We start from the raw sequence: 56,357 nt of genomic DNA on the forward strand, positions 1-56,357 counted from the left end.
TCAACCCCACCACCGGCACCGTCACCCTCGACGGCAACCCCCTCCACAGCCACCCCGCCGACACCGTCACCCTCAGCCGCCTCTACTTCCTCTGAGCGGTGCGGCTGAGCGGTGCGGTGTCAGGAGGTGGGGCTGAGCCGGGCCAGTTCGACGTCGATGGCCTCGGCCATCAGCGTGCGGGCGTGCGCGAGCGGGAGGCTGCCACTGAGCCAGCGGGTGCTGAGGCCCTCCAGCAGGGCGGTCAGCCGTTCGGCGGCCTGGGCGAGGGCGCCTGCGCCCGCCATCGGGTGTACTCTGCCCAGGAGTTCGGCCACCTCCTGGACCCAGACGAGCGTGGCGCGGGCCAAGTCCTCCCGCAGGTCCGGGTCGAAGACCGCGCTGGCGCGCAGTTCGCCCCAGGCGGTGCTGTTCTCGCGCACCTCGGGCGCGTCCTGGAACTCCAGCAGGAGTGTCTGCTCCAGTTCGCCGCGTGCGTCCAGCGGCGGGGCGTCCGGGTCGCGGGAGGTGGTGTAGTTCCCGGCGCGGTCGTTGATGAAGTCGAGCGTGGCCCGCAGAATGCCCTGACGGTTCTTGAAGTGGTAGTAGATCAGCGCCGTGGAGACACCTGCCTCCGCCGCGAGCTCCTCCACCCGCAGCCCGCGCACTCCTCGCCGGGCGATGACCCTGGCGGCTGCTTCCAGCATCGTCGTTCTACGGTCGGCCATAATCGTGCACCCTACAGGCGGGACGGGACTGACTGAAAATATAGTCCACTCCGCATGCAACGGCGCGGGTGAACCCCCGAGAGGACTCGGGCTCGCGCGTTACCGGCCTGCTTCCGGCCAGGACTGCGGCGTCGCCGTGTACGCGGGCAGCTGCGGTCCGGTGAAGTACTGCGGGTCCCGGGGGCGCTTCGCCTCCGGGTTCGCGGGGCGCGCGGCGGGTTCGAGGTGCGGGATGTGCTTGGAGCAGTGGATGTACGCCTCGTCGACCGTGACGTGGACCCAGACCTCGGGGCGGCGGCCCGGGGCGGAGTCCACCGGCAGGTGTGGGTAGTGCGTGCGTATCTGGGCGTCGGGGACCAGCAAGGCGCTGCCGTTGACATGGAGTCCGATGTGATCCCGGGTGAAGTCCATGAAGAGCATGCCGAGTTGGGGGTTCTCGGTGATGTTGCCCGCACTGGCCATGACGCCGTTTCCGCGGTACTCCGGGTAGGCGAGGGTGCGGTCGTCGAGGATCTGCACGAACCCGGGAGGCCCCGCGCGGAAGCTGGCGTCGCAGGCGCCCCGCGCGTCGGAGGTGGAGAGGAAGACCATCGACATCCGCGCGATGAACGTGCACATCGCCGGCGTGAGGTACGGGTGCACCTGCCGGTCGTAGAACTCGGCGGCGCGCTCGACGGTGCCGCGGCGCTGTTGCAGCATGCGCTCGCCTGCTGAGCCGAAGCGGTGGTCGGGCGTGGTCACTGAGGGCGTGCTCCTGGGTCGGGAGGAGTGGAGTCTAGAGGAGCGACCGGTGGGGCAGGTGGGGGACCGTCGTTGCGGGCCTCTCAGGTCAGGGACAGGGAGGGGACGTCGAGCGGGTCGTGGCGGATGCGCGCCTGCGGGACGCCGGTCCGGCGCAGCACGTCGGCCGCGGCAGTGACCATCGGGGCGGGGCCGCTGAGGTACGCGTCGTGCTGGTACCAGGGCCCGAACTCCGCGAGCACGCTCGGCAGTGAGCCGTTGAGGCCGACGATGTCCTGGTGGGAGACGGCGGCCCGAACCCGCAGCCAGTGGTTGCGCTGCGCGAAGCGGAGCATCTCGTCCATCCCGTAGAGCTCGTCGGAGGTGCGGGCGCCGAAGAAGACGTCCATCTGGCGTCCGCCGCCGTGGCGGGCGCTCTCCTCGATCAGGGCGCGGATCGGGGCCAGGCCGGTGCCTCCGGCCACGCAGAGGATGTCGTGGTTCGAGGAGTGGTCGAGCACCATGTCCCCCAGCGGAGGCCCCAGTTTGACCTGGTCGCCGAGCATCGCCCGGCGGACCAGGGCGTTGCTCACCCAGCCGCCCGGCACGGCCCGGACGTGGAAGGTGAGCGTCCCGTCCTGGCGCGGGGCGTTGGCCGGGGAGTAGTAGCGCCACTCGCGGGGCCACCAGGGTGTCTCCATGCTGACGTACTGTCCCGCGGCGTAGCGGTAGGGCTGGTCGGGCAGCACGGTGATCGCCGCGATCCCGTACGCGAACTCCTCGCGGTGCACGATCCGGGCGGCCCAGGAGGCGGGCCGCACCATGGAGTCCGCGTCGGCGGCGCTCATCATGACCTGCGCGACGGTGGTGTACGCGAGGGTCCACGCGCGGGCCGTGTCGGCGGTCCACGCGGGGCCGGCGAAGCGGGCCAGGGCGGCGAGCAGGCACTCGCCGACGGCGTCGTAGTGCGCGTTCTCGGTGCCGAACTTGCGATGGTCTCGGCCGAGATGCGCACAGAAGCGCTGCAGCTGCTCCGGGTCGTCGACGAGGTCGACGATGTGCAGCAGGGCCCGCAGCAGGCGTCCGCGCTGGACGTCCATCCCCGGCGGGAACATGTCCCTGACCTGGGGGTAGCGCGTGAACAGGATGGAGTAGAAGTACACCGCCAGATCTGCGGCGTAGGGCTCGACCACGACCACGCTGGCACGCACCAGCGCGATGTCGCGGGGCGTCAGACCGCCCTCGTGCCCCCCGCCCGGCGCCTCTGCTGAGGAAGCCGCCGCCCCGCCACCGTTCTCAGCGGCGCCGGTACCCTTGGGGGTGTCGGATCGCGGCGTGCCGGACTGTCGGGGTTGGAACCACAAGGTGGAATGCTCCAGGTCGGAAATAACGTCGCACAACATCCCCCGTAGGCGCCAAGCCCGGCTTGGGCCCAAGATCTGACCACATTCTTTTCACAGCCCACATCGGCGGCCAACCCTCCACTCAATATGGCGATGAAACCAACACATGTCGCACACATATGTGAAGGCGTTACGCGGGTGCGTCACGACGGCACGGCCGTGCGGCCTACACCGGTCATCCGGCTTACGGTTCCCTGACGAGGCGTGGTGCTGCGCCCCGGTGCGACGACGATGCCGTTAGCGTCGCCGGTATGAAGATTCTGCTCACGGGTGGGGCCGGGTTCATCGGTTCGGCGGTGGCGCGGCGACTGGTCGCCGCCGGGCACCGGATCAGGGTGCTCGACGCCCTGCTCCCGGCCGTCCACGCCGACCGGAGCGCGGCGGGCGCGCTGCCCGCCGAGGTCGATTTCGTGCACGGCGACGTCCGCGACCCGCAGACGGTGGAGCGCGCGCTGCGCGGCACGGACGCGGTCTGCCACCAGGCCGCGATGGTCGGACTGGGGCTCGACCTCGCCGACGCGCCGGAGTACGTCGGCTGCAACGACCTCGGCACCTCGGTGCTGCTCGCCGCCATGGCCCGGACCGGCCCCCGTCATCTGGTCCTGGCCGGTTCGATGGTGGTCTACGGAGAGGGGCGCTACGACTGCGCGGAGCACGGACGGGTCGCCCCCGGGCCGAGGCGGGCCGTCGACCTGGACGCCGGGCGGTTCGAGCCGCCGTGTCCCCGCTGCGGCACAGCGCTCGCGCCCGGTCTGGTCGGCGAGGACGCGGCGGCGGACCCGCGCAACGTCTACGCCGTCACCAAGCTCGCCCAGGAGCACCTGGCCGCCGCCTGGGCCCGCGCCTGCGGCGGGCGGGTGATCACCTTGCGGTACCACAACGTCTACGGCCCCGGCATGCCGCGCGACACCCCGTACGCGGGCGTCGCCTCGCTGTTCCGCTCGGCGTTGGCGGCTGGTCGCCCGCCACGGGTCTTCGAGGACGGCGGCCAACGCCGCGACTTCGTGCACGTGGATGATGTCGCGTCGGCCAACGAGGCGGCGTTGGCCGCGGTGCTGGACCGGCCGGAGGGCTTCGTGCGCGCGTACAACACGGGCAGTGGCACGGTCCGGACGATCGGCGAGATGGCCACCGCGCTGGCCACGGGTTTCGGTGGCCCGCAGCCGGTGGTGACGGGGGAGTACCGGCTGGGCGACGTCCGGCACGTCACCGCCGACTCGCGCCGGCTGCGGCGCGAGCTCGGCTGGCGCCCCGCGGTCGGGTTCGAGGCAGGGATGGCGGAGTTCGCCACCGCCCCGCTGCGGGGCGAGGCCGCTCGGAGCGTCCAGATCCCGTAGCACCTCTGGGCTTTTTCGGCAAGTCCGCTTCGCCTGGAAGGGGTGCATTCTTACAGATCACGCTGCTCGAGGCCGTGCGGCCGTCCTACACTGCTTACGTGACCGCTGCTTACGACTACGAGGACATGCACCACCTGGTGGACCGGCTCACTCCAACCCAGGTGCGACGGCTTCGCTTGCTCGTCAGCCAGGACGAGGAGCTGTCCCAGGTCGCCGAGTCGCTGCCTGCGGTGGACGCGACAGAGACCGATGGATCGGTGCCGGCGGGGTTGCTGGCGTTGATCGGCAGCATTAACGGTCCGGAGGACCTGGCCGAACGGCATGACGACTACATCCGCGAACGGATGCGCCGGCGTTTCGGCGACTCGGCGTGATCGCCACGGTCCTGGACACTGGACCTCTGGCTGCGGCGTTCAACGCGGCTGACCGGCAGCATGCCGAGTGCGCCTCTCTGCTCATGTCGCTGACCGGCCGTCGTCTGCTGCCCAGCCCGGTCATGACTGAGGTCTGCTGGCTTCTGGAGCGTTGGCCCAAGATCGAGGCAGCGTTCCTGGCCGAGGTCGCACGCGGGACCTTCGAGCTGGTCCACCTCACGTCCGCGGACCTGACGCGAATGAGCGAGTTGGTCCTCCGGTACGCCGACTTTCCGCTCGGAGGGGTGGACGCCTCGGTCATCACGGTGGCTGAGCGCTTCGGCGTGGACCGAGTGGCCACTCTCGACCGGCGTCACTTCAGCGTCGTCAAACCCGCGCACGTCCGCGCGCTGCTACTCCCGCCGTAGCCCCACCGTGAGACCTTCCGGTACCCGGTACCCGGTACCGGTGCGCGGTGACGTAGGACTTCCGTAAGGCGTCGCAGGCCCCTGCAACTGCAGGTCAGCGCCTAGCGTGGCCGGGGTGACGCTTCCTTCTTCCTCCCTCTCTTCCGCGGTCGTTGCCGAGTCCGTGGACGTCGTGCTGCCGTGTCTGGACGAAGCCGCCGCGCTGCCCTGGGTGCTGAGCCGGATCCCCGACGGATGGCGCGCCGTCGTGGTCGACAACGGGTCGCGGGACGGCTCTGCCGAGATCGCGGCCGGGTTGGGCGCGACGGTGGTGCGCGAGCCGCGACGTGGGTTCGGCGCCGCCTGCTACGCCGGGTTGTCCGCCGCGACCGCCGAGCTGGTGTGCTTCCTGGACTGCGACGGTTCGCTCGACCCGGCCCAACTGTCCCGCGTCGTCGGCCCGGTGGCGGACGGCACGGCGGACCTGGTGCTGGGACGGCGCAGGCCGACCACGCGCGGCGCGTGGCCGCTGCACGCGCGGGTGGCCAACGCGGAGCTCGCGCGGCGGCTGCGGGCACGCACCGGCGCCCCGCTGCACGACCTCGGGCCGATGCGCGCCGCGCGGCGCGCGGACCTGCTGGCGCTCGGGCTCGGCGACCGGCGCTCGGGCTTCCCGTTGGAGATGGTGCTGTCCGCGTCGGCGGCCGGGATGCGGATCGCCGAGGTGGACGTCGACTACCGTCCACGGCAAGGGCGTTCGAAGGTCACCGGCACGCTGCGCGGCACCCGGCAGGCCGTCCGCGACATGCGGACGGTGCTGGCCGCACCGCCGCCGACCCTGCTGGTGATCGCCAAGGCCCCGGTGCCCGGCCGCGTCAAGACCCGGCTGACACCGCCCTGCACCCCCGAACAGGCCGCCCGCCTGGCCGAGGCGGCGCTTGCGGACACCCTGGCCGCGCTCTCCCGGATGCCCGCCGGACGGCGGCTTTTGGTGCTGGACGGCGAGCCGGGGCCGTGGCTGCCACCGGGCTGGGACGTCGTGCCGCAGGTCGGCGGTGGGCTGGACGCGCGGCTGGCCGCGGCATTCGCCCACGCCCCGCAGGGCGCACCGGCGTTGCTGGTGGGCATGGACACCCCGCAGCTCGACGTGGCCGGGCTGGCCGAGGCCTTCTCGCCGGCCGTCCGCGCCGGGGTGGACGCCTGGTACGGGCCCGCCGCCGACGGAGGCTTCTGGGCGCTCGGACTGGCCCGCCCCACCCCGGAGTTGGCGCGCCGGCTGCTGGACGGCGTGCCGATGTCCACCGAGAGCACGGGCGCGGAGGTGCTGGATCGGCTCGGCGCGGCAGGATTGACGGTACGTCAACTGCCGCAGCTGACCGACGTCGACACCGCCGAGGACGCCGCTGACGTGGCCCGGCTCGCACCCTCCGGGGGGTTCGCCGCAGCCTGGCGCGAGGTCTCCGGCCTGATCCGGGCCGCCAGGTGAGGCCCGACGCGCCCGCGCGGATCCCCGCGCAGCTCGGCTCACTGCTCGCGCCCGTCCGGGTAGGGCCGGGGCCCAGGCCGTGGGCGCAGGACCCGTACGCCCACGCGATGCGCACCGGTCGCGGCCCGCTGTGGCTGCGCCGTGCCGACGGGCGACGCCACCCGCTGGACGTCGAACGCTGGTGCGCGCAGCCCGACGCGGCGGACCGCAGTCTGCTGGCCCGGTGCCTGCTGACGGGCCGTCCGGTGCTGGACGTCGGCTGCGGTCCGGGGCGGCTGGTCATCGAGCTGCTCGCACTGGGGCTGCCCGCCCTCGGCGTGGACGTCACCGGCGCGGCGGTGGCCCGTACCCGTGCGGGAGGCGGCGTCGCGGTGTGCCGTTCGGTCTTCGACCGGCTGCCCGGCGAGGGCCGCTGGGGGACCGCGCTGCTGGCCGACGGCAACCTCGGCATCGGCGGCGACCCGGCCGCCCTGCTGGCCCGCTGCCGCGAACTGCTCACGCCGGGTGGGGCGGTCCTCGCGGAGGTCGAACCCGACGACGTGGACGACCGGGTGACGGTGCGGGTCGAGGACGCGACCGGGTGGAGCGGTCCGTCGTTCGCCTGGGCCCGTGTCGGCGCCTCCGCCGCCGTGGCGTGCGCGGCGGAGGCCGGACTGGTGGAGACGGAACGCTGGACGGTTGACGGACGCCGGTTCGTGGCCCTCACCCGCCGCGACTGAATGGACGTCAGGTCAGAGGGTCAGAACGGCTGAAGCGCCCTGCTGTTCGCGCCGGTTCGCGGCGCTCCGCCGCCGGAGCGCCGCGCCGGCCAGGACCAGGCCGAGCGCCGCCGAGTAGGCCGCCACCTGTGCGTCGCCGCCGATCAGGTAGACCGCCTGCCCAGCGACCGGGACCCCGAGCCACTCCCAGCGGCCGTCCATCGCGACCAGGGCCACCAACAGCAGCCCGTACCAGGGGTAGTCGGGCGTCAGCGCCAACAGCAGGGCGCCGTAGACCACCAGCGCACCGGCCCAGGGCCGGTCGGGGTCGCCACGGCGCAGCACGTACAGCGCGACAGCGAGCACGATCAGCGCCGCCACGGGCGCTGCGGCCGGTCCGGGGAGGAACTGCAGCAGCCCGAACCGGGCGGCGGTGCCGTCGTCGTAGCCCTCCTGGTGCAGGTATCCGGGCAGAAAGCCGATGACCTGACGGCCCGACAGGACGAGATACGGCAGGTAGGCGAGCGCGAAGCAGCCCACGGCGACGGCGGGGAGCAGCAAGTCCCGGCGCGTCGGTCGGCGGGCCAGGACGCCGGACAGCGCGCCCGGCAGGGCCAGCGCGGGCAGCAGTTTGGTGGCGATCGCCGCGCCCAGCGCCGCTCCGCCCAGCGCCGCTCTGCCCGGCGCCGCTCCGCCCAGCGCCGCTCTGCCCGGCGCCGCTCCGCCCAGCGCCGCTCTGCCCGGCGCTCGCCGGTGGCGTACCGCCAGGGCCAGCCCGACCACCGTCAACAGCGCGCCGAGGGCGTCGACATGGGCGTCGTTGACCGCCCAGACGGCCGTGCCGGGGAACCAGCCCCACAGCGCGGCCCGGCGACGGCGCTCGCGCGGCAGCACGAGCAGCAGCACGCCGGTCGTCGCCACGGCCAGCAGCGCTCCGCCCGCCTGGGCCGCGCGGACGCCGTGGCCGTGCTCGACCAGGTGCAGGACCAGGAACCAGGCCTGGGCGACGGGCGGGTAGATCGTCGGCACGCCGGGCCGGTTGATGTGCGTGCACTGGCCTGCCGTCGTGCGGCGCTCGTCCCAGGCCGTGCAGGCGCCGATGGACGCACCCGTGGGCGGGAAGAGCGTGGGCTCCTCGGCGCGCAGGTGCGCCAGCTGGGGCGCGTCGGGCGGGTAGGCGTAGGGGGAGATCCCGGCGGCCTGGACATGGCCGTCCCACAGGTAGCGGTAGGCGTCGTCGCTGGTCCTCGGTGCGACCAGCAGCGCGGCGGCGGCCACGGCGACGCTGCCGACCAGCACCAGTGAGGTCACCCTGCGGGCGGGTACCCGCCGCAGGGTCACCAGGGCGAGGGCGAACAGCACGCAGTCGAGCGGGTACCAGACCAGCAGCGGCCCCCGGTGGCCCAGGGTGCCGCCCCCGGTGAACGTGCCGACCAGTGCGGCGGTGAGCGCGGCGAGTGCGGCGAGGCAGAGGGCGGTCGCCCACGCCGGACGGCGGTCGGCCGCGTCGTCAGTGGCGTTGGCGGTGGCGGTGGTGGCGTCGGCGCCGTCGTCGGGAGCCGGCGAGGTGGGTTTCAGCAGGGTGGACACGTCGTCACCCTGCCAGCGCGTCCGGTCCGGCGGACCGTGGCGCGGGCAGCCGTACGACTTCCGTAAGCAGGCCGCTACCCCGCAACGGCCCTGGCAGCGGGTGTGATGGAGAGGTGCGAGACGACGAACCGACTCCCCGTGCGCGGCAGTTCGATCTGCCGCTGCCCACCCCGCCCGAGGCGCTGCGGAAGGGACCGCTGCGCGAGGGCGCCTTCTCCTCGCGGCTGCACGATCCACGCACCGCGGTGGTGATCGGCCGCTGGCTCGGCGCGGCCCTGATCGTCTGCTTCGTGACCGGCCTCTACAGCCATGTGCTGCAGAACCCGCCCACGTGGCTGCGCGACCACCTGCCGACCCGGCCCGCCGGGCTCTACCAGTTCACCCAGGGCCTGCACGTGGGCACCGGCATCGCGGCGATCCCGCTGCTGGGAGCCAAGCTGTGGACCGTCTACCCGCGGCTCTTCGAGTGGCCGCCCGCGCGCAGCGTCCGGCACGCGCTGGAGCGGCTGGGCATCCTGCTGCTCGTCGCGTCGATGCTGCTGGAGCTGTTCACCGGGCTGCTGAACACCTTGCAGTGGTACGTCTGGCCGTTCCCGTTCCGGCAGACGCACTTCTGGCTGGCGTGGATCGCCCTGGGCGGGCTGCTGCTGCACCTGGCCGTCAAGGCGCCGGAGATCGCCGCCCACTGGCGCCGGGTGCGGCCCGGCCTGGCGGAGCGCCGCGCGTACCTGACCACGGTCACCCTCTCCGTGCTGGCGGTCACCGCGGTGACCGCCGGGCAGAGCGTGCCGTGGCTGCGCGGGCTGGACCTGCTGGCGCCGCGCCGCCCGGACGTCGGCCCGCAGGGTCTGCCGGTCAACCGCACGGCTGCCGCCGCCGGTACCGAGCAACCACCGGCCGACTGGCGGCTGCGGGTGGACGGGCCGCACCCCTACGAGCTGACGATGGATCAGTTGCTCGCGATGGACCAGCACGAGGCCGATCTGCCGATCGCCTGCGTCGAGGGCTGGAGCGCGTCGGCGCGCTGGACGGGTGTGCGGATCCGCGACCTGGTGGCGCGAGCCGGGGCGCCGCCGACCGCGCGGTTGCGGATCACCTCGCTGGAGACGGCCGGCCCCTACGCGGTGACCGAGATGGAGCCCGCCTACGCGCACGATCCGCTCACCCTGCTGGCACTGCGCGTCAACGGCGAGGTGCTGCACGCGGACCACGGCTACCCGGCCCGGGTCATCGCCCCGGGCCGACCCGGCGTCCTGCAGACCAAGTGGGTGCAGCAGATCGAGGTGATCGCATGAGGGATCGAGGTGATCGCATGAGGACGACGACGGTGGTGCGCGGAACCCTGGTCGTGGCCGCGGTGTCGTCGGTCGGGTTCGGTGTGTACGGGCTGCTGACGGACCCGTACATTCACGACCCGCTGGACGTGGTGGTGTGGTCGGTCGGCGGAGCGGTGCTCCACGACGGGCTCTGGCTGCCGCTCGTCTGCCTGTTCGGGGCCGCGCTGCCGAGGCTGCCGTGGACCGTGCGCGGCGGCCTGGTGGTGGCCGCCGCGCTGACGGCGGTGGGGTTGCCGGCAGTCCTGGACGCGGGCAACGACCACGGCAACCCCACCCTGCTGCCGCTGCCCTACCTGCGCAACTGGCTGGTGCTGCTGGGTGTGACGGCCGCGGTGACGTCGGTGGCCGAGGGGATCAGGAGGGCACGCCGGGCACGCCGGGAAGGCCGGTGGTCAGGCCGTCCAGGGCGTGCGAGCAGACGCAGTCCCGGTCCCGGGTCTTCGGCAGCCGCGCGACGGCGCTGAACAGGACGCTGCGCAGCCGGTCGACGTTGCGCGCGAACTCGGCCAGCACCTCCGTGTGGGTGACGCCCTCACCGGTCTCGACGCCCGCGTCGAGGTCGGTGACCAGGGCCAGTGACGTGTAGCAGAGGCCCAGTTCGCGGGCCAGCACCGCCTCGGGATGGCCGGTCATCCCGACCGCCGACCAGCCGTTCGCGCTGAACCAGCGCGACTCGGCGCGGGTGGAGAACCGCGGCCCCTCGATCACCACCAGCGTGCCGCCGTCCACCGGCTCCCACGCCTCGCCGCGCGCGGCGTCCAGCGCGGCGGCGCGCCCCACCGGGCAGTACGGGTCGGCGGCCGAGACATGCACCACGCCCGGCACCGACCCGTCGGGCAGCGGCACCGCGTCGTAGAAGGTCTGCGTCCGGCCCGAGGTGCGGTCCACGAACTGGTCCGGCACCAGCAGCGTGCCGGGCCCGTACGCGCTCCGCAGGCCGCCGACCGCGCACGGCGCCAGCACCTGACGCACGCCGAGGGTGTGCAGCGCCCACAGGTTGGCGCGGTAGTTGATCCGATGCGGCGGCAGCGTGTGCTCGCGACCGTGACGCGGCAGGAACGCCACCCGGCGGCCGTCCAGCTCCCCGAGGAAGAGCGAGTCGCTGGGCGCGCCGTAGGGGGTGTCGACGACGGTCTCGGTGACGTGGTCGAGCAGGGCGTAGAGGCCGGAGCCCCCGATCACCCCGATCTCGGCGGACTCGGCGGATTGGGTCATCTGGCTCCTCCAGGGCTGAGTTGTCCCACAGGCCCGGAAGGGGTTCGGACCTCCCCATGACCGTAGGCGTGCGCCCGGCCCCGAAGGCGGCCACGGCTCCTTACGGATCACGGACGGATCAGCCATCCTGCCGACGCCTCGGTCGACAGACAGCCCTATCCGTTGATGTCCAGCGCCGTCCCGTACAACCGGTTCACCCTCAGGCGGACGACCACGCGGCGCTCTGCGACGAGCCCCTCCAGGAATGCTGCCTCGTCCTGCGGCTTCGCGCCCTCGGGGATCATCCCGAGCAGTTCTCGGCCGACCACGTCGCCGGGAACGGTGGTGGGCTCGGAGACCTCGGCCTCGCCCTCGGCGACGGCGAACGACCAGACGTCGCCGCCCTGTACATGCAGCGCCGCACTCGGGTTGCGCCGCAGATGCTTGACCTTGATGCGGTCGGCCGTGGTGGAGAACCGCGCCATGCGGGCCTCGGGGTCCCAGTGGTAGACCATGGTGGTCAGATGCGGATGGCCGCTGCGCTTGACTGTGGCAAGCGTGCCGAACTGGTGGGTGCCGAGCAGCTCCGACACGGCATCGGCGGACAGGGTGCGAGGCGCTGGTCCTTGAGTCATGCCGTGGTCAACGTCCGTGTCCAGATGGGAATTTCCATACCCGACGGGCAGTCAGTCCGCAGGTCGCAGGTCCAGCATGCAGAAGACCTTGTCGTACCTGCGGTCGCCGACGGCGACGAAGTCCGGGAGGCGGCCGTACTCGGTGAAACCCAGCGACCGGTACAGCTGCAGGGCGTTGACGTTGTCCCCGCGCGCGTCCAGCGTCAGCACCTCGATCCCCGCCGCCCGCGCGTCGGCGACCAGCGCGGCGGTCAACGCCCGGCCGATGCCGTGTCCGTGAGCCGCCGCAGCCACCGCGATCTTCTCCAGATCGGCGTGCGGCCGGTGGGTCGGCCGGGCGTACCGGAGCCAGTAGCCCAGGCCCACGAGCTGACGGTCCACGTACGCGGCCCGCAAGGACGCGTCCCCGACCTGCGCGGCCGAGGCGACGTCGTCGAGGAGCCCGGCGACCTCCGCGCGCGATGGTGGCTCGACCCACCCCAACGCGGCGCCCCCGCCGACCAGCTCCGCCAGGATCGCGTGGGCCGCCTCCGCGAACCCGGCCTCCAGCTCCGGATCAGCGGCCAGCTCCCGGATGTCGAGGATGGCGGGCCCGTCGGCCGCAGCGTTGATCATGGCGGCAGCCTAACCGGCCGCACACCGCGGCTCGGTCCCGCGTCGGCCAGGCGCCGCTGACATCAACCGTCTGTGCCGTGGGCGAGGTGCAGGGCCCGTCGGGCCAGCCAGAGTTCGTGGCGGTCGGTCGGGGGACGGAGGAGGGAGCGGTCGAGGAGTTCCTCGATCCGGGCGAGGCGCTTGCGGACCGCTGTGAGCGAGAGCGACAGCTCCTGCGCGGTGGGGGTGAGCCGGGCGTCGTGGCGCAGCCAGGCGGCGAGGGTGCGGGCGGCGTCGGGCGCGTCGTCGAGGGGGCGGAGCAGGCGCAACGCCCAGTCCGCCACGGCCTGGCGGCGAAGGAGCTCGTCGAGCGAGCGCATGCTGTCCGCGCGTGTGCCTGACGGGGCGTCAGTGATCTGCGGGCCGGTCTCTGTGCGCAGGGCCAGGGCGAGCAGGGACTGGTCCGCCAGCCGGTCGAGATCGAGGGCGAGCAGCTGCTCGATGTGCCGCAGCCGGGCGGCCAGGGTGTTGCGGTGGATCTTGAGCAGTGACGTCGCCCCTGAGGCGAAGCCGAGCCAGGAGTTCGCGGTGACGGTGAGTTCGGTGCTGTCGGGGTCCTGCAGGCGCTGCGGCACGTGGGTCCGGAGCGGTTCGAGGAACTGCCGGGCCCAGCCGCGGATGGGGGCCCCGATGACCAGGGCCGGGTCGGGGTGGTGCGAGAACATCGCCCACCGCTGCGCGCGGGTCCGCGCCGTGACCAGGGCGTGGACCGCCTGCCCGTAGCCGACGGACGCATCGCGGATCGCCACGACGTCGCTCACTCCCACGAGGCATTCGCCCGTCGCGGAGGTGACGGCGGCTGCGAACGTCGAGGGCGCGTCCGGGGGAGTGCCCGGCTCGGCCGGGACCAGGACGGCTATGTGATCGTCGTAGACCGGGCAGGGGATGACCCACGCGTCGGGCCGAAGCCCGCGGCACCGGCGTGCGAGTGCCGGCTTCAGGTCGGGTGCGGTCGCGACGACGTGGTAGCGGATCACCTCCGGCAGTTCGGGGCCGAGGACCTCGGCGACCTGCCGTGCCGTGGAGACGTGACCGTTCATCAGCAGGTGCAGCACGGCCTCCCGGTTTCGCGCCTCGGCGACCTCCAGCCGCAGGCGCTGCGTCTCGGCGCGTTCCTCCCGCCAGCAGAGGTCCAGAGCGGACGACGCGTCCGCGAGCAGCCGGGGCAGGTGCTCGGGAGCGGGACCGGCGGCGACGGCGGTGAGCACCGGCCCCGGGCCGTCGGTCGCACCGTTCAGGCCGACGGCCACGACGGTGACGTCCTGCTCGACCACGCTCAATGTCGTCAGCGCGCGGGCACCCACCTGCCCGGCCACGCGCTGGGCCAGCTCCGTGTGGCGCGCGGCGCCGTCACCTGCGCAGAGCAGCGTGCCGTCGGGGGCGGTCAGCAGGATCTGCGCGCCGGTGCGGCGGGCGAGCCACCGGAGCAGGGCCCGGGTCCCGCCCTTGCGGGCCGCGCGTTGGATCGCCAACACGTCGTCAGCCCGCCGGTCGCGTCGGTCGGGCCAGGACGCGGCAGTCGCCGAGATGTCCACGCTCACCCCCGTCGGTGCTGATGTCCCCGCCCGGATGTCCCTGATGTCACTGTGCAGTTCGGCACCTTGGTACCGGTCTCACTGTGCACCAGGAAACTAGGCGAGCCCCACAGGATTTTCTAAAGTCTCCCTTGTCCTCGCGCGGACGGGGGACGCGCGAGGACACCGGAGGAGGGGCCGGGTGGCGAACGAACGTGTCGTCACCCGGCCGTTCGCATGCCCTGTCCCGTACTACGGCAGGGAGTTGACGGCGCCCGTCGTGGCGCTGCATCCCTTCTCGGCGAGCGGCGCCTGCGCCAGCGGGCCGACGGCCGGCAGGGACGCGACCTCCTGGGTGACCGTGGACGCGGTGGAGGCGCACCAGTCGCCGATGGCGTGGACGCCGTTCGCGTCGGGGCCGATGTGGGCGACCGGCCCGAGAGGGTTGGCGGTGTCGGCCTGCGCGGCGGGTGCGGCGATGCCGAGGGTGGCGGTGGCGAGGAGCCCGAGGGTGAGCATCTTCTTCATGTCAGGCTCAACGACCCGACCGGGGACGCGTCACGTCCCCTGCGTCACGTCCGCGCCGACGTGCGGCCGTTTGCCTCGCCGTCGGGTGACCGATGACGCGTACTATCGGACGCCGATATCGGTTGCGTGACCCACGCGGGAGGTCGGCGATGCGGGAGTTCCAGCGCGGTGCCGTGCGGCTGCACATCCTGCACCACGCGACCGAACGCGAGATCCACGGCGCCTGGATGGCCGATGAGTTGGCCCGGCACGGCTACCGGATCAGCCCCGGCACGCTCTACCCGACACTGCACCGCCTGGAGGCGGAGGGGCTGCTGACCTCCGAACAGCAGGTGGTCGACGGCCGCGCCCTCCGGGTCTACCGGGCGACCTCCGCCGGTCGACGGGCGCTGGCCGAGGACCGCCGCGCCCTGGCGGAGCTGGCACGCGAGCTGTTGCCCGCCGACCAGTTCCCTCGGTAGTCGCGACGCGCCTTCAGCGCGCCCGCGCCCGTGCCCGGCGCACGCCGTACACCGCGGCGCCCAGGGCCAGCACCGCGGCGCCGGACACGACGGAGCTGCCCGGCAGGGAGAAGGCCAGCAGCAGGCAGCCGGCCAGGCCCAGCGCGGGGACGACGCGCGGCGGACGGCCCTCCGCCCGGGTGAGCGTCCAGGCGGAGGCGTTGGCGATCGCGTAGTAGGCGAGCACGCCGAAGGAGGAGAAGCCGATCGCGCCCCGCAGGTCCGCGAAGGCGGCGAGCACTGCGACGACCGCGCCGACGGCGAGCTCCGCGCGGTGCGGGACCTGGAAGCGCGGGTGGACGGCGGACAGCGCGTGCGGCAGGTGCCGGTCGCGCGCCATGGCCAGAGTGGTGCGCGACACCCCGAGGATCAGCGCCAGCAGCGACCCGGTTGCCGCGACCGCTGCCCCGACCCGTACCACCGGGGCCAGGCCCGGCACGCCTGCGGCCTTCACCGCGTCGGTCAGTGGAGCTGTGGCGTGCCCCAACGCGCCGGGGCTCAGCACCGTCAGCACGGCGACGGCCACGGCCGCGTAGACGACCAGCGTGACGGCCAGCGCCATCGGGATCGCCCGGGGGATGGTGCGCGCCGGGTCGCGGACCTCCTCGCCGAGGGTGGCGATGCGCGCGTAGCCCGCGAAGGCGAAGAAGAGCAGGCCCGCCGCTTGGAGCACCCCGCCGAAGCCGGTGTCCGCACCCACGCCCAGGTGTGCGACGGTCGCCTGAGGGGACGTCAGGCACGCCGTGGCGACGGCGGCCAGTACCGCCAGTACCGCGGCGACGATGGTGCGGTTCAGCCAGGCGGCCTTCTGCAGACCGGCGTAGTTCACCGCCGTCAGCGCCACAACGGCCCCGACCGCGACGGCGTGGGCCTCGGCAGGCCAGACGTACGAGCCGACCGTGAGCGCCATCGCCGCGCAGGACGCGGTCTTGCCGACGACGAAGCCCCATCCGGCCAGATAGCCCCAGAAGCCGCCGAGCCGCTCCCGGCCGTAGACGTAGGTCCCGCCCGACTGCGGGTAGCGCGCCGCCAGCCGGGCGGACGACGTCGCGTTGCAGTACGCGACCACGGCCGCCAGTCCGAGCCCGAGCAGCAGCCCCGAGCCGGCCGCTTCCGCCGCCGGGGCGAGCGCGGCGAAGATGCCCGCGCCGATCATCGACCCCAGGCCGATCACGACGGCGTCGAAGACGCCGAGCTGCCGCCGAAGCTGCGGCTCCGAGACGCCTGAGGTCTGCTGACTCATCACTCACTCCGTCACGGCGGTGCTCGATATCGGCACACGATAGCCATTCCGGCGAGCGCCTCGGCTCCGTCGGCGGCCCGTGGTGGCGGCATCTGAAGGTGCTCTGAGGTTCCGGACGCGGATTGTCATGACCATGGACCGTGGTTACGTTCGAGTAGTCACCATCGCACGGGGAGACAGTCCGAGAGGGCTGCCATCTGCATGTTCGTCTTCCCGTCAGGCGGTGTTTCACGGGGGTAGGCCAGACACACACAAGGGAGCTTTCCGTGACAACAGCAGCTGCCACGTCGCGACGGAGTCCGAGAACCCGCGCCTTGGGAACCGACCCGAGCACCAAGCGCCTGCACCGGGCCGCGGTCGTGCGCATCGGCTTCGGGCTGGTGTGGGCCGTCGACGCCTCGTTCAAGTGGTTGCCGGGCTTCATCCACGGCCAGACGATCAGTGACGAGCTCGGCCAGGCGACGTCCATTCACATCCCGGTGATCCACCAGTGGCTCCAGATGTGGCACACGATCGGGGGCGCCTCGCCGGGAGCCTTCGCGGTGGTGACCGCCGTCACCGAGACCGCCATCGCCTTAGGGCTGATCTTCGGAGTCCTCAGCAACGCCGTCTTCGTCGGCAGTGCCCTGTACTCACTGGGCATCTGGTCGTCCGCCGAGGCCTTCGGGCTGCCGTGGAGCACGCCGGGCATCACCGACGTGGGCCCCTCGGTCGCCTACATCTTCGCCTCGCTGGCCCTGCTGCACGCGCATGCCGGTGCGACCTGGAGCCTGGACACCCGGCTGCGGACCCGGCTCGGCCGCCTGGCCTGGCTGTCCAGCCCGGCCGTCGGGTCGATCGCGACCTGAGCCGGTGCGTCGCGGCGTGGCGGCGTCGCGGCGTGGCCACGGTGCGGCACGCCGGAGTTCGTCCGGCCGCGGGAGCGGAAAGGCCGTGCAGGCCCGGGCAGTTGCCGGGGCCTGCACGTTCGGTCGAGCAGCCGGACCTTCGACAGCCGCTCGGCCCTGTCTTGCGTCAGTCCTGGTCCCATACGACCCCGGATAGGCTGTCGGTGTGGCATGGGAACAACCGTGGTTCGTCGGGGGCGCGCCGGAGTGCTCACATGAGTGCGCCTGTTGAGGTCCCGGAGGACATCGAAGAGCGGGTTCGAGGGCTGTGTCTGGCGCTGCCCGAGGTGACGGTTCGTTTCGACGAGTCACGAACGAGCGCGAGATCGACGGCGCATTCGTTCGACATCCGCCGGAGGTCGTTCTGCCTGCTGGTGGCACGCGAGGGCCGGACCGGTGAGCCCGTTCCGCTGCTGGTGTTGCGTGCCGCTCCAGGTGACCGCGAGGCCTTGTTGTCCACTGGCTACCCGTATTTCGCTTCGCCGGCCGGCCATGATCGGATCGTGGTGCTGCTCAGCGATCACACCGACTGGCAAGAGGTCCGTGAGCTCGTGACCGAGAGCTACCGGATGCTCGCGCCGAAGAAGCTCCGCGCACTCCTCGACTAGGCGTCGCCGCGGCGACGATGCGGCGGCGACGCGCTGAGGACTGAGCCGTTGTCGGCAACTCCCGGGAGCCGCTCAGGCGTTGCCACCCGCGCCCGCGAGGGCGGGCTGCTCCTCGGGGACGGTTGCCTCCTGCGTCGGCTCCGGGCGGGCGCCGCTGCGGGTCGCGCCCACTCCGGCGGTCACCACCAGCGCGACGCCGAGCGCCGGGCCCGCGCCCGGGATCTGGTGCAGCACGATCGCGCCGATCAGCAGGGCGATCGCGGGCTCCAGGCTCATCAGGGTGCCGAAGGACGACGCGGTGAGGCGTCGCAGGGCCAGGAATTCCAGCGCGAACGGCACCAGCGGGCTGAGCACGGCGAGGCCGAGCATGATCAGCACCGGCCCCCACGCCAGCCTGCCGCCGAGCGTCGGTGCGGCCACGAGCATGGCGACCACCGCCGCCACCGGCATCGAGACCGCAAGCCCGCTCATGCCGGTGACCCGGTCGCCGACATGCTGGGTGAGCAGGATGTACGCCGCCCAACACCCGGCGGCGGCCAGCGCGTAGAGGAGGCCGAGGGCGTCGATGCCGCCGTGCCAGGGCTCGGTGAGCAGCGCAACGCCGAGTCCGGCGGCGACCGTCCACACCCGGCGTCCGTGTCCCGGACCGAAGAGCGACACCGTGAGCGGGCCGAGGAACTCCAGCGCGCTGGCCGTGCCGAGCGGGAGCCGGGCGATCGCGAGCGCGAAGAAGATCATCATCCCGGACGTCACCACGCCGAGGCCGACGCACGCGGTGAGGTCGCGGCCCGCGAAGTCGCGCCGACGGGGCCGGACCAGCGCCAGCAGCACGATCCCGGCCCAGGCCAGCCGCAGCCCGGCCGTGCCGAGGACGCCGAGCTGCGCGAACATCGGGACGGTGAGCGCCGATCCGAGCTGGACGGTGCTCATGGAGGCCACGCCCATCAGCGTCCCGACGCGGGCGGCGTTGCCGCGGGACGCGGAGGTGCTGGTCACAGGCTCGGGGGAGTGGGTCGTGGCGCTCATGGGATGAGTACACCGCGCGGCAACCGTTCGCGTCCACGCGCGGATCACGGACTGACCGTTCGGAGATTGCGAACGATTAGGCGTGCGGTCCGCAAGAATGGCGGGATGGAGACGCGGCGACTGCAGGTGTTGGTGGAGCTGTCCCGGCTCGGCTCGATGCGGGCCGTGGCCGACGCGCTCCACACCACCACGTCCACGGTGTCGCAGCAGATCGCGACGTTGGCCCGGGAGGCCGGTGCGGCGCTGATCGAGCCGCAGGGCCGGCGGGTCCGGCTCACGCCCGCCGGTCGGCGGCTGGTCGAGCACGCGATCGTCATCCTGGCCGCGGTCGACGCGGCCGAGCGCGACCTCGCCCCCGGTGCGGAGCCCAGCGGCACGGTACGAGTGGCGGGTTTCGCCACCGCGCTGCGTGCGCATGTGCTGCCGATCATCGAGCAGCTGGCGGAGGAGTACCCGCGCCTGCGCGTCCTCGTGCGCGAGCACGAGCCCGCCGAGTCGTTGGCCTTGCTCGCGGCGGACGAGGTGGATCTGGCGCTCACCTACGACTACAACCTCGCGCCAGCGACCGCCGACCCGGCCCTGATCGCCGCTCCGCTGTGGACCGTTGCCTGGGGTCTCGGCGTCCCGGCCTCCGACGCTGACGGGTCCGACGCCCGCGCGGCCACGTCCGTGGACGTCTTCGACCGCTTCCGCGCGGCGGACTGGATCGGCAACTCCCGGAACACCGCCGACGAGACGGTCATCCGCACGCTCGCCTCGATGGCGGGCTTCACCGCGCGGATCACCCACCGCTCCGACAGCCTCGACCTGGTCGAGGACATGATCACCGCCGGACTGGGCGTCGGCCTGCTGCCGCTGGACCGCCCCACCGTCCCCGGCGTCCGGCTCCTGCCCCTGACCGCGCCGGACGTGTTCCTGCGCGCCTTCGCGGTCACCCGTCGCGGCCACGCGGACTGGCCACCCCTGGCCCTGCTCGCCGACCTGATCGGCCGCCGCGCACACCAGGGGTGACCTGACTCGGCTCCTCCGGATCAGGCGTGCACGTACACGCGGGCTTGCGACGTGGTGTTCAACTTCTCGGGTCTCGCTGGGATGTGCGCTGGTCGGGGCTGTGACGACGGCCCTGGTGCGGCAGCACGAGCCCGCCCCCGAGCGGCCGTGCGGGCGTACGGATCAGCATCCCCAGCCACACCCTGGCCACCGGCCGGTCACTAGGGCCTCTTAATATCGTTCCTCGTTGACCCTCGCCGCACCCGGCAGCGCGCAACACGACACAACGGTGTCCACCGCACGGCAAGGAAGCCGTGCATCGAGGAGGAACGTTCATGCAGGCCCGGAGGATCGGCGCGGTCGCCGCAACAGCAGTGGCGCTTGTGGCTGCCCGCGACCTTGTCCAGAAGAGGCACGCACTGCTCAGGAACTTCCCGGTGCTCGGCCACGCCCGGTACCTGTTGGAGACGATCGGGCCGGAGCTGCGGCAGTACATCGTCACCTCCAACGAGGAGGAGCGTCCGTTCAGTCGTGACCAGCGCAGCTGGATCTACGCGTCGGCCAAGGAGGAGAACAACTACTTCGGGTTCGGCACCGAGGTCGACGTCGAGCACGTCCAGGGCCACGCCTACCTGAAGCAGCGCACCTTCGCGGGCGCCATGCCGGACCTGCACGACCCGCAGGCCCCGCTGCCCTCGGCCAAGGTGCTGGGCGGGCCGCGCGGGCGTGCCAAGGCGTTCCGGCCGGCGAGCGTGGTCAACATCTCGGCGATGAGCTTCGGCTCGCTCTCCGGCGCGGCCATCACCGCGCTCAACAAGGGTGCGGCGCAGGCCGGCACGATGCACAACACCGGCGAGGGCGGCCTCTCGCCGTACCACCGCAGCGGCGGCGACCTCGTGCTGCAGATCGGGACGGCGTACTTCGGCTGCCGCAACGACGACGGCACCTTCAACCTCGACAAGCTCAAGGACGTCGTCGAGAGCGCGCCGGTCAAGGCGATCGAGATCAAGCTCTCCCAGGGCGCCAAGCCCGGCCTGGGCGGCATGCTGCCGGGCGCCAAGGTGACCCCGGAGATCGCCAGGATCCGCGGCATACCGGAGGGCAAGGACTGCGCCTCCCCGTCGCGGCACACCGCGTTCAGCGACGTCGACTCGATGCTCGACTTCGTCGAGCTGATCGCCACCGAGACCGGCGTGCCGGTCGGCATCAAGAGCGCGGTCGGCGAGATGGGCTTCTGGCAGGAGCTGGCCACGCTGATGGAGCGCGGTGACCGCGGCGTCGACTTCGTGACCGTCGACGGCAGCGAGGGCGGCACCGGCGCGGCGCCGCGCATGTTCGCCGACTCGGTGTCGCTGCCGTTCCGGATGGGCTTCTCCCGGGTCTACGGCACCTTCGCGGAGCTGGGGCTGACCGACGACCTGACCTTCATCGGCTCCGGCAAGCTCGGCCTGCCGGAGAACGCCGCGGTCGCCTTCGCGCTCGGCGCCGACATGATCAACGTGGCCCGTGAGGCGATGCTGTCGATCGGCTGCATCCAGTCGCAGAAGTGCCACACCGACAAGTGCCCCACCGGCATCGCCACCCAGAACCCCTGGCTGGCCCGTGGCATCGACCCGACCTCGAAGTCCACCCGGGCCGCGGTCTACCTGCGGACGCTGCGTCGGGAGTTGATGAAGGTCTCGTCCGCCGTCGGCGTCGCCCACCCGGGGCTCATCACCCCTGACGACATCGAGATCATGAACGGCGACTACGAGGCCCGCACTCTGGGCGGCGTCTACGGCTACAAGGACGGCTGGGGCGAGCTCACCGCGGACCGCGCCGACGAGATCACCAGGCTGCTCACCGGCAAGCCGAACTCCGGTAAGCAGCAGGTGTGACACCGGACACACCGTCGCGGATCAGGGCAGCGGGAAGATTGCTGCCCTGATCCTGGTTCCCTTCACTGCCCCTGCCCGCACGACCGGTTCCCACCGAGGCGATCACCCCATGTCTGAAGAAGTCCGATTCAAGAGCGTCGTCGGTCCCGAGCTGGCCGGGTCGATCGAGCTGCCGGAAGGCGAGATCCGGGGTTGGGGCATCTTCGTCCACGGCTTCACCCTCGGCAGGAACTCCCCGGCCGCCTCGCGCGTCAGCAAGCAGCTGGCGCGCGAGGGGATCGGCATGCTGCGCTACGACAACCTCGGGCTCGGCGACTCCGGGGGTGACTGGGGGGACGGGTCCTTCACCGTCAAGGTCCAGGACACCGTCCGTGCGGCACAGTTGATGGCCGAGCGCGGCACCCCGGCGGACCTGCTGGTGGGGCACTCGTGGGGAGGCGCCGCCGCCATCGCCGCAGCCGCCGACGCGCCCGGCCTCCACGCGGTCGCCACGATCGGTGCGCCCTCCGACCCGAGCCATGTCGAGCACCAGTACGACGCGGTGGTGGAGCGCGTGCTCAGCGAGGGGCAGCACGAGTGGTTCGTCGGCGGTCGGACCCTGACGCTCAAGCGCGCCTTTGTCAACGACGTCCGCCAGGCCCGTCTCCGCGACCGGATACGGGAGTTGAACATGCCGCTGCTGGTCATGCACTCGCCGACCGACGACACCGTCGACATCGCCAACGCCGGCGAGATCTTCCGCGAGGCGCAACACCCGCGCAGCTTCATCTCGTTGGAAGGCGCCGACCACCTGCTGACCGCACGGGGTCAGGCCCAGCGGGCGGCCCGCATCATCAGCGCCTGGGCCGACCAGTACATCCAGGCGTCACGGCCGCTCGCCACCGCGAGCCGGTCGGTCGGCTGACCTGGCCGTCCATCCGGGGGCGTTGCGTCACTCCATCGTGGGGGTGCCGTTGCGGCAGGTGATATGACGCACCGTCATATCTGCGGGTCGCTGCTCGCGATCTCACGTCGTCATGCCCTCGCGTTCCAGAAGATCTCCAGGTCCTTCTCCTGGATCAGGTCGAAGCGGAGCGCGATCGAGACGAGGGCCTCACGCTTCCAGTCGAGGCGCGGGCTGTCCTGTGCGCCCGCCCGCTCGCGCACCTTGAGCTTGGTACCCGCCAGGTAGTCGATGTGGAAGTTGGCGGCGGACACCGTCAGATCGCGGCATTGGGGAAGGGCGCGCAGCCGGTTGACGACCTCGCCGACGGTGGGGATGGCGAGGCTGGAGGGGTCGCGCAGCCGTGGCTCGCAGAGGGCGAGCAGAACGAGGAAGTACTTCGCCGTGGGGTCGAGCGCGAAGGGCGTGAGCGTGAGTTCGGTCGTGCGGCCGACGGGAGGCTCCGGCCCGGGGTCGAGGAAGGTGTGGCGCGCGGCGAAGACGGTGAACCGGACGAAGCCGTCGGTCAACGGCAGTACCACGCGGGACAGTTCGAACGGGATGGGCGCGCCCAGCCTGCGCGGGGTGACCTTGACGTATCCGCCGCCGCCCTCCAGGTTCTCCACCACGTAGGTCGTCTGCGGACTGAAGTTCGTCAGCCGCCAGTGGTCGTCGCCGGCCGTGATCTCCCCGGCGAAGCGGGAGATGCCCTCGCCGGACAGTGGGATGTCGACCGGGCGCTCCACCGACCCCCGCCCGAACGTGGCTGTCTTGCCCGGGTGGAGCACCAACTGCTGGGGCCTGCCCTGCCGCACGGGACCCACCCCGGGAGCGTCAGGAAGCTGAATGATGACCGATTCCATTGCCGCGCGCCCGCCCCACGTCGTCCGCACACCTGAAGAAGATTCAGAATTCTAGCAGCGGCGGGCATGTTCATGACCGGGCTGGCGGAGCGGGGCGGAGCGACCCTGAGGGCCCTCAGGTTACGCGGGACTGCGGACGGCGGGAGAGTCGGTGTGGTCGACAGAAGGGGGGCTGTCCCATGGAGGACAGCAACGACACCACCACACAGCTCTTTCCAGCAGCTGAGCTGGTCGAGCAGGCCGAGCAGGTCAAGCAGGCCGATCCCACCGCCGCACGGCGGGCGGCCCGGGCGGCTGGGGTCCGGCGGCTGAACAAGAACACACACGACGGGAGCAACCCGTGACGACCATCCAGACCCGGCTCGTCCTGGCGGGCGGGATCACCGGCGTGGCGCTGCTGATCGCCTCGCTCGCCGTGGACTTCAGCGGATCCAACCAGATGACTGTTCCGCAGATGCCGTCGATGTCGAACCTGCCGACGGCGCTGCCGACTTCCTTCCCGACGGACTTCCCAACCGGCTTCCCGACGGGGATGCCCACGGGGCTGCCCACGGATATGCCGACCGGGATGCCGACTGGCCTGCCGACGAACCTGCCCAGCGACTTCCCGACCGCGGGACTGCCCACGGGCCAGCCTGACCTGTCCGGAGGTGGATCGTGAAGGGCCTTCCTTCCCTCTCGTCCCTCGCCCTCACCCTGCGCACCGACCGTCAGGTGCGCGCCAGGGCCCTGCTGATCGCGCGCATCGCCATCGCGCTGTACATCGTCGAGCTGGCGCTCAATCTGATCAGGCCTCATGTGCTGCCCGACGAGCCGGCCCTGTCGATCTTCTACAAGATGCCGGCCGACCTCGCCAAGATGCCCGGACTCGGCGGCTCGTTCAGTCAACTGCTGTCCATGCCGGAGGCGGTCTTCTGGGCCGTGCTGGTGGGCATCGGGGCAGCCGTGCTGCTCCAGGTTCTCGCGGCGGTGCTGCGCCCGAACGAACGGCGTTCGGGCCTGCTGACCTGGCTGACGCTGGGGTGCCTGTTCCTGCCGTTCGGGCTGATCTCGCTGATGGTCGTGTTCGGGTTCTTCCCGACGGCGCTCGCCTGCGTGCCCAGCACGGCGTTCGTGCTGCTCCTGCTGTACGGCGGGGTGCGCTTCGGCCGGGTGCCCGGCGCCGCGTTGCTGACCGCGTTCGGCTGGGGCGCACTGATCGTGTTCGGCTTCGGCCGCGCCTGCACCGGTCTGGCCTTCGGCACCATCAACGGCTATCTGGGCAAGACGTCCGGCACCGACATCAACGCGATGCTCAAGAACACCAACGAGATGATCAACCTGGTGCTCGTGCACCTCGGCATCGTGGACGCGCTCGCCATCGGCGCCGGCGTCGCGCTGCTGCTCCTGCTCTTCCGCTACCGCGTTACCGACGCCGTCACCGGTCTGACGCTCGGGGCGGCCGTGGGGCTCGGGTACAGCTTTGTGGAGAGCATCCTGTTCATTCAGATCTACGGCTCGCTGGGGTCCGCGTTGGGGTCGAGCGGCGGGTTCGAGTACTGGATCCGGCAGTCGATCGGTCTGCTCGGCGGGGAGGTCGCCTTCGGCGCGCTGCTGGGGGCCGGGTTCGCCATCGCCGCCAACTCGCGGCGGTGTGTGCTCGTCACCGGGCTGAGCCTGCTGGCGGCGGGCGGGGGAGCCGTGGGCGCCGAGACGCTCTCGGGGTGGATCTCCGCGCGGCTGGCGAGCCATGTCACCACCGGTGGCGCGCTCGACACCCTGGTGGTCTCGCCGTTCCTGTGGCTGCTGCCGCAACTGCCTTTCATCGGCCTGGCCGTGGCGTTGCTGGTGCTGGGGCTGCGGGAGCGGGCTCCCGCACTGCGTGACGCCCTGGACGCGGAGGCCGCCGTGGGTGCGGCGATCACGCCGGTCGAGCTCACGGTCCTGGCCTCGCCCGCGCTGAGGCTCGGCGCGTTGGCCAGCACCTGGCGCTGGTACGGCCGACGCTCGGCGCTGGTCCTGCACCGGTTGCAGTCGGCCCAGTTGGAACTCGCGAGCTGGCACGCCCAGAAGGACCCGGACAACGATCCGGCCGTCACATCACAGGGGGACGAGTTGCGCGCACGAGTACTGCGGTTGAAGAACGTCGTTCCGGCGGTGACCTCATGACCGCCCGCAGGACCGCGTATCGGACCGCCCGCCTACTCGCCCTGCGTGCGGGCGTGGGCGCCGCCCTCCTGGTCAGCACCTTCGTGTTGCTGAGCCCGCAGCAGGCCTCCGCCTGTGACGTGAGCATCGGCTACAAGCCGTCGGTGAACATCAGTGACCTGGAGCACCCGAGCACCTGCTCCACGAGCACGTCGCTGGTGGGCGCCGGCATCGTGGACGCGCTGGGCCTCGGGGCGCTCGTCGCCGTCGCATGGGGCGCGTTCCGGCGCAGTGAGAAGGGATCTGACTCGGCGTCAACAGGCCAGGTCGGACCGAGCCCCGCCCTGGTCGACTACTTGAGGGCGGCGGGTGTGCCCCGCCCGACCACGGGAGGGCGCCATGAGGGAGAGCGTTAGGAGCCTGTCCCTGTTGGTGCGGGGACTGGTGGCCCTGCTGCTGGTGCTCGTGGTGTCGCTCGGGGCGGCGCAACCGGGAACGGCCGACGGCAAGAGGCCGCCGGGCTCCGCCGACGGAACAGACCTCTCCAAGAAGTTCCCGAACCCGCTGACCAGTCCGCTTCTGCTGCCGGTGCTCCAACTCCGGTTCGAGGTCTACAACGTCCTGCCGGCGGATGAGCGGATCGAAGCGTTCAACGAGTACCGGAACGGAGCTTCGGATCTGATCGACCCGCGGAAACTGACCCAGGGTCAACTCAAGGCTCTTCTGCAGGACCACGCCACAGCCGACGGGCCAGACTGGCAAGGCCAGATGGTCGCCCTCTCCGCCGTGGGTTCCTATCTGAAGCCCGCTGACTACGCTGCACTGACGAAGTCTGGACAGGGCTGGGTCCTGGCGCTGAGCGCACTCAACATCCCGAACAACGAGCATTCCGAGGCCGTGCTCCAGGGGCTTCTGATCGACAATCATGTGGACTTGGGGGCCAAACTCACCGGGGCGTCCGAGCGTCAGCAATGCCCGGCATGCGCCCAGTTCTACGACCCGGGAACACTCACCTATTACGGCTATGCCTACGGTCTGAACAGCGCCGAGACGGCCGCTCTCAACAAGGCCGTCACCTTGATCAGGAATCAAGGGGCGGAGAAGGGCCTCAGTAAGAAGACCGTGACTTACCAGGTCGGTCGGCTACAGGAAAGCTACCGAGCGCTCAAAAAGGATCGGAACACCGCAACCGCCAAGGCGTTGGAGGCCTCTCTCACGGACGCCGGGAAGCAGGCCCTGGCGGCGGCTGGCAACGCGAACAAGATCCTCGGCTCCGAGTTTGTCTTCAGCAAGCCGTGCGATCACGCGCAGGGCTCACAGGTCCCCGGCGTGACCACCGACGACTTGATGCCCGAGTTCATGCCCGAGGCAGCCGGCGACCCGTGCGACGGTGAGCCCACCGCAGGCTCCGGCACCAACTCCGGTGCCTCCACAGGGCTCGGTCAGATGCTCGGGATGCCCGGCACCGCTCCGGGAGGAATCGACTTCTCCAGCCTGCAACTGCGCTATCTCTCGGATCCTGGCGACGGCAGCGGCCTTCAGTACGCCTTCAGCGCGCAGCAGGACCCTGTCCAGGGCGATAACCGCACCGCCACCGGCCTGGCCGCTGCCAAGCTCTCGTCGGACGCGTTCTTCGTCTGGCTCGAACTGGACCCCTCGACGTTCTGGGTCAACCTCAATCCCACCGAGCCGGACCGCATCGTCGACGCCTCCATGGGCCGCACCGACGTCGGGCGGATCATGCTCCAGGCGGATCTGCAACTGAAGAAGGACGTCGGCACGCTGATCCACCCGGGCACGCCGCTCGGCGACCAGTTCTGGTCCCAGCTCGAAGGTGACTGCCTTCCGTCGCGCGTCTGGATCGTGCCCGCCCCCGCCCAGGTCCACTCCGACGGGAGCAAGCTCTACATCCTGAAGGCGCCGCTGGACGTCAAGATGGAGACCGACTACCTCAAGACCGCTCCCGGGCAGCAGTCGGCCAGCACCTGCCCCCAGCAGGGCGACGCGACCAACGCCCACAACCAGGCGCTCTTCCGCAGTCTGGTCCTGCCACAACTGGTCAACCGAGTGAACACCTCCCCGGCCTACGCGGACCTGCGCCGGGTCTACCTCTCCCGCGTCGCCGCCGAGTGGTACCGGCAGTTGAGCACCCAGCAGAGCACCACGTACAAGAACCTGATCGACCAGGGCGACATCAACTCGTGGACGACCGCGAGCGGCTGGAAGCCCATCGACACCTTCAACAGCTACGTCCAGTCGTACACCAAGGGCGAGTACCACATCACCCGCACGGAGAACCGGGGAGGCTCCCTGTACGAGGTCTCCTACGTCTACGGCGGAGTGGACCTGACCAGCGTGCCGATCCAACAGGTCAGTGACGACTCCACCGTGGACAAGGACGTGGCCGCCTCCCTCAGCAACCCGACCGCGCAGAGCGACACAGGGGCCGGGGCGGGCGCGATCTGGTTGGGATCGCCCACTCCGCTCCAGGTCGCAGGCGGGACCCCGCCCGGCGCCAGTCTGTGGTCCACCATCGTCGGGAAGCTGGACGGGCGCAACGGCCTCTTCGCTCTCCTGGCCGTGGCGCTGGGGGCGCTCCTCTTCCTGGTCCGTGACGGTTCGTCGCTCCGGCGGCGAAAGACGTGACGCCGCCCGGGCGGAGCACTTCGTCGTCGTAGCGACCCCCTGCATAATGACTGATGGCTCAACAACCAACGATCGAGCGTCAGTTGGGGGATCTCGCATGCCGCACCAGCCCACCGCGCCCACCGTCCCCGATCCCGATCCCGATCCCATCGTCCTTGACCCCGCCGGCGCGGACCACCACGCCGAACACGAGCAGCTGCGCAGTCACGGCCCGGCGGTCCGCGTCGACATCCTCGGCGTGACCGCCTGGTCGGTCAACGATCCCGCGCTGCTCAAGAAGCTGCTGACCAGCGCCGACGTCTCCAAGGACGCCCGTGTCCACTGGCCCGCCTTCGCCGAGGTCGTGCAGACGTGGCCGCTCGCCCTGTGGATCGGGGTGCAGAACATGTTCACCGCCTACGGGGGCGACCACCGGCGCCTGCGGCGGATCATCGCGCCCGCGTTCAGCGCCCGTCGCGTCGACGCGCTCGCCGAGGTCGTGGAGGGCGTCGTCGCGGGCATCCTGGACGACCTGGACGCGCTCCCCGCCGACGACACCGTCGACCTGCGCGAGCGTCTCGCGAATCCGGTCCCGATCACCGTGATCAGTCACCTCATGGGCGTCCCCGAGGGCCAGCGAGCGGCCTTCCGCGGCATTGTCGACGGCGTCTTCGACACCACCCTCACCACCGAGCAGGCGACCGCCAACACCGCCGCGCTGTACGCGGCGCTCGACCAGCTCATCGCCGCCAAGCGCGCCGACCCCGGCGACGACACGACCTCGCTGCTGCTCGCCGCCCGCGACGAGGAGGGCGACGGGAGCGGCCTGTCCGACGCGGAGCTCCGCGACACACTGCTGCTGATGATCAGCGCCGGGTACGAGACCACCGTCAACCTGATCGACCAGGCGATCACCCTGCTGCTCACCCACCCCGAGCAGCTCGACCACGTCCGGACCGGCAGCGCGGCGTGGAAGGACGTCGTCGAGGAGACCCTGCGGCTGGAACCGGCCGTCAAGCACCTGCCGCTGCGCTACGCCGTCACCGACATCCCCCTGCCCGGCGGGCAGCTCATCGCCAAGGGCGAGGCGATCCTCGCCTCCTACGCGGCGGCCAACCGTCACCCCGACTGGCACGGACCGACGGCCGACGACTTCGACGTCACCCGCGCCAACAAGGACCACCTGGCGTACGGGTACGGGGTCCACTTCTGCCTCGGCGCGCCGCTCGCCCGGCTGGAGGCCGACGCCGTCCTGCGGATGCTGTTCGCCCGCTTTCCGGACGTCGAACTGGCGGTTTCCGAGGCCGAGTTGCAGCCGCTGGGATCGCTCATCTCCAACGGTCACCAGTCGCTTCCCGTGCGGCTGCGGCCGCTGGGATAGGCCCCGGGCGGCGGTTCCCGGGCAGCGGGCGGGAGCTGTTCGCCCGCCCCGGGGTCGGCGCGGGAGGAGTGGCCTCCGCCCTGGTCACCGCGTCCGTCGTGGCCTGACCGCAGGCGCCGCCGTCGCGCCTGGGGCCCCTCCTGGTCCCTCCCGGATTCATCGTCTACATTCCCGTAGACGCACCATGGCAGTGGAGAGGCTGGCGAACCTGGAGTCGGCTTCCTATTTCTACACGGATGTAGATGCTACGGTGCGGGGCAGACGACACGAGGAGGGCATCGGTGGCTAACGGCTCCAGGCGGCGTACGTCCAACCCGTCGGGCCAGTCGGAGTCCGGGGAGCCCGGACGCCGGGGCCGCCAGGCCGGGCAGGACGCGCCGCGCAGCGCGACGTCCGTCCTGGCGCGGATCGGTGAACTCGGCGCCCTGGTCCTGGTGTTGACCCCGATCCTGCTCGCCCTGCTCGGCATCGCCCTGGTTCTGGTCGTCCTCGGTTTCAGTTGGCTGGGAGGCTGAAAGGCCCTGCCGGCAGTGGGTCGGCGCGTGACTGGGCGTTCGCCGAACACAGAAGGACTGACCTCATACGCGTCTCACGCGTATGGATCGCGCAGCGGCTTGGGCTCGCGGACGCCCTGGGTGATCTCCTGGGGCAGGTCGGGACCTGCGGTGTAGTAGCGGCCCTGGGCCTCGCCCTTGGCAGTGAGCCAGCCGGCGCGGACGAGTTCGCGGATGTCCCGTTGTGCCTGCTGCTCGCTCAGCTCGGCGTCCGCCTGGTAGGTGGCGCGGCGGATGCGGTTGCCCATGGCGGCCGGGTAGAGGGCGTAGAGCATGCGGTCGGGCCAGCTGCGTTGTTCGACGGCCTGGTCGAGGGCGGTCCAGACTTCGCGGGTGGTGTTCACCTGGCGTTCGACGGTCTGGGCCTGCTGGTGGTGGGCGCGCAGGCAGAAGCGAACCCAGGGGAGTGTGTCGCGCTCGGGGGTCCAGACGGGTCCGCCGACGTCGGCGAGGATGTCGTAGTAGCGGTAGGTGTTGCGGGCTCGGCCGAGCCACTCCTCGATGCTGGAGAACTCCGGTGCCATGATGCACTCGCGGGCGAGGACCAGGGTGTGCAGGGCGCGGGACATCCGGCCGTTGCCGTCCGACCAGGGATGGACGGCGACCAGGTTCAGGTGCGCCATCGAGGCCCGTACCAGGCCAGGCGCGTCCAGGTCACCCTCGTTCAGCCACTCGACCAGTTCGCCGGTCAGAGCGGGTACCTGCTCGGGATCGGGGGCGGTGTAGGCGGCGATGGTGGGATCCTCGGCCGAGGTGACGTACGCCGGCCCGCTGCGCCACCAGCCGGGGCGCTTGAGCAGGTGGTGACCCTGCATCATGAAGTGCAGCGAGTTGAGCAGCCCCTTGCTGTAGGCGAAGTCGTCACCCGCCTCGGCAAGGCGCTGGATGTAGGTCATCGCCTGCCGGTAGCCCTCGATCTCGGCCGCGACGGTGTCGTTGGCCTCGATCGGCACCTCACCGACCATGATGTCCTCGACGTCCGACACGCTCGCCGCGTAGCCCTCGATCGTGTTCGACCCGGCGATCGCCCGCGCCGTGAGGTTGCGGCGCAGTTGCCCCTCCCAGCGGCGCGGGGTGCGCAGGTGTAGGCGCAGCCGGTCCCGCATCTGCTCGATCTGCGCGAGGACGGCCTGGTCGACGTCCTGCAGGTTCGGCGTAGCGTAGAGCATGAAGCAATGACACCATGATGGTGTTATTCGGTCAAGCCGGTATTGGTGCGAACAGCACCTACGAGCACCTCAGCTCACGGGGACGCCTGGCGGCGTTCGGCCGACGAAGTCATCCGGCAGGGTGACGGCCGGCGTGACGGGGCAGTCCCGTCCACAGGGTCCGCTCCCTGACAGAATGTGGCTGAAAGATCAACAACTTGACTAGACTCCGGTCTTGTTGGGTGTGCCGCACGGAAGAAGGGAAGCGCAGCGATGAGCGACACGGAGGGTCTGCAGCCGGACGAGCCGCTCAGTGCCCGCATACGGCAGGATGTGCCGCACAGCGCCCGCATGTACGACTACTTCCTGGGCGGTAAGGACAACTACGCGGTGGACCGCGAGGCCGCCGAGCGGGTGCTCCAGGTCTTCCCCAACATGAGGACCGCGGTCCGCGCGAACCGGGCCTTCATGCGCCGGTCGACCCGGGCGCTGGCGGAGCGGGGGCTGCGGCAGTGGCTGGACATCGGCACCGGGATCCCCACCTCGCCGAACCTGCACGAGGTCGCGCAGTCGGTCGCGCCGGACGCGCGCGTCGTGTACGTGGACCACGACCCGGTCGTGCTCGCGCACTCCCGCGCGCTGATGACGAGCACGTCCGAGGGTCGGACGGCCTACATCCACGGTGACGTCCGCGATCCCGAGGCGATCCTGGCCGCCCCCCAGCTGGCCGAGACGCTGGACCTCGGGCAGCCGGTGGTGCTGTCGATGGTCGCGCTGCTGCACTTCGTCCCGGACATCCGCGAGGCGCAGGCCATCGTGGACAGCCTGTTCAAGCCGCTGCCGTCCGGTTCCGCGCTGGTGCTCTCGCACGCCACCGCCGAGCTGGACCCCGAGGGCGCGCCCAAGGTCCAGGAGATCTACAACCAGGTCGGCACCACCCTCCAGCTGAGGTCCCGCGAGCAGTTCGCCGCCTTCTTCGACGGGCTGGAGCTGCTGGAGCCGGAGATCGTGACCGCCCACCGCTGGCGCCCCGAGGACGGCGACGACCCGCTGCCGAGCGAGGCGACGGACGCGCAGGTGTCGTTCTACGCGGCTGTCGGGATCAAGCAGTAGCCGTCAGTCGGGGCTCATGTGCCTCTCTCGAACCGCCCATGACATTGCGTCATGCACTGCGGGGGCCTTGACGCTGTCCGTTCAGGCATGAGTCACTTCCGCAGTGTCCATGATGACTGCGATGTCGATGCCGATACTTCGTCAACCACGTCATTCGACCCGATTCCGGGCGTGGGGCCGTCTGCCCCGCGTCGGGGCGCTGGCCGCGACGGTGGCCGGTGCGCTGATCGTGGCGCTCGTCCCGGCTGCCGCGCAGGCCGCCGCGTCACCGGGCCCTGCCCTCGCCCCCGCTCGCGTTGCCAACCCCGCTTCCGTCACCAATCCCGCCGCGCTGGTCGACCCCATGGTTGGCACGGGGAGCGGCGGGGCCGTCGTCGGCCAGGTCGACACGTTTCCCGGTGCGGACATGCCGTTCGGCATGGTGCAGTGGAGCCCTGACACACCGTCACGTCCCGACGGCGGTGGGTACAACGTCAGCGACTCCACCGTCACCGGGTTCAGTCTCACCCACCTGTCCGGGCCCGGGTGCCCGATCGCAGGGGACTTCCCGATCCTGCCGATGACCGGTGCGCTGCCGTCCGACCCCGACTCGGCCGCTGCCCCGTTCACCCAGAAGTCGCAGACCGCGCACCCCGGTTCGTACGCGGTGACCGCCGGGGGCGTGCGCACCCGGTTGGCGGTGACCCCGCGTACCGGCGTCGCCGACTTCAGCTACCCGTCGTCTACGCAGGCCCGCCTGCTGGTGAAGGTCGCGGACAGCGCCAACGGCAGTTCCTCCGCAAGTTTCCAGGCGGTCGGCGACCGGGAGATCACCGGCTCGGTCACCAGCGGCCACTTCTGCGGCCAGCCGAACAGCTACACCGTGCACTTCGCCGCCCGCTTCGACCGGCCGTTCACCGCCTCGGGCACATGGGGCGGGGCGAGTTCCGCGCACGTCGCCACATCGGCGGGCAGCACGAGCGTGAGCGTGCAGGGCAAGCAGAACCCGCGCTCCAAGGACTACTCGACCACTCAGGGCACCGGAACCCAGGGCACCGGGGCCCAGAGCGCCGGAACCCAGGGCTCCGGCGTCGTCGCCGGTGGCTGGCTTACCTTCGACACCACCAAGAACGCACACGTCGGCATGCAGGTCGCCGTCTCGTACGTCAGCGTCCAGGGCGCGGTGGACAACCTGAACGCGGAAGCGCACACCTACGACGTCGGCACCGTCGCGGCAGCGGCCACCGCCGCGTGGAACCGGCAGCTCGGCACGATCTCCGTGGCCGGGGGTACGCCCGCCGCGCAGGCGACCTTCTACACGGCGCTGTACCACGCCTCGCTGGAGCCGAGCCTGTTCAGCGACGCCGACGGGCGGTACATCGGCTTCGACGACAAGGTCCACCAGGTGCCGGCAGGGCACGCGCAGTACGCCAACTACTCCGGCTGGGACATCTACCGCTCGCAGACCCCGCTGCTGGCCACCATCGACCCGCGCGTGGCCGCGGACATGGCGAGCTCGCTGCTCAACGACGCGGCCCAGGGCGGCTCCCTGCCCAAGTGGCCCTCGGCCAACGGCTACACGGGGGTGATGAACGGCGACTCCGCCGACCCCGTCCTCGCCGACACCTACGCCTTCGGCGCGCGCGGCTTCGACGCCGGGGCCGCCCTCACCGACATGGTGAACGGGGCCGATGGCAACACCGGTGCGCCCGGCCAGGGTTGGTACGTCGAGCGGCCCAACGGCGCCGCGTACATCAAGGACGGGTACGTGCCGAACATCGGCTCGGACTCGATCAGCCCGGTGCCCAACGGCGCCTCCGAGACGCTGGAGTACGCCCTCGACGACTTCTCGATCTCGCGGCTCGCGCAGAGCCTCGGGAGGAGCTCGGACACCGCGGTGTTCACCAAGCGCTCGCAGAACTGGGCGAACATCTTCGACACCGCGAACGGCTACGTCGAACCGCGCGACGCCGCCGGCGCCTTCCCCTCCGGGCAGCCCGTGACCGTCTCGGGCTTCGGCCAGGACGGTTTCCAGGAGGGCAACGCCGCCCAGTACACGTGGATGGTGCCGCAGAACCTGGCGGGCCTCGTCCAGGGCCTGGGCGGCAGGCAGGCGACCGCCCAGCGCCTGGACACCTACTTCACCCAGCTCAACGCCGGGCCGGACGCGCCCTACCAGTGGCAGGGCAACGAGATCGCGCTCGACTCGCCGTGGGTCTACGACAGCGTCGGCGAGCCGTGGAAGACGCAGTCCGTCGTCCACCGCGTGACGAGCCAGCTGTACGCGCTCACCCCGGGCGGCGAGCCCGGCAACGACGACCTCGGCGCGATGAGCTCGTGGTACGTGTGGGCCGCTCTCGGGATCTACCCGCAGACCCCGGGCGTGCCCATGATGGTGCTCGGCGCCCCGCAGTTCCCCAAGGCGACGGTCCACGGCGCGTACGGTGACCTGACGATCGACGCGCAGGGCGCGGGCGACACGTACGTGAAGTCGCTGCGGATCAACGGGCAGGCCACCGGTCACACCTGGATCGACCTGACCAGGGCGCACCGGCTGGACTACACACTCGCCACCACGCCGAACACCAGCTGGGGCGCGGCAACCGCCGACGCTCCGCCGTCCTTCGGCGCGGGGCGGGTGCAGTTCCCGCCGAGCACGAGCGCCGCGCTCGACCTGGCGCCCGGTCAGGTTCGCCTGGCTCCCGGGGCGACGACGACCGTCGCGGTCAAGGTCGACAACACCCTCGGTTCCCGCCCGGCAACGGTCTCCTGGAGCGCCACCGCACCGACCGGACTGACGGTCAGCCCGGCGAGCGGCACGGTCACCGCCCCGGCCGGGGGGACGGCCCAGGCTACGGCGACGATCGCCGCCCCCGCGGCCACCGCGACGGGCTACTACCAGGTGGCCTTCGCCGCGCACGCGTCGAACGGCGCGGTCGTTCCGAACGCCTCGCTGCTGACCACGGTCGCGCAGCCCGGTGAGACGATCCCGACCGCGTACGTGACCGACTACAGCGACAACACGGTCACCCCGGTGGACATCCGCACCCACAACGCCGGCCCGGCCATCCCCGTGGGCAGCGGTCCGGACGGGATGACGGTGGCGGGCGGCGACCTGTTCGTCGCCAACAACAGCAGCAACAACGTCACCGTGATCGACACCACGACCAACGCCGTGGTGAAGACCATCCCCGTCGGCAACGTCGCGGCCGATCTGGCCGCCACGCCGGACGGGAAGACGGTCTGGGTGAGCAACTACGGCGACGGAACCGTCCAACCGATCGACGTCGGGACGCTCACCACTGGCACGCCGATCACCGTGGGCAGTCAGGCGGAGCGACTGGCCGTCAGCCCCGACGGCACGCAGCTGTGGGTCGCGAACCAGGGCGGCGGTACCGTCAGCGACGTCGACCTGGCTACGCGCACGGTCACGCACACCATCGCGGTCGGCGCGGCCCCGTTCGGCGTGGCGGTCACTCCGGACAGCAGCCACGTACTCGTCTCCGACGGCGGCTCGTCCTCGGTGTCCGTCATCAGCGCCGCCTCGGACAGCGTGACGGCGACGATCCCGACCGGCGCCGGCCCGCAGGGCGTGGCCGTCTCCCCGGACGGCACGACGGCCTACGTCGCGGACACCGGCGCGGGGGGCGTCACCCCGATCGCGCTCGCCACCGACACGGCGGGCACCTTCATCGCGACCGGCTCCGGCGCCTACGCACTGGGCTTCAGTCACGACGGCTCCACCGCCTGGGTGGTGGACTCCAACGTGAACCAGCTCGTCCCGATCACGGTCGCCACGGGAACCCTCGGAACCCCGGTCACCGTGGGCAACGTCCCCGACGGCGTGCTCGTCGTCGGCTGATTCCCGGAGTGGAAGGCGGATGAGGCGTGTGAGCGAACTCCTGGAGTTGCGCGCACTTCTGACTGCGGCCAAGGGGGTGCGTCTCGACAGCGTTCGCTACGTCGCCGATTTCGATGAGAGGTTCTGGCGCATCGGGCGAGAGGGCTTCTGGAAGCTGGAGTGTCTCCAGAGTTATCAGGAGACCGGGTTCGCGAGCTGGGAGGCGTTCCGAAGCGGCGACTGGGACGCGGCCCTGAACCTGATCGAGAAGGCGCGCCCCGACATCGAGCAGCAGCGCGCCGAGCTCGCCGCCGCAGGTATCGGCCACCATCGAGCACGCGTGGTGGTCGAGCCGGTGAGCCCCTACGTGCAGTGGGAGCTGCACGTTCTGCAGGCCAAGGACGGGTGCGGCGAGGACGTTGCGATGCTGACCGTCGATCAGGTGGGCGCTCTCGTCGGCGAGGGTGTGCTTCCGGATCTCGTCGTGCTCGGCGACGAGGCGGTGTACGAGATCCACTACACCGACGACGGTGCGCCCCAGGGCGCCACCCGGTATCTGGACGACCAAGTCGTCAATAGCGCTCGCCACTTCGTCCAGCGGCTGCATCGCGCAGGGGAGAAGTTGGCGAGCTACTTCCCCCGGGAGATCGCCGGTCTGGGTGCGCCATCAGTTTGGGCCGGCAGGCCGCTGGGGCGGGGCATGGTGCCGTCCCGCTCACTTCGCCGAACTCGCCATGGCGATCAACGCGGTGGGCGCGTTCCCGGTACTGCTGGACCACCACACCTCGGCGCCGCCCACGCTCCCGTAGCCCCTAGCCCCTAGCCCCTAGCCCCTAGCCCCTAGCCCCTAGCCCGTACCCTAGCCCCTAGCCCCTAGCCCGAGGCTCCCCCTTCTCACCATGTGGCGTCCCCGGCACGGCGGAACGGACGCCGCGTACGATCGCTGACGAACCATCAAGGCGGCAACCTGCCGCCTTTTGGAGCAACGGGGGTGCCAGTGGCCGCACATGTCTCGCGGCTGTTCGGAGCGGACGCCGGGCAGTTCGACCGCGAGCGCGCGGGGCTCATTCCCCACCTTCACGCGCTGTACGAGGTCGCGGTGAACATCGCCGTCCGAGGCCAGGGCCCGGCACCCGCGGTCCTGGATCTGGGCGCCGGGACGGGCCTGTTCAGCGGGGAGCTTGCGACACACTTTCCCGACGCCTCGATCGACCTGCTCGACGCCTCGCGGGAGATGCTCGACGTGGCCGCCAGGATGCTCGACCTGTACGCGGTGAAGCACACCCTGATCGAGCGCGACCTGTCCGATCCGCTCCCCGAGGGCCCCTACGACATCGTGGTCTCCGCGCTGGCGATCCATCATCTGCCCGAGTCGGAGCAGGCCGAGCTGTACCGACGGGTGCGTGCCGTGCTGCGGCCGGGCGGGGTGTTCGTGCACGCCGAGCAGGTCGCCGCGGCGGAACCCGAACTGGACGAGCTCTACGCGGAGTTCTGGCTGCAGGAGGTCCAGGAGGCGGGGACACCGGAACGCACCGTCGAAAAGGCACGCACGCGCATGGCCTACGACCGTCCGGTGCCCGTCGCCACCCACCTGGCCTGGCTCGACCAGGCCGGCTTCCGCACTGCGGACTGCTTCTACAAGCGGTTCCGCTTCGCGGTGCTGGCCGCCTGGAACTGAACTCTGGGCGACTGAACGCTAGATGACCGAACGCTAGATGAGCAGCCCGCCGTTGACGTCGACGACGGTGCCGGTGGTGAACCCGGCCTCCTCGGAGCAGAGGTGGAGCACACTGCCGACGGCCTCGGCGACCGTGCCGAGTCGGCCGACCGGGATCTGCGCGAGCACCGCCTGGCGTTCCTCCTCCGGCCGGACGGCCCAGGCGTCGGCGATGCGTCGCGTCGCGATCGGGCCGTGCGCGACGGCGTTGACGCGGACGCCGAAGGGGGCGAGCTCGTATGCGGCCTGCTTGGTCAGGCCGAGCACCGCGGCCTTGGCCGCGACGTAGGCCGCGTTGCTGAAGTGGCTGTACGTCCGCCCGCCTGCGGAGGAGAAGTTGACGATCCTGCCGTATCCGGACCGTTTCATCGCGGGCACGCAGAGCCGCATGGTGGTGAGCACGGGCACCACGTTGAGCGCGAGCGAGTCGTTCAGGAACGTCTCGTCAAGGTTCTCCACCGCCACCACGCGGGTGTCCCCGCCGACCCCGTTGACCAGGATCTCGGGCGCCCACGCGCCGGTGAGCGCTCCCAACTCCGCCTCCAGCCGGGCCACGTCCCTGACGTCCCCGGTCAGGGTCCGGACCTCGGTGGTCCCGGAGAGCTCCGTGCCGAGTTCCTTGAGCGCGGTCTCGTCGCGGTCGAACAGGACCAGCCGGTCGCCGCGGGCGGCCAGGGCCCGGGCGAGCTCGCTGCAGATGCCACCGGCGGCGCCGGTGATCAGGGCGGTGCGGACGGTCATCAGGGGTTCCCCTCCTCGGAAAGTGAATCTCAAAGTCAATTGACGGACAGTCAGTCAGTCGATCGGGACGCGGCATTGGCGCCGGCGATCCGGCCGAAGACCAGGCACTCGGTGATGTTGCTCGCGCCCTGGTAGAGGTAGCCCCAGGCGGACCCGAACTCCCCGGCGGAGTAGAGCCGGGGGATCGGCTCGCCGTACGGGTCCAGCACCCGCGCGTCCCGGTCCCGGCGGGCCCCGCCCTGGGTGTTGAGCACGGTCGGGTGCAGCGGCACCGCGTAGTACGGAGCTTCGATGGGCTTGAGGGTTTCGGCGGAACGGCCGAACTCGGTGTCCACGCCGCTCGCGCAGGCCGCGTTGTAGCGGCTCAGGGTGGCCTCCAGGACGGACGGATCCACCGCGAGCCGCTCGGCCAGCTCCTCGACGGAGTCGGCCCGGACGATCCAACCCCGCTCCACCTCAGCAGAGTTGTCGCTGCTCCAGCGGTACAGGTCGCGGTTGTAGCCGCTGGTGTTCCAGGTGAGCGGACCGGCCAGGCGGGTCTCCTCGTTGAAGATCCCCCAGCTGGGAATGCGCGGGAACTCGACCTCCTCGGTGTCGAAGTGGGCGAAGACCCGGGTGAACTCGTGCAGTTCGACGCCGGTCTCGTCGACATAGCGGTGGCCGTGGCGGTCCGTGTAGACGAAGCCGTCGGAGGGCATGAAGACGCCGAACGCGGCCTCGAACTCCGGCGCCTGGAAGCCGATGATGGTGGAGGTCGGGGACATGTGCCAGAGATCGGCGCCCACCGCCTGCGCCATCCGGATGCCGTCCCCGGTGTTGCCCGGGTTGCCGGCGAACTTCAGCGGCTTGGCGGGCACATGGTCCTGCTTGAGCTCCGGGTTGTTCTCGAAGCCACCGCAGGTCATCACGACCGCCCTGCGGGCGCGCACGGCGATGCGCCGCCCGTCCGCCTCGGCGACCACGCCCACGACCGCACCGGAGTCGTCGGTGATGAGCTCCCGGGCCGCGGTCCGCAGCCGGACGTCGATGGCCCGCTCGGCCACGTTCGCGGACAGCAGGTTCCACAGCCGCAGCGACGGCGGCACCTCGGCGTCACCGCGCAGGCAGTACTTGTCGAAGGTGCCGTGACCGCCGGGGACCTTGGGGAAGCCGGGGCCCTTCACGGTGCGCGGATACGTTCCTGCGACGATCAGCTGCTCGGGTATGTGCAGGTCGCCGCCGAGATCCGCGCACCACTTGACCAGCGAGCGGGCGCCCTGGACCAGGGCCTCGACCACGTCGCGCGGGGTGGTGCCGAAGCACAGCTCGGTGAGGTAGTCGGTGAACTGCGCGACGGCCTCGTCGCTGTCCCGTGGAATGACACAGTTTCCGCCGCTGACACGGGAGTTGCCGCCCGGTTGGGCCATCTTCTCCAGGACCGTCACCTCGGCGCCCGCGTCGTGCGCGGTGATCGCGGCGACCGCGCCGGCGAATCCGTAGCCGATGACGACGACATCCGTCTCCACGTCGTACGTCTCCACGTCGTACGTCGAAGGTGCTGACTTGCGCATAGCCGTCTCTCCTTCTCAGGTGTTTCTGGATTCTCTGGTTGCCTGTCCCGGTGTCCTGCTGGGTCCTGTTGTGTCCTGTCAGCGGATCAGCGGATCAGCGGATCAGCGGATCAGCGGGCCTGCGGGACGTGGCGGGCACGGTCGGTCCGCACGCCCGGGTTGGCCAGGTAGCGCGGGCGCTGCCCGGCGAGGACTGCGCGGACGTGCTCGACCGCGGTGGGCACCAGGGAGTCGAACAAGTCCCGGGTATGGCCCACGATGTGCTCGGTGAGGATGGCGTTGTCGAGCCCGCGCAACGGATGGTCCACCGGCACGGGCTCGGTGTCGAAGGTGTCGATCGCCGCTCCGCGCAGTCGGCCGGAGGCGAGCCGTTCGGCCAGGGCCGCCTCGTCCACGAGACCGCCGCGCGAGGTGTTGACCAGGACCGCTCCGGGCTTCATCCGGTCCAGCTCGCCCGCCCCGATCACGCCCCGGGTCCCGGGCGTGAGCGGCAGGTGCAGGCTGACCGCGTCGCTCTGCGTCAGCAGCGTGTCCAGGTCGGTGAACTCCACCGGGGGAGCCGACCGGTAGCGCTCCGGGTGACGGGTGGCGACCAGGATGCGCCGCACCCGCCAGCCCTCCAGCCGGGCGATCACCTCCCGGGCGATCCGGCCGTGGCCGACGAGCCCGACCGTGGCACCGGCCAGCAGCCTGGCGGTCAGCTCCTGCGGCACCGGTCGCGGTTCGAACCGGGCCAACTGCCGCTGCTTGAGCGTCAGATCCAGCATCAGTGCGGCGAGCAGCATGACCGTGGCCTCGGCCATCCCCTCCATGTTCTCCGGAGTGGCGCCGTGGGCGACCACGATGCCCCGTGCGGAGGCCTCGGCCAGGTCGCAGGAGGCGGTGCTGCTGGAGGCGAAGACCAGTCCGCGCAGGCGCGGGGCCCAGTCCAGCAGCTCCGGTGTGATCACCGTGCGGGAGCTGATCACCGCCACCTCGGCTTGGCCGAAGTAACGGGGCCACTCCGCTTGCGGGTACTGGGTGCGCAGCGGCGCCGGTGCGGCCGGGCCGCGCACCACCCGCATCCCCTCTTGCCGGAGTTGTGCGGCCACTCGGCCGAGCACGTCGCCGAGTACGTGGTCGTCGCCGACGAAGATCTCGACGGGCATGTTCCCCCCTTCGTGTGTGCCCCTTCGTGTGTGCCTGGTCGTCCGTGCGTCCGGATCGTCCGTGCGGCCGGGGCGTCCGTACCTGCCGGGTTCAGGCGAGCCGACGCACCAGGCGGTCGTCGCCGCGGACTCCGAAGGCGATCGACGCCGCCAGGAAGCGTTCGACCGCGTCGTCGGTCATCCAAGCCATGTGCGGGGTGACCAGGGCCCTCGGATGCGTGCGCAGCAGGTCGTCCGCGGGCAGCGGTTCGACGTCGAAGACGTCCAGGGCCACCCCGCCCAACTCCTCGGCGGCCAGGCGGCGGCGCAGCTCCGCCATGTCCAGCAGGGCGGCCCGGGCCGTGTTGACCAGCAGCGCGTCGGGGCGAAGCAGGGCGAGCCGGCGGGCGTCGATGATCCGGGTCGTCTCGGGGTCGGCGCGCAGATGCAGGGTCACCACGTCGGCGCTGCCGAGCAGTTCGTCCAGCTCCAGGCGTTGGACGCCCGCGGCGTGCGCGGACTCCTCGTCCAGGGAACGGGACCAGGCGGCCACGCGCATCCCGATGCCGACGGCCCGACGTGCGACCGCCGAGCCGATCCGCCCCCAGCCGACGACGCCGAGGGATCGGCCGGAGAGGTCCCGGCCCGCGGCGGGCTCCCAGCCCGATCCGCCGCCCACACCGGTGGGCAGGCGACGGGCGAGGGTCAGCATCAGCGTGAGGGTGAACTCGGCGACCGTCTCCGCGGCCAGCCCGGGGGTGTCGTAGACCTGGATCCCGGCGGCCCGGGCGGCGGCCAGGTCCACCGTGGTTCCGGCCGGACCGGCCACCAGCACGCGGGCCGGGCGTGCGGCCAGCAGTGCTCGAGTGTCCAGGGGAGTGCTGTTGAAGAACCTGAGCACGTTCGTGGATCCGCGCATCCGGTCGGTGAACTCCTGCGTGCTGCCGGGCGGTTCGGCGAAGATCTCCACCGCCGCACCCCCCGGGCAGCCGCGCACCAGTTCCGCCAACCGTGGATAGCCTGTGGTGTCGGGCATGACGAGTTGCCGCATCACTTCTCTCCCCGTGGGTGTCCGGTTCTGGGTCAGGGCGGTCAAGGGCCGGTTCAGGCCGCCTGCCAGCCGTTGAGGTAGGGCAGCCGACGGCTCAGGTCGGCGGCGTCCTGCGTGCCTTCGGCGAGGGTGCTGAGGCTGTCCCAGGTGCCCGAGACGAAGCGCCGGCGCAGTGCCTCGTTGATCTCCACCGGCCAGCTGTGCTCGGCCACCCGCAGGCGCTTGGTCTCCAGGTCGACGGTGACCTCCGCGGCCGGGGCCGCGGTGATCGCCGCCCGGGCCTCCGCGGCGGCCTCGGGCGTGAGCAGCACGCAGGGCAGGCCGATGGTGGCGGAGTTGCCCCGGAAGATCTCGCCGAAGCTGACCGCAGCGATCGCCCGGATGCCCCAGCGGTGGAGCGCCTGCGGGGCGTGCTCGCGCGAGGAGCCGCAGCCGAAGTTCTCCCCGGCGACCAGGACCGAGGCCCCGGCGTGCTCGGGCGCGTCGAACGGGTGGACCGCTCCCGCCGCCTTGGCGTTCTGCCGGTCGCCCTCGAAGACGAACGTGCCCAGGGCGTCGAAGGTGAGGGACTTCAGGTGGCGGGCCGGGATGATGCGGTCGGTGTCGATGTCATCGCCCTCCATGGCGATCGCGGTGCCGCTGACGGTGACGAGGGGCTGCGTGGCAACCATGGCAGTCATGCAGTCATGCCTTTCTGACGCTGGTTCACAGAGTGGGCGGGGCGTCGGTCAGCCGGAGATCCCGAAGACCTCACGCGGGTCGGCCACGGCGCCGCGGACCGCGGCGGCGGCCACGGACAGCGGGGACATGATCAGGGTCCGGCCGGTGGGGGAGCCCTGTCGGCCCTTGAAGTTCCGGTTGGAGGAGGACGCCGCGGTCTCGCCGTCGTTCAGCCGGTCCTGGTTCATGGCGATGCACATCGAGCAGCCGGGCTGCCGGAACTCGAAGCCGGCCGCCTCGAAGACCTTGTCCAGGCCGCGCTCGACCAGCTGCGCGCGTACCTCCTGCGAACCGGGCACGGCCAGTGCGCGCACGCCCTCGGCCACCCGGGTGCCGCTGCGGCGCAGCGCCTCGGCCACCTCGACGAAGTCCGAGAGGCGCCCGTTGGTGCAGGAGCCCAGGAAGGCGACGTCGATGCCGATCCCCGCGACCGGCTGCCCGGCCTCGACGCCCATGAACGTGCGGGCGTCGGCGAGGGCGGCCTCGCCCGCCGCGTCGGCGGCGGGCCCGGGGACGCGCCCGTCGACCGGCACCGACTGACCGAGGTTGACTCCCCAGGTGACCATCGGGCTGATCTCGCCGCCGTCGAAGACCACCCGGTCGTCGTACTCCGCGTCCGGGTCGGAGGCGAGCGACCGCCACCAGGCGACCGCGCGGTCCCACTCCTCGCCCTGCGGGGCACTCGGGCGGCCGTGCAGATAGGCGAAGGTCGTGTCGTCCGGGTTGCAGTAGCCGACCAGCGCCCCGCCCTCGACGACCATGTTGCAGACGGTCATCCGCTCATCCATGGACATCGCGTCGACGACCGGTCCACCAAACTCGTAGGCGTATCCTACACCGGCCTTGGGACCCAGGCGGTGGATCACGTAGAGGATGACGTCCTTGGCGGAGACGCCGGGCGCCAGCTCACCGGTGATCTCGATCCGGCGCACCTTGAGCCGGTTGACGATGACCGACTGGGTGGCCAGCACGTCGCGCACCTGGGAGGTGCCGATGCCGAAGGCCAGAGCGCCGAAGGCGCCGTGGGTGGCGGTGTGCGAGTCCCCGCAGACGATGGTCAGCCCCGGCTGGGTCAGCCCGCGCTCCGCCCCGATCACGTGCACCACACCGTTCTCGCGGCGCTCGGGGGAGAGGAAGCGCAGCCCGAAGGAACCGGTGTTCTGCTCCAGCGCGGAGAGCATGGCCTCGCTCTGCGCGTCCGCGAACGGGCGGGAGGTGTCGTCGGTGGGGATGATGTGGTCCACGGTGGCCACGTTGCGGTCCGGGTAGGCGACCTTGAGACCGCGCTCGCGAAGCATGGCGAAGGCCTGGGCGCTGGTCGCCTCGTGGATGAGGTGCAGGCCGATGAACAACTGGTACTGGTCCTCGCCCAGTTCGCGCACGACGTGCTGATCGAAGACCTTGCTGTAGAGCGTGGCCGCCATGGTTCGGTGTCTCCTCGGGGGTGTTGGTGCCGGAGGCGTCGGGGGAGGGGGCTGGGGTGTGGGGGCGTGGGGTGTGGGGGTGCGCGGGTTCGTCGCGGTGGGCTCAGACGCTGCCCGCGGTGACGCCGCCGTCCACCAGGACCGTCTGGCCGGTGACGTAGGCGCTCAGCGGACTGGCCAGCCACACCGCGGCGTTGGCCACCTCCGTGGGCGTGCCCAGCCGCTTGAGCGGTGCGCGGTGGGAGCGCGCCTCCAGCGCGTCCGCGCTCTCGTAGACGGAGCGCAGCATGCCGGTGTCGGTGGAACCCGGGCTGACGACGTTGACGCGGATGCCGGACCCGGCGTACTGGAGTGCCGCCGACTTGCTCAGGCCGATGACCGCGTGTTTGGTCGCCGAGTAGAGCGGGCTCTTGGCGTGGCCGAGATGGGCGGCCACGGAGGCGCAGTTGACGATGGATCCGCCGCCGTTCTGCAGCATCCGGGCCACCTGGTGGCGCATGCAGCGCCACAGGCCGCGCAGGTTGGTGCCGACCACGACGTCGAAGTTCTCGTCGTCGTCCTCGTGGAGGGGGCCGAACCGCCCGAAGGTGCCCGCGTTGTTGAAGGCCGCGTCGAGTCGGCCGAAGCGCTCCGCCACCGCGTCCACCAGTGCCGCGACGTCCGCCTCGCGGTCCACGTCGCAGCGGAGCACCAGGGCGTCGTCCGGATCAGGCAGCAACTTCCGGGTCTCCTCCAGGAGTTCGAGGCGACGACCGGCGAGTGCCACGTGGGCTCCCGCCTCGGCGAAGGCGACCGCGGCTGCCTGCCCGATACCGGTCCCGGCGCCGGTCACCAGCACGACCTGGTCGTCCAGACCGAACGTTGAGTTGGGTGAAGCTGACGCGTGTGAAGTGGTCACTGTGCCGCCTTCTCGACGAGGCTGTGCTTGACCAGGACCTGCTCGACCAGGCTGTGCTTGACCAAGAACTGCAGCGCCATCTCGTAGCCGGCGATGCCGCAACCGCAGATGACGGCCTTGGCGGCGGGGCCGGTGACCAACTTCTCGTGGTAGCCGCCGCGCGAGATCACGTTGGAGATGTGGACCTCGACCACCGGCGTCTTGATGACCTGGACCACGTCCCGCACCGGCAGGCTGGAGTGGGAGAGCGGACCGGGGTTGAGGATGACCGCGTCGTACTCGTGGCGAGCGCGCTGCAGCTGGTCGACGACGTCGCCCTCCGAGTTGTGCTGGGCGAAGTCCACCTCGACGCCGAGTTCCTTGGCGAGAGCGGTGACGTTGTCGGTGACGTCGGCCAAGGTCGCCGTCCCGTAGTGGGCGGGATCCCGCTCGCCCAGCAGGTTCAGGTTGGGGCCGTTGAGGACGAGCACGCGCATGGCGGATTTCTGGCTCATGACATTCTCCGATCTCATGGGTCTGTGCGGAGGTTTCTGCATGGGTTTTGACGGGGTTGCTCAGGAGGCATCTGTCAGGCGGGGTTGCTCAGGCGGGGTTCTGGGCGGGCACCGGGCCCGGTGCGGGAGCGTCCGTGAGGTCCAGCCGCTCGGCGACGCGGGCGGCGGTCCCCTTGGCCCAGGCGGTGGTCGACGCCACGGCCAGGATCGCGATCACCACGCCGCCGCCGACGATGATCCACCAGCCGGCCTGGCTGGCCGTGTCGAACGCTTTCGCGCCATGGCCGTGGAGTCCGGCGGCCACCACGCTGCCGATGATCGCCACACCCAGCTCCTGACCGACGAACCGGCTCGTGGAGGCGATCGCCGACGCTACACCCGCCTGGGAGCGCGGCATCCCGGAGACGGCGGTCGAGGTGATGGGTGCGTTGACCATGGCGAAGCCGACACCGAACAGGCCGAACGCGACCAGGACCCACCAGTCCGGGGTCGTCGGACCGAGCCCGGTCAGCATCAGGCCGCTCAGGGTCATGGCCACCCCGGCCAGCAGCAGCGGGATCCGGGTACCGCGGGCGCCGGCGATCCGCCCGGAGATGGGCGCGAAGATCAGCGTCATCGCGGCCATCGGCAGCAGGTACAGGGAGCTGCGCAGCGCGGAGAACCCCCTGGCGTCCTGCAGATAGAGGTTGCTGACGAACAGGAAGCCGCCGAGCGAGACGAAGGCGGCCACTGCCGTGAGGGTCGCCCCGGAGAACGGGAAGCTGCGGAAGAAGCGCAGGTCGACCAGGGGATCCTCGCGCCGTGATTCGTAGCCGAGCAGTCCGATCAAGGCGACTGCCGCGACGCCGAGGCAGACCAGGATCTGGGGGGAGGACCAGCCGAGGCCGGTGGCCTCGATCACCGCGTAGGTCAGCGGAAGGAGGAACACCATCACCAGGCCCTGGCCGACCGGGTCGAGTCGACGTGCCCGCTCGGCGCGCGACTCGGGGATGAAGGTCAGCGTGAGGGCGATGGCCAGAATGCCGACGGGCACGTTGACCCAGAAGATGGACCGCCAGCCGACGGTACCCACCAGCAGTCCGCCGACGAGCGGGCCTGCGGCCATGCTCGCTCCGTACACGCTGCTCCACACCCCGAACGCCCTTGCGCGCAGCGCGGGTTCGGGGAACGTGGTGGAGATGATCGACATGGCGATGGGGTTGAGCATCGCCCCGCCGATGGCCTGCAGCGCGCGGAAGGCGATCAGCCAGCCGCCCGAGGGCGCCAGACCGCACAGCAGCGAGGCCACGGTGAACACGGCCAGGCCGGTGAGGAACACCTTGCGCCTGCCCCAGCGGTCGGCGGTGGCGCCGGCGGTCAGCAGCAGCGTGGCCATCACCATGGTGTAGGCGTCCGCGATCCACTGCAGACTGGACACTGAGGCGTTCAGGTCGTGCTGGATGTCCGGCAGAGCCAGGTTGACGATCGAGTTGTCGAGCGCCGTGATGAACATGCTGAGGCAGCTGGTGGCCAGGATCAGCCGGCGCCGCGCGGAGACGGCAGGTGTGGACATGTGGATCAACCTCCGTGGAACGGTGGAACGGTGGGACTCGGTCAGGCTGGGGATCCGCCGAGCGGCGGCTGACCGCCGACCCACGCCAGCGGGTGGAAGAAGGTCACCCCGTGACTGGCGAAGCGCAGCGTGACCCGGTCGCCGTCCGCGGTGCGGAAACCGGCGTGGAAGCTGCTGCGGTCGGCGCCGAGGTACACGTAGTGCACGCGGCCGGGGCGGTGGAGGGCCCGGTAGGCGAAGAGGCGGGACATCAGCGTCGGCAGGTCGTAGTGGAGGGCGTCGCTCCCGGTGGTGAAGGAGCCCTTCCAGGCGGGTGCGCCGTCCCGCTCGATGACGACCTCGCCGGTCACCGAGCGCGGTGGTTCGCCCAGGTGCAGCCAGGGGGCCACGCCCGCGTCGCACAGCTTGGCGTACGAGAGGTGCCCGGCGTGCTGCTTGAAGCGGCCGATGTCGGTGAGGTCGTTGCCGAAGGTGTAGCCGACGTAGCGCGGCACGCCCGTCTCGTCCCCGACGTAGAGCAGGACCACCTCGGCCTCCTCGCAGACCGCGACCGCGTCGGCGGGCACGGAGAGAGGTTCGCCGGGGGCCTTGAGGGCGTCGCCGAGGCCCTTGACGAACCAGTTGGGCTGGTCGGGGACTTCGGCGTCGACCTTCACGTTGTGGGTCATCATGAACCCGCTGACCAGCGCGTCTCCCGGGTGTGCGGGCAGCAGCGGCGGCAGCATCCGCACCCGGTGCCGGTCGCCGGGGTGCACCTCGACGGGCCGGCGGTCCCGGGTGATCCGGGCGACCGCGACCTCCGGGTCGCCGTCGGCAGCGGCCAGACCGGCGGCCAGGGTGTCACCGGCCAGCGGGTACAGGAGCAGCGGGTCCGTATCCGTCGGCAGGCCGACACCGAGATGGCGCTCATCGCTGTACACGCATTCGAAGACGACCGTCATGGGTGCATGCCTCCTGACAACGTCACTGCGGAAAGGGCCGGTTGGGGCTGTGCCGGTTCGGGATGTGTTGCTTCGCGCGGTGCCGGTCCGGAAACGGCCCGCCAGGCGGGGGAGCCCTCGGTGCGGTGCGCCACGGCCCAGACCTCGGCACGGCCGTTGAGTTCGAGGCCGAAGCCGGGACCGGGAGGCGGAGCGACGGTGTTGGCGGACCGGTCCACGGCCGGGCGCGGGGAGACGACCATCTCGGGGAAGAACCGGTCCGACTGGCCGGCCTCCACGGTGAGGGCGTCGGGGTGTGCGAAGGCCAGCGCCCGGCCCGCGTTGATCAGGGGTCCCACCTCGGCGACCTGCACGCCGATCTGGAAGGACAGCCCGGCGCGCCGGGCGAGGTCGATCATCCGAGCCGCGGTCACCGGGCCGCCGTTCTTGGCGACCCGGATGTTGAACGCGTCGCAGGCTCCGAACTTCACGGCCCGGCGGGCGTCCTGGAGGGTGCACACCGACTCGTCGAGCATGATGCGCACCCCGGAACCGGACCGCAGCCGGGCGAGTTCGGCCCACGCCCCCTTCGCCAGCGGCTCCTCGACGTAGTCGGCCCCGGCATCGGCCAAGGCGGCCAGAAGGCCGGGGGCCTCCGCGACGGGCCAGCTCATGTTGGCGTCGACCATGACCGGGACCCGGTCGCCGAGGCGTGCGCGGATCGCGGTGACCGTGGCCACGTCCCGGCGGATGTCGTCGGAGGCCTTGATCTTGACGAAGTGGAACGGGCCGCGCGTGTCGAGGAACTCCTCGACGTCGAGGCTGAGGTCGAGCACCTGCGACACGCGCAGGGCGGTCGGCCGGACCGCCGACGCATCCTGACGTAGCGTCAACTCAAGTCCGTCCAGACCGAGTCTGCGCCCCAGCAGGTCCAGCAGCGCGATCTCCAGCAGGCACAGCAGATTGCTGCCGCCCCGGACGCCGAAGGTGTCGGCGACGCCCCGCTCGCGCAGCCGGGCCAGCAGCTCGGCCGGATCCGCCGCGCGGAGCCGGGCGAAGACCGCGTCCAGCGGGACCTGTTGCAGCTCGGCGGTCACGGACGCGGTGGTCTCGCCGGTGACGTACGGCCGAGGGGCGCACTCGCCCAGCCCGGTCACCCCGTCGGCCTCCAGGCGTAACAGGAGGCTGTCCGAGGTCGAACGACGCTTGGCGGGGTGGTCGAAGCCCATCGCCATGGGCAACTCGATCCGGTAGAGGGTGGCCTGGGCCGGTTCAGGCATCGCGGTCCACTCCCTGGAGCAGGGTGAAGGTGGAAGCCCAGTCGACGAGCTTGGCCCGGACGTCGGTGTAGAAGAGGTAGTGCTTGTCCGTCGGGTACTGGATGAGCTCGCCGTGCGCCCCGGTCATCCGCCGGTACGCGGCACGCGCGTCGTCGAGGTCGACGATCGGGTCCCTGACGCCGGACACGTAGGCCGACGGGACCGGGGGCAGCGCCCGCTGGGGCCGCACGTACAGCCGCTCCAGGTCGAGGAGCACGGCCCGGGAGCGGCGGGTCAGGGTGCGCGCCGCCAGGTCGTCGTGGTCGATGAAGTGCCGGTGCCGCGCGTCGTCGGTGAAGTCCTCCGCTCTGAGCCCGGCATCCCACGGCTCCAGGCCGGTCTCCGAGGCCAGAGCGCACCGCTGCTCCTCGTCGAGCGTGGCGTGCAGCTTGCCCAGCCAGGTCGAGCAGAAGATCGCGGCGTCGTAGCGGGTGGTGAACTCCGGGTGGTGCATGAGGGCGGCCATGAAGGAGCCGCCCAGGCAGTGCCCGAACATCGACAGCGGCACCTCGTCGCCGATCGCCCGGCGCACGTGCTCCAGTGCCGTGATGTAGTCCCGCAGCACGGTCTCGGCGTCGGGCAGGTCCTGCCGCTCGCCCCCGCTGGTGCCGCAGCCGCGGCGGTCCAGGACGTAGAAGGCGATGTCGTTGTCGGCGAACTGGGGGCCGACCTCCCACAGCCAGCCGGCGTGCGACTGCAGCCCGTGGAAGTAGAAGACCGCACCCTTGGCAGCCCCCCGCGGGCGCCACAGGTGCAGCGCCAGCTCCGCGCCCTCGACCGGGAGCGCCACTATCTCGCGGCGGATGTTCTGCGGTGGTCGCTTGGTCTCGATCACGTACGAACTCCCTTTCAGTCAGCGACCGGTGAGAGCGGTGACGAAGTCGACGTCCCGCTGGAACGGCTTGTACTTGTACTGGGTGGCGTTGCCCGCCTGACGGCGGCTCTCGACGTACGCGGCGATGGCGTCCCGTGGCACGGTGGCGACCTCCAGCGCGCCGAGCCGGCCGCTGTCCCGCTTGGAGGCGTACTCGATGTTGATCTCGTGCAGCGCCGCGTCCACGGCCTGCGACAGCGCCCGGTCCAACTGCCCGGACGGCTCGGGGACTTCGGTGACGACCCGGTAGGACGGCGGCTCTGCCCAGTGCGGGCCGCACATGTAGAGCCCGGCCGCGATGCCGTGGTCCGCGAGGCCCCGCTGGATGGCCCCGGTCACCTGGGACTCGGTCAGCTTCTCGCCGGTGAAGGAGTGGAAGATGCCGTCGCGGTGCACGAAGTGGACCCACGGGGTGCCGTCGACGATGCGGTCGACGTGGTAGATGTCCCCGGTCCACAGGCGGTAGAGGCCGTTGCCCTGCGTCATGATCAGGTGGTAGTCGCGCCCCGGCTGCACCTCGTCGAACAGCAGCGTCGTCACCGGCTCGCCGTTCTCCACCAGCTCGCCGAGCGGAACTTCGGCGGGCACGAACTCGAAGAAGGCCTGGGAGACGGCGAGCGGCTGGCTGTTGAGGCAGCCGTCCACCGGGATGGTGGTGACCCCCTCGGTGCCGCAGCTCATGAACGGCAGCTTCGCGACGCCGGGGAAGACCGCGTCCAGCTTGGTGGCGTACAGGCTGGCGGAGGCCGAGAGCCAGCAGGTGTAGAGGGTGAGCGACGGCCACACGTCCTTGAGCGTGAAGTCCGGCCGACGCAGGACCTCCTCCAGACGCCGGGCGGCCTCCTCGTCCGGCCGGGCGTACGGTCGGCCGTCCAGCGTGCCCGCCCGCAGGTCGTCCACCAGCTGCTCCGCGTGCTCCGCCAGCAGGTCGCGCAGCGAGATCAGGGTGCTCGGGTTGATGGACGAGATGTAGTGCAGGTCTCTGCCGACCAGGTGGCGGATCCGGTGGTACATGCGGCCCTCGTGGCTGCTCGGCACCCCGGGGCCGAACCACGGCGACTCGTACCACGGTGGGTTCCAGTCCCGGCTGTTGACCTGCGGATGCCGGTTGCTGATCGCCTGGTGGCCGACGCCGTGCACGAAGTCGAAGACGTCCTCGCGCACGGTCTGGGTGTCGAGCGTCGCGTAGGGGTGCGCCAGCAGCTCCGGGTGGTACTCCAGGTACGTGCCCCACATCGCCTTCATGGCGGGGATGCGGTACGTCAGCAGCCAGTGCAGGGTGTACGGCACCAGCTTGGGCACCCCGGTGGTGCCGCTGGTCTTGAGCCAGCGCAGCACCGGACTGCAGGTCAGGGTGCCGCCCTTGGTCCGGGTCTCGCGCTCGATCGCGGGGACGAAGTCGTCGTAGCGCATCACGGGCAGCACCGAGCGGAAACGGTCGGGGTCGTCCGCGAGGACGTCGTAGCCCCGCTCCTTCCAGTGGACCGAGCCCGCGCTCACGTCGATGACGTCGGCGAGGACACGCTGCTGTGCCAGGGCCGGCTGCTTGAGATCGACCAGCAGGGCGTCCCGGGCCTGGCGGCATTCGTCCAAGAACGGTTCACGGCGGTCGTACCAGTGCTTCTGCCAAAGAGGTATGTCCACGGCTGCTCCTGAGAAGTCTGAAAGGTCCACGGTCGGGGGCCGGACACGATGAGCTCGACGCCCTCCCCCTCTTGCTCGCGGCAGCTGGCGCTCCAACTGAAGCACATTCATGGACTGAAGTTCAACAGCCGACCAGAGTCAAAGCTGATCCCCATGAAGCACCCGAGGCGGACGTCTCAACTGGTGGATGCCATGCAGGCGACAAGGGTCATTTTTGCCGCTATGGCAGTGATATGACGCATTCTGACGAGGTGTCAGTGCCGATATTAAGGTTGCGCAAAATCCGAGGCCAAATTTGTCCTCAGGTATAGACTTGGACCATCAACCAGGGGGAAAGGTTACGAAATGTACAGATCGGAACCGATCGCGATCATTGGCATGGGCTGCCGGTTCCCGGGGGCGGCGGGGGTCGAGGAGTTCTGGACGCTGTTGGAGAGCAACTCCGACGCCGTCGCTCCCGTCCCGCCGGACCGGTTCGACGTCACCGCGTGGTACGACCCCGAGCCGGGCACCCCAGGCAGGCTCGTCTCCCGGCACGGTGGCTTCCTGGACGACCTCTACGACTTCGACGCCGCCTTCTTCGGCATCTCGCCGCGCGAGGCGCGCACCATGGACCCGCAGCAACGCCTGCTGCTGCAGATCGTGTGGGAGGCGTTCGAGGACGCCGGCATCCCGCCCTCCTCCGTGCGCGGCAGCGACGGCGGGGTGTTCGTGGGGCAGGCGACCGCCGAGTACGCGGACGCGACCGGCCACCACACCACCGCCGACGTGCGGGCCATGTCCGGCAGCAGGCTGCGGGCCGTCACCGCGGGCCGGGTCTCGCACGCCTTCGACCTGCGCGGCCCCAGCCTGGTGCTGGACACCGCCTGCTCGTCCTCCCTGGTGGCCGTGCACACGGCGCGCCAGAACCTGCTCACCGGAGAGTGCGACCTGGCGGTCGCGGCCGGTGTCAACGTGATCCTCTCGCCGAGCGACGCCATCGCCTATTCCCAGGGGCGCATGCTCGCACGCGACGGGCGGTGCAAGTTCGGCGACAGCTCCGCCGACGGCTTCGTCCGCAGCGAGGGCGTGGGGGTGGTCCTGCTCAAGCGGCTGTCCGACGCGGTCGCCCACGGCGACCCGGTCCGCGCGCTGCTGCTGGGCAGCGCGGTGACCAACGACGGTGACGGCAGCGGCCTGTTGCTGCAGCCCGCCGTGTCCGGGCAGACCGCGATGCTGCGCGCGGCCTGGCGCAGCGCCGGAGTGACCCCGGCCGAGGTGGACTACGTGGAGGCGCACGGCACCGGCACGATCGTCGGCGACGGAGTGGAACTCCAGGCGCTGGCCGAAGCGGTGCGCGACGGGGCGGTGGATGAAGGCGCAGCGGGTGAAGGCGCATTGGATGAAGGCGCAGCGGGTGGCGCGGCAGAGCGCCAGGCGCCGCTGCTGGTCGGCTCCGTGAAGACGAACATCGGGCACGCCGAGGCGGCCGCCGGTATCGCCGGTCTCATCAAGACGGTCCTCACGGCCGAGCGCCGCACGATCCCCGGCTCACTGCACCTGACGTCGCCTCAGGCCCAGCTCGCCGAACCGGGTTTCCCCGTCGCCGTGGTGGACCGCAACACCCCGCTGCGCCCCAGGGGTGACCGGGCGGTGCTCGGAGTCAGCTCGTTCGGCATCTCGGGCACCAACGCCCACCTCGTGATCGGCGAGTACGTTCCCGAGCCGGCCGTGCCCGCGGCCCCGCGCAGGCCGGAGCCCGCCGAGGACGCCCGCCCGCACCTGCTCGTCCTCAGCGCCCGCACGCCCACCGCCCTGCGCCGGCTGGCCCTGCGTCACGCGGAGCACCTGGGCCCCGACGGCCGTGGCCGCGGCGAGGCCCTGCGCGACATCTGCCGGTCTGCGGCGACCGGCCGGGACCACCACCCCTTCCGCCTGTGGGCCGTCGGCGACTCCCACGACGCCCTGGCCGACGTGCTGCGCGCCCTGGCGGACGGCCGCCCGACCCCCGACGGCGGGCTGCACGAGGCGGGCTTCGGCGGCCCGCGCGAGGTGGCCTTCGTCTTCCCCGGCCAGGGCACGCAGTGGCAGGGCATGGGCCGGGAACTGCTGCGGACCTCCGAGGTCTTCCGGGCGGCCATGGCGGAGTGCGACGCGGCACTGCGTGACGAACTCGGCTGGTCGGTCGTCGAGCTGCTCCGGGACGAGGCCGCCGAACTCACCGACGCCGTCGGGGCGGTGCAGCCGGTGCTGTGGGCCATGGAGGTCGCCCTCGCCGCATACTGGCGGGCCGTGGGTGTGGACCCCGACCTCTGCGTCGGCCACAGCATGGGGGAGGTGGCGGCCGCGTGCGTCGCGGGAGCCCTGACCCTGCCCGACGCCGCACGGGTCATCGCCCGGCGCAGCAGCCTGATGCAGCGCCTTGCGGGACGCGGCGCGATGCTCGCCACCGAGCTCTCCCCACAGCAGGCCCGCGACCTCCTCTCGGGGTACGGGGACGAGGTCTGCGTGGCGGTGGAGAACTCCCCCCACTCCACCGTGCTGGCCGGCGACCCCGGCGTGCTCGAGACGGTCGCCCGCGAGCTGGAGCGGCGTCAGGTCCTGTGCCGCGCGGTCAAGGTGAACGTCGCGTCCCACTCCCCGCTGATGGAGGAGATACGGGACGACCTGCTGGCCCGCCTCGCGCCGCTGGAGCCGACGGAGCCGCACACGCCGATGTTCTCCACCGCCCGCTGCGCTCCCGTCGACGGAGCCGTCCTCGACGCGGCGTACTGGATGGACAACCTGCGTCAGCCGGTCCGCTTCGCCGACTCGGTGCGACAGTTGGCCGAGGACAGGAACCTGGTCTTCGTGGAGGTCAGCCCGCATCCCGTGCTCAGCCAGGCGATCGAGGACGTGCAGAGCGACGCCGGTCAGCCGCCTACCGTGGTGACCACGCTTGCGCGGCTGCAGAGCGAGTCGACGGCGACCACCCGTGCCCTCGGCCGGGCCTTCGGCCTGGGCGCCACGGTCGACTGGCGGCGCTGGTACGGCGACGACACGGCCCGGGTGCCGTTGCCGCTGTACCCGTGGGACGTGGAGGACCACCGCGCGGAGACGACGTTGCACGCGATGCCGGCCCCCGGAGCCCTGCCGGCAGCCCCGGCGTCCCATACAGCCCGGACACCCCACGCACCCCAGCCGCTCGGGTCCCGCCACGAACGCCGGATCCGGCTCTCCCGGCTGGGAGTCGCGGCGACCGGCGCCGGGGTGACCGTGCGCGGGGTGACCCCGGTCCCGCCGGTGCTCTACCTGGAGGCGGTCGCGGAGACGCTGCGCGACCTCGTCGGCGAGGGCCCGGTGGAACTGCGGGACGTACGCATCGGCGACACGCTGCCGTCCCTGGCCGACGCGGCGGCGACCACCCTGACGATCACCCTGGACGAGACGGCAGTTGACGGGCAGTTCGGCTTCCGCGTCGAAGCGCTCGTCGGCCCGTCCGGGGTCCCTGCCCTCTGCGTGACGGGGACCGCGCAGGCCCAGGCCGGGGGTGTGCACGCCGGGGGTGCGCACACCGGGCACGGGCCCCGGTCGGCGGAGACCTCGTCAGCCGTCCCGCTGGACATCATGCTGACCCGCTGCGCGGAGTTCGTCCCGGGCGCCGAGTTCTACCGCCGGGCCGAGGCCCACGGATACTCCGTGGCACCGCAGTTGCAGGCGGTCCAGCAGATGTGGCGGCGGGACGGCGAGGCGGTGGCCCGACTGCACCTGCCCGCCGACGCGGCGGGCGTGGCGCTGGAGGCCGGGCTGCTGGCCATGCTCGGGGCCTGGCCGCACCGCGCCGCCACGGACGACCAGGCGTGGGGGTACGCGCCGCTCTCCTTCGAGCGCGTCCGGCTGGCCGGACTGCCCGCCGGGGAGGTCTGGTGCGTGGCCCGGTTCGTCCCCGACGGCGACGGGGACAGCGCCAGCTGCGACGTGGCCCTGACCACCGCGGACAACCGGCTGCTCGCCGAGTTCCAGGGCATCACCATGCTCCGGCTGCCGAGCCGGGCGGACGCACCGGCCCGCCGGAGCACCGCCGTTGTGCCCGCCGCCGAGCCCGTGGTTCCGCAGCGGCCCGC

General features: G+C 71.3%; 51 protein-coding genes and 1 pseudogene (1 of these 52 running past the window's edge). 26 read left to right on the plus strand and 26 right to left on the minus strand.

What is annotated here, in order from left to right:
• Positions 1–119: 119 nt before the first annotated feature.
• The 3 genes from ABH940_RS24355 to ABH940_RS24365 all read right to left on the minus strand — a co-directional run bounded on the left by ABH940_RS24355 (position 120) and on the right by ABH940_RS24365 (position 2,788).
• Positions 120–704 carry a TetR/AcrR family transcriptional regulator gene (locus ABH940_RS24355; protein ID WP_370070841.1) on the minus strand — a complete coding sequence of 195 codons (585 nt, stop codon included), beginning with the start codon at positions 702–704 and terminating at the stop codon, positions 120–122.
• Between the two features lie 99 nt (positions 705–803).
• Positions 804–1,403: a pyridoxamine 5'-phosphate oxidase family protein gene (locus tag ABH940_RS24360; RefSeq protein ID WP_370070853.1), complete on the minus strand. Its 600-nt coding sequence runs from the start codon at positions 1,401–1,403 to the stop codon at positions 804–806.
• A 125-nt stretch (positions 1,404–1,528) separates the two neighbouring features.
• Positions 1,529–2,788 (minus strand): globin domain-containing protein, encoded by a 1,260-nt coding sequence (locus tag ABH940_RS24365; protein ID WP_370070839.1) that lies wholly within the window; start codon positions 2,786–2,788, stop codon positions 1,529–1,531.
• Between the two features lie 290 nt (positions 2,789–3,078).
• On the opposite strand from ABH940_RS24365, the gene ABH940_RS24370 reads away from it, so the two are divergent.
• The 6 genes and pseudogenes from ABH940_RS24370 to ABH940_RS24395 all read left to right on the plus strand — a co-directional run bounded on the left by ABH940_RS24370 (position 3,079) and on the right by ABH940_RS24395 (position 7,129).
• Positions 3,079–4,164 (plus strand): NAD-dependent epimerase/dehydratase family protein, encoded by a 1,086-nt coding sequence (locus ABH940_RS24370; RefSeq protein ID WP_370070837.1) that lies wholly within the window; start codon positions 3,079–3,081, stop codon positions 4,162–4,164.
• A 98-nt stretch (positions 4,165–4,262) separates the two neighbouring features.
• Positions 4,263–4,538 carry a hypothetical protein gene (locus ABH940_RS24375; protein WP_370070835.1) on the plus strand — a complete coding sequence of 92 codons (276 nt, stop codon included), beginning with the start codon at positions 4,263–4,265 and terminating at the stop codon, positions 4,536–4,538.
• Entirely contained in the window at positions 4,535–4,945 is a 411-nt protein-coding gene (locus ABH940_RS24380; RefSeq protein WP_370106171.1) for a type II toxin-antitoxin system VapC family toxin, read from the plus strand. Before ABH940_RS24375 ends, ABH940_RS24380 begins: the two co-directional genes overlap by 4 nt.
• Positions 4,946–5,108: 163 nt before the next feature.
• Positions 5,109–5,756, plus strand: a pseudogene (locus ABH940_RS24385) (glycosyltransferase family 2 protein); the annotation flags it as partial.
• A 135-nt stretch (positions 5,757–5,891) separates the two neighbouring features.
• Positions 5,892–6,410, plus strand: a complete 519-nt coding sequence (locus ABH940_RS24390) for a DUF2064 domain-containing protein (RefSeq protein WP_370106203.1) — start codon at positions 5,892–5,894, stop codon at positions 6,408–6,410.
• Complete coding sequence (locus ABH940_RS24395; RefSeq protein WP_370070831.1) at positions 6,407–7,129, plus strand: methyltransferase domain-containing protein; 723 nt, start codon at positions 6,407–6,409, stop codon at positions 7,127–7,129. Before ABH940_RS24390 ends, ABH940_RS24395 begins: the two co-directional genes overlap by 4 nt.
• Positions 7,130–7,141: 12 nt before the next feature.
• On the opposite strand, the gene ABH940_RS24400 is transcribed toward ABH940_RS24395, so the two are convergent.
• Positions 7,142–8,698 carry a hypothetical protein gene (locus tag ABH940_RS24400; protein ID WP_370106172.1) on the minus strand — a complete coding sequence of 519 codons (1,557 nt, stop codon included), beginning with the start codon at positions 8,696–8,698 and terminating at the stop codon, positions 7,142–7,144.
• Positions 8,699–8,895: 197 nt separating this feature from the next.
• Here ABH940_RS24400 and ABH940_RS24405 point away from each other — a divergent pair, with 197 nt between their 5' ends.
• Complete coding sequence (locus tag ABH940_RS24405; RefSeq protein WP_370106204.1) at positions 8,896–9,993, plus strand: molybdopterin-dependent oxidoreductase; 1,098 nt, start codon at positions 8,896–8,898, stop codon at positions 9,991–9,993.
• A gap of 17 nt (positions 9,994–10,010) precedes the next feature.
• Positions 10,011–10,499: a hypothetical protein gene (locus ABH940_RS24410; protein WP_370070827.1), complete on the plus strand. Its 489-nt coding sequence runs from the start codon at positions 10,011–10,013 to the stop codon at positions 10,497–10,499.
• Here ABH940_RS24410 and ABH940_RS24415 read toward each other — a convergent pair.
• The 5 genes from ABH940_RS24415 to ABH940_RS24435 all read right to left on the minus strand — a co-directional run bounded on the left by ABH940_RS24415 (position 10,390) and on the right by ABH940_RS24435 (position 14,560).
• A complete protein-coding gene (locus ABH940_RS24415; RefSeq protein ID WP_370070825.1) occupies positions 10,390–11,250 on the minus strand; it encodes an S-methyl-5'-thioadenosine phosphorylase in 861 nt (286 codons plus the stop codon). The two genes, ABH940_RS24410 and ABH940_RS24415, sit on opposite strands and share 110 nt — an antisense overlap.
• Before the next feature lie 155 nt (positions 11,251–11,405).
• On the minus strand, positions 11,406–11,864 hold the full coding sequence (locus ABH940_RS24420; RefSeq protein WP_370070823.1) for a pyridoxamine 5'-phosphate oxidase family protein: 459 nt from the start codon (positions 11,862–11,864) through the stop codon (positions 11,406–11,408).
• Between the two features lie 51 nt (positions 11,865–11,915).
• A complete protein-coding gene (locus tag ABH940_RS24425; RefSeq protein WP_370070821.1) occupies positions 11,916–12,479 on the minus strand; it encodes an N-acetyltransferase family protein in 564 nt (187 codons plus the stop codon).
• Between the two features lie 62 nt (positions 12,480–12,541).
• Positions 12,542–14,059: a helix-turn-helix domain-containing protein gene (locus ABH940_RS24430; RefSeq protein ID WP_370106173.1), complete on the minus strand. Its 1,518-nt coding sequence runs from the start codon at positions 14,057–14,059 to the stop codon at positions 12,542–12,544.
• A 225-nt stretch (positions 14,060–14,284) separates the two neighbouring features.
• On the minus strand, positions 14,285–14,560 hold the full coding sequence (locus ABH940_RS24435) for a hypothetical protein (RefSeq protein ID WP_370106174.1): 276 nt from the start codon (positions 14,558–14,560) through the stop codon (positions 14,285–14,287).
• Between the two features lie 149 nt (positions 14,561–14,709).
• Here ABH940_RS24435 and ABH940_RS24440 point away from each other — a divergent pair, with 149 nt between their 5' ends.
• The gene (locus tag ABH940_RS24440) at positions 14,710–15,021 is read left to right on the plus strand and encodes a PadR family transcriptional regulator (RefSeq protein ID WP_370070815.1); all 312 of its coding nucleotides are present in this window, start codon (positions 14,710–14,712) and stop codon (positions 15,019–15,021) included.
• A 13-nt stretch (positions 15,022–15,034) separates the two neighbouring features.
• Here ABH940_RS24440 and ABH940_RS24445 read toward each other — a convergent pair whose 3' ends face one another.
• Positions 15,035–16,303 carry an APC family permease gene (locus ABH940_RS24445; protein WP_370106175.1) on the minus strand — a complete coding sequence of 423 codons (1,269 nt, stop codon included), beginning with the start codon at positions 16,301–16,303 and terminating at the stop codon, positions 15,035–15,037.
• 314 nt (positions 16,304–16,617) lie between these two features.
• Here ABH940_RS24445 and ABH940_RS24450 point away from each other — a divergent pair, with 314 nt between their 5' ends.
• Entirely contained in the window at positions 16,618–17,151 is a 534-nt protein-coding gene (locus ABH940_RS24450; protein ID WP_370070811.1) for a hypothetical protein, read from the plus strand.
• A 254-nt stretch (positions 17,152–17,405) separates the two neighbouring features.
• The gene (locus tag ABH940_RS24455; protein ID WP_370070809.1) at positions 17,406–17,798 is read left to right on the plus strand and encodes an MmcQ/YjbR family DNA-binding protein; all 393 of its coding nucleotides are present in this window, start codon (positions 17,406–17,408) and stop codon (positions 17,796–17,798) included.
• Positions 17,799–17,870: 72 nt separating this feature from the next.
• Here the strand turns inward: ABH940_RS24455 and ABH940_RS24460 are convergent, their stop codons facing one another.
• A complete protein-coding gene (locus ABH940_RS24460) occupies positions 17,871–18,824 on the minus strand; it encodes a DMT family transporter (protein ID WP_370106176.1) in 954 nt (317 codons plus the stop codon).
• Positions 18,825–18,929: 105 nt separating this feature from the next.
• Between ABH940_RS24460 and ABH940_RS24465 the strand changes: the two genes are divergently transcribed.
• The 3 genes from ABH940_RS24465 (at position 18,930) to ABH940_RS24475 (ending at position 22,595) form a co-directional block, all read left to right on the plus strand.
• Positions 18,930–19,835, plus strand: a complete 906-nt coding sequence (locus tag ABH940_RS24465) for a LysR family transcriptional regulator (protein WP_370070805.1) — start codon at positions 18,930–18,932, stop codon at positions 19,833–19,835.
• Positions 19,836–20,149: 314 nt separating this feature from the next.
• Entirely contained in the window at positions 20,150–21,691 is a 1,542-nt protein-coding gene (locus tag ABH940_RS24470) for an FMN-binding glutamate synthase family protein (RefSeq protein WP_370070803.1), read from the plus strand.
• 109 nt (positions 21,692–21,800) lie between these two features.
• Positions 21,801–22,595, plus strand: coding sequence for an alpha/beta hydrolase family protein (locus tag ABH940_RS24475; RefSeq protein ID WP_370070801.1), 795 nt, complete (start codon positions 21,801–21,803; stop codon positions 22,593–22,595).
• 110 nt (positions 22,596–22,705) lie between these two features.
• On the opposite strand, the gene ABH940_RS24480 is transcribed toward ABH940_RS24475, so the two are convergent.
• Complete coding sequence (locus ABH940_RS24480; protein ID WP_370070799.1) at positions 22,706–23,476, minus strand: serine/threonine protein kinase; 771 nt, start codon at positions 23,474–23,476, stop codon at positions 22,706–22,708.
• A gap of 179 nt (positions 23,477–23,655) precedes the next feature.
• On the opposite strand from ABH940_RS24480, the gene ABH940_RS24485 reads away from it, so the two are divergent.
• The 7 genes from ABH940_RS24485 to ABH940_RS24515 all read left to right on the plus strand — a co-directional run bounded on the left by ABH940_RS24485 (position 23,656) and on the right by ABH940_RS24515 (position 30,124).
• Positions 23,656–23,820 carry a hypothetical protein gene (locus tag ABH940_RS24485; protein ID WP_370070797.1) on the plus strand — a complete coding sequence of 55 codons (165 nt, stop codon included), beginning with the start codon at positions 23,656–23,658 and terminating at the stop codon, positions 23,818–23,820.
• Positions 23,817–24,137: a hypothetical protein gene (locus ABH940_RS24490; RefSeq protein ID WP_370070795.1), complete on the plus strand. Its 321-nt coding sequence runs from the start codon at positions 23,817–23,819 to the stop codon at positions 24,135–24,137. The genes ABH940_RS24485 and ABH940_RS24490 overlap by 4 nt, the downstream gene beginning before the upstream one ends.
• On the plus strand, positions 24,134–25,624 hold the full coding sequence (locus ABH940_RS24495; protein WP_370070793.1) for a PrsW family glutamic-type intramembrane protease: 1,491 nt from the start codon (positions 24,134–24,136) through the stop codon (positions 25,622–25,624). The genes ABH940_RS24490 and ABH940_RS24495 overlap by 4 nt, the downstream gene beginning before the upstream one ends.
• Positions 25,621–26,019, plus strand: coding sequence for a hypothetical protein (locus ABH940_RS24500; protein WP_370070791.1), 399 nt, complete (start codon positions 25,621–25,623; stop codon positions 26,017–26,019). The genes ABH940_RS24495 and ABH940_RS24500 overlap by 4 nt, the downstream gene beginning before the upstream one ends.
• Positions 26,003–28,249 (plus strand): hypothetical protein, encoded by a 2,247-nt coding sequence (locus ABH940_RS24505; RefSeq protein WP_370070789.1) that lies wholly within the window; start codon positions 26,003–26,005, stop codon positions 28,247–28,249. Before ABH940_RS24500 ends, ABH940_RS24505 begins: the two co-directional genes overlap by 17 nt.
• Positions 28,250–28,346: 97 nt before the next feature.
• Complete coding sequence (locus tag ABH940_RS24510) at positions 28,347–29,609, plus strand: cytochrome P450 (protein WP_370070787.1); 1,263 nt, start codon at positions 28,347–28,349, stop codon at positions 29,607–29,609.
• 281 nt (positions 29,610–29,890) lie between these two features.
• Positions 29,891–30,124 (plus strand): hypothetical protein, encoded by a 234-nt coding sequence (locus ABH940_RS24515; RefSeq protein WP_370106177.1) that lies wholly within the window; start codon positions 29,891–29,893, stop codon positions 30,122–30,124.
• A gap of 74 nt (positions 30,125–30,198) precedes the next feature.
• Here the strand turns inward: ABH940_RS24515 and ABH940_RS24520 are convergent, their stop codons facing one another.
• Positions 30,199–31,332, minus strand: coding sequence for a Fic family protein (locus ABH940_RS24520; RefSeq protein ID WP_370106178.1), 1,134 nt, complete (start codon positions 31,330–31,332; stop codon positions 30,199–30,201).
• Positions 31,333–31,584: 252 nt separating this feature from the next.
• Between ABH940_RS24520 and ABH940_RS24525 the strand changes: the two genes are divergently transcribed.
• The 4 genes from ABH940_RS24525 to ABH940_RS24540 all read left to right on the plus strand — a co-directional run bounded on the left by ABH940_RS24525 (position 31,585) and on the right by ABH940_RS24540 (position 37,922).
• Positions 31,585–32,424, plus strand: coding sequence for an SAM-dependent methyltransferase (locus ABH940_RS24525; RefSeq protein WP_370070781.1), 840 nt, complete (start codon positions 31,585–31,587; stop codon positions 32,422–32,424).
• Positions 32,425–32,545: 121 nt separating this feature from the next.
• The gene (locus ABH940_RS24530; RefSeq protein ID WP_370106179.1) at positions 32,546–36,265 is read left to right on the plus strand and encodes a GH92 family glycosyl hydrolase; all 3,720 of its coding nucleotides are present in this window, start codon (positions 32,546–32,548) and stop codon (positions 36,263–36,265) included.
• Positions 36,266–36,293: 28 nt separating this feature from the next.
• Positions 36,294–37,067: a DUF6879 family protein gene (locus tag ABH940_RS24535; protein ID WP_370070777.1), complete on the plus strand. Its 774-nt coding sequence runs from the start codon at positions 36,294–36,296 to the stop codon at positions 37,065–37,067.
• A 174-nt stretch (positions 37,068–37,241) separates the two neighbouring features.
• Complete coding sequence (locus ABH940_RS24540) at positions 37,242–37,922, plus strand: class I SAM-dependent methyltransferase (protein WP_370106180.1); 681 nt, start codon at positions 37,242–37,244, stop codon at positions 37,920–37,922.
• A gap of 33 nt (positions 37,923–37,955) precedes the next feature.
• Here the strand turns inward: ABH940_RS24540 and ABH940_RS24545 are convergent, their stop codons facing one another.
• From ABH940_RS24545 to ABH940_RS24605, 13 genes are all read right to left on the minus strand, one after another.
• Entirely contained in the window at positions 37,956–38,702 is a 747-nt protein-coding gene (locus tag ABH940_RS24545; protein WP_370106181.1) for an SDR family NAD(P)-dependent oxidoreductase, read from the minus strand.
• Positions 38,703–38,752: 50 nt separating this feature from the next.
• Positions 38,753–40,252, minus strand: coding sequence for an FAD-dependent oxidoreductase (locus ABH940_RS24550; protein ID WP_370070771.1), 1,500 nt, complete (start codon positions 40,250–40,252; stop codon positions 38,753–38,755).
• 110 nt (positions 40,253–40,362) lie between these two features.
• The gene (locus tag ABH940_RS24555) at positions 40,363–41,400 is read right to left on the minus strand and encodes an NAD(P)-dependent oxidoreductase (RefSeq protein ID WP_370070769.1); all 1,038 of its coding nucleotides are present in this window, start codon (positions 41,398–41,400) and stop codon (positions 40,363–40,365) included.
• Between the two features lie 91 nt (positions 41,401–41,491).
• Positions 41,492–42,415: an NAD(P)-dependent oxidoreductase gene (locus ABH940_RS24560; protein WP_370106182.1), complete on the minus strand. Its 924-nt coding sequence runs from the start codon at positions 42,413–42,415 to the stop codon at positions 41,492–41,494.
• Positions 42,416–42,483: 68 nt separating this feature from the next.
• Positions 42,484–43,110: a 3-isopropylmalate dehydratase small subunit 2 gene (locus tag ABH940_RS24565; protein ID WP_370070765.1), complete on the minus strand. Its 627-nt coding sequence runs from the start codon at positions 43,108–43,110 to the stop codon at positions 42,484–42,486.
• Positions 43,111–43,158: 48 nt separating this feature from the next.
• Positions 43,159–44,574: a 3-isopropylmalate dehydratase large subunit gene (locus ABH940_RS24570; RefSeq protein WP_370070763.1), complete on the minus strand. Its 1,416-nt coding sequence runs from the start codon at positions 44,572–44,574 to the stop codon at positions 43,159–43,161.
• A gap of 103 nt (positions 44,575–44,677) precedes the next feature.
• A complete protein-coding gene (locus ABH940_RS24575) occupies positions 44,678–45,472 on the minus strand; it encodes an SDR family NAD(P)-dependent oxidoreductase (protein WP_370070761.1) in 795 nt (264 codons plus the stop codon).
• Positions 45,469–45,966, minus strand: a complete 498-nt coding sequence (locus ABH940_RS24580) for a type II 3-dehydroquinate dehydratase (protein ID WP_370070759.1) — start codon at positions 45,964–45,966, stop codon at positions 45,469–45,471. The genes ABH940_RS24575 and ABH940_RS24580 overlap by 4 nt, the downstream gene beginning before the upstream one ends.
• Positions 45,967–46,054: 88 nt before the next feature.
• A complete protein-coding gene (locus ABH940_RS24585; protein WP_370070757.1) occupies positions 46,055–47,518 on the minus strand; it encodes an MFS transporter in 1,464 nt (487 codons plus the stop codon).
• Between the two features lie 41 nt (positions 47,519–47,559).
• On the minus strand, positions 47,560–48,459 hold the full coding sequence (locus ABH940_RS24590; RefSeq protein ID WP_370070755.1) for an FAH family protein: 900 nt from the start codon (positions 48,457–48,459) through the stop codon (positions 47,560–47,562).
• Entirely contained in the window at positions 48,456–49,718 is a 1,263-nt protein-coding gene (locus ABH940_RS24595) for an enolase C-terminal domain-like protein (protein WP_370070753.1), read from the minus strand. The genes ABH940_RS24590 and ABH940_RS24595 overlap by 4 nt, the downstream gene beginning before the upstream one ends.
• Complete coding sequence (locus ABH940_RS24600) at positions 49,711–50,592, minus strand: alpha/beta hydrolase (RefSeq protein WP_370070751.1); 882 nt, start codon at positions 50,590–50,592, stop codon at positions 49,711–49,713. The genes ABH940_RS24595 and ABH940_RS24600 overlap by 8 nt, the downstream gene beginning before the upstream one ends.
• 18 nt (positions 50,593–50,610) lie before the next feature.
• Complete coding sequence (locus tag ABH940_RS24605; protein WP_370070749.1) at positions 50,611–52,275, minus strand: GH3 auxin-responsive promoter family protein; 1,665 nt, start codon at positions 52,273–52,275, stop codon at positions 50,611–50,613.
• Positions 52,276–52,620: 345 nt separating this feature from the next.
• Here ABH940_RS24605 and ABH940_RS24610 point away from each other — a divergent pair, with 345 nt between their 5' ends.
• On the plus strand, positions 52,621–56,357 hold the 5' portion of the coding sequence (locus ABH940_RS24610; RefSeq protein WP_370106183.1) for a type I polyketide synthase. The gene runs 307 nt beyond the window's last position; only the first 3,737 of its 4,044 coding nucleotides appear in the window; its start codon is at positions 52,621–52,623; the stop codon falls past the right edge of the window.

The sequence above is a fragment of the Streptacidiphilus sp. BW17 genome, assembly GCF_041262485.1.
Classification (GTDB): domain Bacteria; phylum Actinomycetota; class Actinomycetes; order Streptomycetales; family Streptomycetaceae; genus Streptacidiphilus.

What these genes read in the sequence shown, in the direction of transcription:
- ABH940_RS24465 (WP_370070805.1), top strand. Translation starts at nt 18,930, where the DNA reads ATGGAGACGCGGCGACTGCAGGTGTTGGTGGAGCTGTCCCGGCTCGGC.
- ABH940_RS24485 (WP_370070797.1), top strand. Translation starts at nt 23,656, where the DNA reads ATGGAGGACAGCAACGACACCACCACACAGCTCTTTCCAGCAGCTGAG.
- ABH940_RS24390 (WP_370106203.1), top strand. Translation starts at nt 5,892, where the DNA reads ATGCCCGCCGGACGGCGGCTTTTGGTGCTGGACGGCGAGCCGGGGCCG.
- ABH940_RS24355 (WP_370070841.1), bottom strand. Translation starts at nt 704, where the DNA reads ATGGCCGACCGTAGAACGACGATGCTGGAAGCAGCCGCCAGGGTCATC.
- ABH940_RS24580 (WP_370070759.1), bottom strand. Translation starts at nt 45,966, where the DNA reads ATGAGCCAGAAATCCGCCATGCGCGTGCTCGTCCTCAACGGCCCCAAC.
- ABH940_RS24570 (WP_370070763.1), bottom strand. Translation starts at nt 44,574, where the DNA reads ATGGCGGCCACGCTCTACAGCAAGGTCTTCGATCAGCACGTCGTGCGC.
- ABH940_RS24470 (WP_370070803.1), top strand. Translation starts at nt 20,150, where the DNA reads ATGCAGGCCCGGAGGATCGGCGCGGTCGCCGCAACAGCAGTGGCGCTT.
- ABH940_RS24360 (WP_370070853.1), bottom strand. Translation starts at nt 1,403, where the DNA reads ATGCTGCAACAGCGCCGCGGCACCGTCGAGCGCGCCGCCGAGTTCTAC.
- ABH940_RS24505 (WP_370070789.1), top strand. Translation starts at nt 26,003, where the DNA reads ATGAGGGAGAGCGTTAGGAGCCTGTCCCTGTTGGTGCGGGGACTGGTG.
- ABH940_RS24555 (WP_370070769.1), bottom strand. Translation starts at nt 41,400, where the DNA reads ATGCCCGTCGAGATCTTCGTCGGCGACGACCACGTACTCGGCGACGTG.
- ABH940_RS24425 (WP_370070821.1), bottom strand. Translation starts at nt 12,479, where the DNA reads ATGATCAACGCTGCGGCCGACGGGCCCGCCATCCTCGACATCCGGGAG.
- ABH940_RS24545 (WP_370106181.1), bottom strand. Translation starts at nt 38,702, where the DNA reads ATGACCGTCCGCACCGCCCTGATCACCGGCGCCGCCGGTGGCATCTGC.
- ABH940_RS24560 (WP_370106182.1), bottom strand. Translation starts at nt 42,415, where the DNA reads ATGCCCGACACCACAGGCTATCCACGGTTGGCGGAACTGGTGCGCGGC.
- ABH940_RS24520 (WP_370106178.1), bottom strand. Translation starts at nt 31,332, where the DNA reads ATGCTCTACGCTACGCCGAACCTGCAGGACGTCGACCAGGCCGTCCTC.
- ABH940_RS24370 (WP_370070837.1), top strand. Translation starts at nt 3,079, where the DNA reads ATGAAGATTCTGCTCACGGGTGGGGCCGGGTTCATCGGTTCGGCGGTG.
- ABH940_RS24460 (WP_370106176.1), bottom strand. Translation starts at nt 18,824, where the DNA reads ATGAGCGCCACGACCCACTCCCCCGAGCCTGTGACCAGCACCTCCGCG.
- ABH940_RS24420 (WP_370070823.1), bottom strand. Translation starts at nt 11,864, where the DNA reads ATGACTCAAGGACCAGCGCCTCGCACCCTGTCCGCCGATGCCGTGTCG.
- ABH940_RS24415 (WP_370070825.1), bottom strand. Translation starts at nt 11,250, where the DNA reads ATGACCCAATCCGCCGAGTCCGCCGAGATCGGGGTGATCGGGGGCTCC.
- ABH940_RS24410 (WP_370070827.1), top strand. Translation starts at nt 10,011, where the DNA reads ATGAGGACGACGACGGTGGTGCGCGGAACCCTGGTCGTGGCCGCGGTG.
- ABH940_RS24435 (WP_370106174.1), bottom strand. Translation starts at nt 14,560, where the DNA reads ATGAAGAAGATGCTCACCCTCGGGCTCCTCGCCACCGCCACCCTCGGC.
- ABH940_RS24590 (WP_370070755.1), bottom strand. Translation starts at nt 48,459, where the DNA reads ATGACGGTCGTCTTCGAATGCGTGTACAGCGATGAGCGCCATCTCGGT.
- ABH940_RS24595 (WP_370070753.1), bottom strand. Translation starts at nt 49,718, where the DNA reads ATGCCTGAACCGGCCCAGGCCACCCTCTACCGGATCGAGTTGCCCATG.
- ABH940_RS24500 (WP_370070791.1), top strand. Translation starts at nt 25,621, where the DNA reads ATGACCGCCCGCAGGACCGCGTATCGGACCGCCCGCCTACTCGCCCTG.
- ABH940_RS24475 (WP_370070801.1), top strand. Translation starts at nt 21,801, where the DNA reads ATGTCTGAAGAAGTCCGATTCAAGAGCGTCGTCGGTCCCGAGCTGGCC.
- ABH940_RS24455 (WP_370070809.1), top strand. Translation starts at nt 17,406, where the DNA reads ATGAGTGCGCCTGTTGAGGTCCCGGAGGACATCGAAGAGCGGGTTCGA.
- ABH940_RS24510 (WP_370070787.1), top strand. Translation starts at nt 28,347, where the DNA reads ATGCCGCACCAGCCCACCGCGCCCACCGTCCCCGATCCCGATCCCGAT.
- ABH940_RS24530 (WP_370106179.1), top strand. Translation starts at nt 32,546, where the DNA reads ATGTCGATGCCGATACTTCGTCAACCACGTCATTCGACCCGATTCCGG.
- ABH940_RS24565 (WP_370070765.1), bottom strand. Translation starts at nt 43,110, where the DNA reads ATGACTGCCATGGTTGCCACGCAGCCCCTCGTCACCGTCAGCGGCACC.
- ABH940_RS24480 (WP_370070799.1), bottom strand. Translation starts at nt 23,476, where the DNA reads ATGGAATCGGTCATCATTCAGCTTCCTGACGCTCCCGGGGTGGGTCCC.
- ABH940_RS24550 (WP_370070771.1), bottom strand. Translation starts at nt 40,252, where the DNA reads ATGCGCAAGTCAGCACCTTCGACGTACGACGTGGAGACGTACGACGTG.
- ABH940_RS24525 (WP_370070781.1), top strand. Translation starts at nt 31,585, where the DNA reads ATGAGCGACACGGAGGGTCTGCAGCCGGACGAGCCGCTCAGTGCCCGC.
- ABH940_RS24585 (WP_370070757.1), bottom strand. Translation starts at nt 47,518, where the DNA reads ATGTCCACACCTGCCGTCTCCGCGCGGCGCCGGCTGATCCTGGCCACC.
- ABH940_RS24440 (WP_370070815.1), top strand. Translation starts at nt 14,710, where the DNA reads ATGCGGGAGTTCCAGCGCGGTGCCGTGCGGCTGCACATCCTGCACCAC.
- ABH940_RS24445 (WP_370106175.1), bottom strand. Translation starts at nt 16,303, where the DNA reads ATGAGTCAGCAGACCTCAGGCGTCTCGGAGCCGCAGCTTCGGCGGCAG.